The organism is Arthrobacter sp. Y-9 (assembly GCF_029690065.1).
Classification (GTDB): Bacteria; Actinomycetota; Actinomycetes; order Actinomycetales; family Micrococcaceae; genus Arthrobacter_E.
The window spans coordinates 1,943,035-1,999,272 of the sequence record NZ_CP121463.1 but is presented as its reverse complement, the minus strand read 5'-3'; the positions used below and the strand labels follow the sequence as shown (position 1 = coordinate 1,999,272).

General features: G+C 69.0%; 52 protein-coding genes (2 of these 52 cut by a window edge). 26 read left to right on the top strand and 26 right to left on the bottom strand.

The window, feature by feature from the left end; translation table 11 throughout:
- A protein-coding gene (locus P9849_RS08915; protein WP_278266485.1) for a sugar kinase crosses the window boundary here: on the bottom strand, nucleotides 1-838 show its 5' portion. Its footprint begins 158 nt before the window's first position; the window shows 838 of its 996 coding nt (coding positions 1-838); its start codon is at nucleotides 836-838; its stop codon lies beyond the left edge, outside the window.
- 182 nt (nucleotides 839-1,020) lie between these two features.
- On the opposite strand from P9849_RS08915, the gene P9849_RS08910 reads away from it, so the two are divergent.
- From P9849_RS08910 to P9849_RS08895, 4 genes are all read left to right on the top strand, one after another.
- Nucleotides 1,021-2,340, top strand: coding sequence for an alanine racemase (locus tag P9849_RS08910; protein ID WP_278266484.1), 1,320 nt, complete (start codon nucleotides 1,021-1,023; stop codon nucleotides 2,338-2,340).
- Between the two features lie 5 nt (nucleotides 2,341-2,345).
- Nucleotides 2,346-4,010: a D-aminoacylase gene (locus P9849_RS08905; RefSeq protein ID WP_278266483.1), complete on the top strand. Its 1,665-nt coding sequence runs from the start codon at nucleotides 2,346-2,348 to the stop codon at nucleotides 4,008-4,010.
- Nucleotides 4,007-4,639, top strand: coding sequence for a bifunctional 4-hydroxy-2-oxoglutarate aldolase/2-dehydro-3-deoxy-phosphogluconate aldolase (locus P9849_RS08900; RefSeq protein WP_278266482.1), 633 nt, complete (start codon nucleotides 4,007-4,009; stop codon nucleotides 4,637-4,639). Before P9849_RS08905 ends, P9849_RS08900 begins: the two co-directional genes overlap by 4 nt.
- Before the next feature lie 101 nt (nucleotides 4,640-4,740).
- A complete protein-coding gene (locus P9849_RS08895) occupies nucleotides 4,741-6,135 on the top strand; it encodes a gluconate:H+ symporter (RefSeq protein ID WP_107002636.1) in 1,395 nt (464 codons plus the stop codon).
- Between the two features lie 142 nt (nucleotides 6,136-6,277).
- On the opposite strand, the gene P9849_RS08890 is transcribed toward P9849_RS08895, so the two are convergent.
- The 3 genes from P9849_RS08890 to P9849_RS08880 form a co-directional block, all read right to left on the bottom strand.
- Entirely contained in the window at nucleotides 6,278-7,036 is a 759-nt protein-coding gene (locus P9849_RS08890) for a ThuA domain-containing protein (protein WP_278266481.1), read from the bottom strand.
- On the bottom strand, nucleotides 7,036-8,145 hold the full coding sequence (locus P9849_RS08885; RefSeq protein ID WP_278266480.1) for a Gfo/Idh/MocA family oxidoreductase: 1,110 nt from the start codon (nucleotides 8,143-8,145) through the stop codon (nucleotides 7,036-7,038). The genes P9849_RS08890 and P9849_RS08885 overlap by 1 nt, the downstream gene beginning before the upstream one ends.
- A 193-nt stretch (nucleotides 8,146-8,338) precedes the next feature.
- Nucleotides 8,339-9,544 carry an ROK family protein gene (locus tag P9849_RS08880; protein ID WP_278266479.1) on the bottom strand — a complete coding sequence of 402 codons (1,206 nt, stop codon included), beginning with the start codon at nucleotides 9,542-9,544 and terminating at the stop codon, nucleotides 8,339-8,341.
- A gap of 168 nt (nucleotides 9,545-9,712) precedes the next feature.
- On the opposite strand from P9849_RS08880, the gene P9849_RS08875 reads away from it, so the two are divergent.
- The 4 genes from P9849_RS08875 to P9849_RS08860 are packed head-to-tail and all read left to right on the top strand — an operon-like array spanning nucleotide 9,713 to nucleotide 13,799.
- Entirely contained in the window at nucleotides 9,713-10,516 is an 804-nt protein-coding gene (locus P9849_RS08875) for a sugar phosphate isomerase/epimerase (protein WP_278266478.1), read from the top strand.
- On the top strand, nucleotides 10,513-11,628 hold the full coding sequence (locus P9849_RS08870) for a Gfo/Idh/MocA family oxidoreductase (RefSeq protein ID WP_278266477.1): 1,116 nt from the start codon (nucleotides 10,513-10,515) through the stop codon (nucleotides 11,626-11,628). The genes P9849_RS08875 and P9849_RS08870 overlap by 4 nt, the downstream gene beginning before the upstream one ends.
- Entirely contained in the window at nucleotides 11,625-12,791 is a 1,167-nt protein-coding gene (locus P9849_RS08865; RefSeq protein ID WP_278266476.1) for a Gfo/Idh/MocA family oxidoreductase, read from the top strand. The genes P9849_RS08870 and P9849_RS08865 overlap by 4 nt, the downstream gene beginning before the upstream one ends.
- Nucleotides 12,792-12,794: 3 nt before the next feature.
- Complete coding sequence (locus P9849_RS08860) at nucleotides 12,795-13,799, top strand: sugar phosphate isomerase/epimerase family protein (protein ID WP_278266475.1); 1,005 nt, start codon at nucleotides 12,795-12,797, stop codon at nucleotides 13,797-13,799.
- Nucleotides 13,800-13,915: 116 nt separating this feature from the next.
- On the opposite strand, the gene P9849_RS08855 is transcribed toward P9849_RS08860, so the two are convergent.
- From P9849_RS08855 to P9849_RS08845, 3 genes are read right to left on the bottom strand one after another with little or no spacing between them, the layout of a single operon-like run.
- Nucleotides 13,916-15,418 carry an APC family permease gene (locus P9849_RS08855; protein WP_278266474.1) on the bottom strand — a complete coding sequence of 501 codons (1,503 nt, stop codon included), beginning with the start codon at nucleotides 15,416-15,418 and terminating at the stop codon, nucleotides 13,916-13,918.
- Nucleotides 15,419-15,472: 54 nt separating this feature from the next.
- Nucleotides 15,473-16,300 (bottom strand): SDR family oxidoreductase, encoded by an 828-nt coding sequence (locus P9849_RS08850; RefSeq protein WP_278266473.1) that lies wholly within the window; start codon nucleotides 16,298-16,300, stop codon nucleotides 15,473-15,475.
- 50 nt (nucleotides 16,301-16,350) lie between these two features.
- Nucleotides 16,351-17,148, bottom strand: coding sequence for an SDR family NAD(P)-dependent oxidoreductase (locus tag P9849_RS08845; protein ID WP_278266472.1), 798 nt, complete (start codon nucleotides 17,146-17,148; stop codon nucleotides 16,351-16,353).
- A 276-nt stretch (nucleotides 17,149-17,424) separates the two neighbouring features.
- Here P9849_RS08845 and P9849_RS08840 point away from each other — a divergent pair, with 276 nt between their 5' ends.
- The gene (locus P9849_RS08840; RefSeq protein WP_278266471.1) at nucleotides 17,425-18,270 is read left to right on the top strand and encodes a molybdenum cofactor biosynthesis F family protein; all 846 of its coding nucleotides are present in this window, start codon (nucleotides 17,425-17,427) and stop codon (nucleotides 18,268-18,270) included.
- 131 nt (nucleotides 18,271-18,401) lie between these two features.
- Here P9849_RS08840 and P9849_RS08835 read toward each other — a convergent pair whose 3' ends face one another.
- The 4 genes from P9849_RS08835 to P9849_RS08820 form a co-directional block, all read right to left on the bottom strand.
- Nucleotides 18,402-19,799: an aldehyde dehydrogenase family protein gene (locus P9849_RS08835; RefSeq protein ID WP_278266470.1), complete on the bottom strand. Its 1,398-nt coding sequence runs from the start codon at nucleotides 19,797-19,799 to the stop codon at nucleotides 18,402-18,404.
- Between the two features lie 153 nt (nucleotides 19,800-19,952).
- The gene (locus tag P9849_RS08830) at nucleotides 19,953-21,971 is read right to left on the bottom strand and encodes a primary-amine oxidase (RefSeq protein ID WP_278266469.1); all 2,019 of its coding nucleotides are present in this window, start codon (nucleotides 21,969-21,971) and stop codon (nucleotides 19,953-19,955) included.
- 194 nt (nucleotides 21,972-22,165) lie between these two features.
- A complete protein-coding gene (locus tag P9849_RS08825; RefSeq protein ID WP_278266468.1) occupies nucleotides 22,166-23,134 on the bottom strand; it encodes a helix-turn-helix domain-containing protein in 969 nt (322 codons plus the stop codon).
- 217 nt (nucleotides 23,135-23,351) lie between these two features.
- Nucleotides 23,352-23,972, bottom strand: coding sequence for an L-threonylcarbamoyladenylate synthase (locus P9849_RS08820; protein WP_107002709.1), 621 nt, complete (start codon nucleotides 23,970-23,972; stop codon nucleotides 23,352-23,354).
- Between the two features lie 37 nt (nucleotides 23,973-24,009).
- Here P9849_RS08820 and P9849_RS08815 point away from each other — a divergent pair, with 37 nt between their 5' ends.
- The 5 genes from P9849_RS08815 (at nucleotide 24,010) to polA (ending at nucleotide 29,789) form a co-directional block, all read left to right on the top strand.
- Nucleotides 24,010-24,768, top strand: coding sequence for a hypothetical protein (locus P9849_RS08815; protein WP_278266467.1), 759 nt, complete (start codon nucleotides 24,010-24,012; stop codon nucleotides 24,766-24,768).
- Between the two features lie 109 nt (nucleotides 24,769-24,877).
- Nucleotides 24,878-26,089 (top strand): inorganic phosphate transporter, encoded by a 1,212-nt coding sequence (locus tag P9849_RS08810; protein ID WP_208188968.1) that lies wholly within the window; start codon nucleotides 24,878-24,880, stop codon nucleotides 26,087-26,089.
- Entirely contained in the window at nucleotides 26,086-26,307 is a 222-nt protein-coding gene (locus P9849_RS08805) for a hypothetical protein (RefSeq protein ID WP_066212172.1), read from the top strand. Before P9849_RS08810 ends, P9849_RS08805 begins: the two co-directional genes overlap by 4 nt.
- A gap of 73 nt (nucleotides 26,308-26,380) precedes the next feature.
- Nucleotides 26,381-26,923, top strand: coding sequence for a dihydrofolate reductase family protein (locus P9849_RS08800; RefSeq protein ID WP_278266466.1), 543 nt, complete (start codon nucleotides 26,381-26,383; stop codon nucleotides 26,921-26,923).
- 211 nt (nucleotides 26,924-27,134) lie between these two features.
- Nucleotides 27,135-29,789, top strand: a complete 2,655-nt coding sequence (gene polA, locus P9849_RS08795) for a DNA polymerase I (protein ID WP_278269140.1) — start codon at nucleotides 27,135-27,137, stop codon at nucleotides 29,787-29,789.
- Nucleotides 29,790-29,894: 105 nt separating this feature from the next.
- Here the strand turns inward: polA and P9849_RS08790 are convergent, their stop codons facing one another.
- The 3 genes from P9849_RS08790 to P9849_RS08780 form a co-directional block, all read right to left on the bottom strand.
- Nucleotides 29,895-30,305 carry a hypothetical protein gene (locus P9849_RS08790; RefSeq protein WP_278266465.1) on the bottom strand — a complete coding sequence of 137 codons (411 nt, stop codon included), beginning with the start codon at nucleotides 30,303-30,305 and terminating at the stop codon, nucleotides 29,895-29,897.
- A gap of 98 nt (nucleotides 30,306-30,403) precedes the next feature.
- Entirely contained in the window at nucleotides 30,404-31,768 is a 1,365-nt protein-coding gene (locus P9849_RS08785) for a hypothetical protein (RefSeq protein ID WP_278266464.1), read from the bottom strand.
- A 189-nt stretch (nucleotides 31,769-31,957) separates the two neighbouring features.
- Entirely contained in the window at nucleotides 31,958-32,854 is an 897-nt protein-coding gene (locus tag P9849_RS08780; RefSeq protein ID WP_278266463.1) for a neutral zinc metallopeptidase, read from the bottom strand.
- 49 nt (nucleotides 32,855-32,903) lie between these two features.
- Here P9849_RS08780 and P9849_RS08775 point away from each other — a divergent pair, with 49 nt between their 5' ends.
- Nucleotides 32,904-34,403 (top strand): class I adenylate-forming enzyme family protein, encoded by a 1,500-nt coding sequence (locus P9849_RS08775; RefSeq protein ID WP_278266462.1) that lies wholly within the window; start codon nucleotides 32,904-32,906, stop codon nucleotides 34,401-34,403.
- A 95-nt stretch (nucleotides 34,404-34,498) separates the two neighbouring features.
- Here the strand turns inward: P9849_RS08775 and P9849_RS08770 are convergent, their stop codons facing one another.
- The 5 genes from P9849_RS08770 to P9849_RS08750 form a co-directional block, all read right to left on the bottom strand.
- Nucleotides 34,499-35,899, bottom strand: coding sequence for an aspartate aminotransferase family protein (locus P9849_RS08770; protein ID WP_278266461.1), 1,401 nt, complete (start codon nucleotides 35,897-35,899; stop codon nucleotides 34,499-34,501).
- A complete protein-coding gene (locus P9849_RS08765) occupies nucleotides 35,896-36,363 on the bottom strand; it encodes an Lrp/AsnC family transcriptional regulator (RefSeq protein WP_107002619.1) in 468 nt (155 codons plus the stop codon). Before P9849_RS08765 ends, P9849_RS08770 begins: the two co-directional genes overlap by 4 nt.
- Nucleotides 36,364-36,498: 135 nt before the next feature.
- Entirely contained in the window at nucleotides 36,499-37,137 is a 639-nt protein-coding gene (locus tag P9849_RS08760) for an energy-coupling factor transporter transmembrane protein EcfT (RefSeq protein WP_278266460.1), read from the bottom strand.
- Nucleotides 37,134-37,841, bottom strand: coding sequence for an ABC transporter ATP-binding protein (locus P9849_RS08755; protein WP_278266459.1), 708 nt, complete (start codon nucleotides 37,839-37,841; stop codon nucleotides 37,134-37,136). Before P9849_RS08755 ends, P9849_RS08760 begins: the two co-directional genes overlap by 4 nt.
- Nucleotides 37,842-37,858: 17 nt before the next feature.
- The gene (locus P9849_RS08750) at nucleotides 37,859-38,536 is read right to left on the bottom strand and encodes a biotin transporter BioY (protein ID WP_278266458.1); all 678 of its coding nucleotides are present in this window, start codon (nucleotides 38,534-38,536) and stop codon (nucleotides 37,859-37,861) included.
- 232 nt (nucleotides 38,537-38,768) lie between these two features.
- Between P9849_RS08750 and P9849_RS08745 the strand changes: the two genes are divergently transcribed.
- On the top strand, nucleotides 38,769-40,370 hold the full coding sequence (locus tag P9849_RS08745; RefSeq protein WP_107002707.1) for an ABC-F family ATP-binding cassette domain-containing protein: 1,602 nt from the start codon (nucleotides 38,769-38,771) through the stop codon (nucleotides 40,368-40,370).
- 49 nt (nucleotides 40,371-40,419) lie between these two features.
- On the top strand, nucleotides 40,420-41,007 hold the full coding sequence (locus P9849_RS08740) for a GNAT family protein (RefSeq protein ID WP_278266457.1): 588 nt from the start codon (nucleotides 40,420-40,422) through the stop codon (nucleotides 41,005-41,007).
- Nucleotides 41,008-41,015: 8 nt separating this feature from the next.
- On the opposite strand, the gene P9849_RS08735 is transcribed toward P9849_RS08740, so the two are convergent.
- Genes P9849_RS08735 through P9849_RS08725 form a run of 3 tightly spaced genes read right to left on the bottom strand, consistent with a single transcriptional unit; the run spans nucleotide 41,016 to nucleotide 42,763 of the window.
- Entirely contained in the window at nucleotides 41,016-42,005 is a 990-nt protein-coding gene (locus P9849_RS08735; RefSeq protein WP_278266456.1) for an SURF1 family protein, read from the bottom strand.
- On the bottom strand, nucleotides 42,006-42,296 hold the full coding sequence (locus P9849_RS08730; RefSeq protein WP_278266455.1) for a hypothetical protein: 291 nt from the start codon (nucleotides 42,294-42,296) through the stop codon (nucleotides 42,006-42,008).
- Nucleotides 42,293-42,763: a DUF3099 domain-containing protein gene (locus P9849_RS08725; protein ID WP_278266454.1), complete on the bottom strand. Its 471-nt coding sequence runs from the start codon at nucleotides 42,761-42,763 to the stop codon at nucleotides 42,293-42,295. Before P9849_RS08725 ends, P9849_RS08730 begins: the two co-directional genes overlap by 4 nt.
- Before the next feature lie 158 nt (nucleotides 42,764-42,921).
- Between P9849_RS08725 and P9849_RS08720 the strand changes: the two genes are divergently transcribed.
- Both P9849_RS08720 and P9849_RS08715 read left to right on the top strand, forming a co-directional pair.
- Nucleotides 42,922-43,647: a beta-ketoacyl-ACP reductase gene (locus P9849_RS08720; RefSeq protein ID WP_107002614.1), complete on the top strand. Its 726-nt coding sequence runs from the start codon at nucleotides 42,922-42,924 to the stop codon at nucleotides 43,645-43,647.
- A 65-nt stretch (nucleotides 43,648-43,712) separates the two neighbouring features.
- Nucleotides 43,713-44,456 carry an SDR family oxidoreductase gene (locus P9849_RS08715; protein WP_278266453.1) on the top strand — a complete coding sequence of 248 codons (744 nt, stop codon included), beginning with the start codon at nucleotides 43,713-43,715 and terminating at the stop codon, nucleotides 44,454-44,456.
- Between the two features lie 78 nt (nucleotides 44,457-44,534).
- Here the strand turns inward: P9849_RS08715 and serB are convergent, their stop codons facing one another.
- Entirely contained in the window at nucleotides 44,535-45,455 is a 921-nt protein-coding gene (gene serB / locus P9849_RS08710) for a phosphoserine phosphatase SerB (RefSeq protein ID WP_278266452.1), read from the bottom strand.
- 64 nt (nucleotides 45,456-45,519) lie between these two features.
- Here serB and P9849_RS08705 point away from each other — a divergent pair, with 64 nt between their 5' ends.
- From P9849_RS08705 to P9849_RS08675, 7 genes are all read left to right on the top strand, one after another.
- Nucleotides 45,520-46,305: an ABC transporter ATP-binding protein gene (locus tag P9849_RS08705; RefSeq protein ID WP_278266451.1), complete on the top strand. Its 786-nt coding sequence runs from the start codon at nucleotides 45,520-45,522 to the stop codon at nucleotides 46,303-46,305.
- Nucleotides 46,306-46,317: 12 nt separating this feature from the next.
- Nucleotides 46,318-47,103, top strand: a complete 786-nt coding sequence (locus tag P9849_RS08700) for a sulfite exporter TauE/SafE family protein (RefSeq protein ID WP_278266450.1) — start codon at nucleotides 46,318-46,320, stop codon at nucleotides 47,101-47,103.
- A 7-nt stretch (nucleotides 47,104-47,110) separates the two neighbouring features.
- Complete coding sequence (locus P9849_RS08695) at nucleotides 47,111-47,917, top strand: RNA methyltransferase (protein WP_278266449.1); 807 nt, start codon at nucleotides 47,111-47,113, stop codon at nucleotides 47,915-47,917.
- Between the two features lie 41 nt (nucleotides 47,918-47,958).
- Nucleotides 47,959-48,369 (top strand): NAD(+)--rifampin ADP-ribosyltransferase, encoded by a 411-nt coding sequence (gene arr, locus P9849_RS08690; protein WP_278266448.1) that lies wholly within the window; start codon nucleotides 47,959-47,961, stop codon nucleotides 48,367-48,369.
- Nucleotides 48,370-48,484: 115 nt separating this feature from the next.
- Complete coding sequence (locus P9849_RS08685; RefSeq protein ID WP_066213029.1) at nucleotides 48,485-48,739, top strand: type B 50S ribosomal protein L31; 255 nt, start codon at nucleotides 48,485-48,487, stop codon at nucleotides 48,737-48,739.
- Nucleotides 48,740-48,859: 120 nt separating this feature from the next.
- On the top strand, nucleotides 48,860-49,918 hold the full coding sequence (locus P9849_RS08680) for a lipoate--protein ligase family protein (RefSeq protein ID WP_278266447.1): 1,059 nt from the start codon (nucleotides 48,860-48,862) through the stop codon (nucleotides 49,916-49,918).
- Nucleotides 49,915-50,619 carry a peptidase E gene (locus tag P9849_RS08675; protein WP_278266446.1) on the top strand — a complete coding sequence of 235 codons (705 nt, stop codon included), beginning with the start codon at nucleotides 49,915-49,917 and terminating at the stop codon, nucleotides 50,617-50,619. The genes P9849_RS08680 and P9849_RS08675 overlap by 4 nt, the downstream gene beginning before the upstream one ends.
- Nucleotides 50,620-50,689: 70 nt before the next feature.
- Here the strand turns inward: P9849_RS08675 and pepN are convergent, their stop codons facing one another.
- From pepN to glgC, 3 genes are all read right to left on the bottom strand, one after another.
- On the bottom strand, nucleotides 50,690-53,302 hold the full coding sequence (pepN, locus tag P9849_RS08670; RefSeq protein WP_278266445.1) for an aminopeptidase N: 2,613 nt from the start codon (nucleotides 53,300-53,302) through the stop codon (nucleotides 50,690-50,692).
- A gap of 87 nt (nucleotides 53,303-53,389) precedes the next feature.
- Nucleotides 53,390-54,841 carry an SDR family NAD(P)-dependent oxidoreductase gene (locus P9849_RS08665; protein ID WP_278266444.1) on the bottom strand — a complete coding sequence of 484 codons (1,452 nt, stop codon included), beginning with the start codon at nucleotides 54,839-54,841 and terminating at the stop codon, nucleotides 53,390-53,392.
- Between the two features lie 99 nt (nucleotides 54,842-54,940).
- Nucleotides 54,941-56,238: the 3' portion of a glucose-1-phosphate adenylyltransferase gene (gene glgC / locus P9849_RS08660; protein WP_278266443.1), read on the bottom strand. It continues 154 nt past the right edge of the window; 1,298 of the gene's 1,452 nt are visible here — the last part of the coding sequence; the start codon falls outside the window, past its right edge — the gene reads right to left on this strand; it ends in the stop codon at nucleotides 54,941-54,943.

Sequence of the window (56,238 nt, the reverse complement as noted above, 5' to 3'; positions counted from 1 at the left end):
GCAGGCTCAGTGGCTGTTCCAGTCCGGACACCACGCCGCTCAGGTAGCCGGCGGCGAAGGAGTCGCCGGCACCCACCGGCTCCACCACCTCGACGTGGAGCGCCGGGACTTCCCAGCGTTCGCCGTCGTGCCCCAGGGCGATCGCGCTGATCGCCTCGTTCTTGAGGACCAGCACCGCCGGGTCGGGGAGGAGGGCCCTGAGTTCCCGTTCGTCCTGGGTGCCGAAGGCGAGCAGAGCCTCGTCCTTGCCCATGAGGACGATGTCCGCCAGATTGGCCAGGCGGCGGAGGACCGACGGGTCGCGGCCCTCCCACAGGGCGGGGCGCCAGTTGACGTCGAAGCTGATCAGCTGCCGGTCGCGGGGCCGGGAGAGCAAGGCCAGCAGCAGGTCGCGGCACGAGTCTCCGAGAGCGGCGGTGATGCCGCTCAGGTGGATGAGGTCGGCGCCGTCGAGCAGGGCCGCGACGGCGGGATCCTCCAGCAGGCTCGGGTCCATCGCCGACGCCGCTGAGCCGCTGCGGTAGTACAGCATCGCCGAGCCGGTGCCGGCGTCGCCGGGAACCTTGACGTAGAGGCCCGTGCGGCGTTCGGGGTCGAGCTGGACGCCGTCGGTCCGCACGCGGTGCCGCTCGAGTTCGCGCAGGATGCGCCGTCCGAAGCCGTCGTCGCCGACCCGGCTGATCCAGGCCGTATCCAGCCCCATCGCCGCGAGGCCCAGCGCGACATTCGACTCCGCACCGCCCACCCCGAGATGCAGCGTGTCCGCGGTCTCCAGATTCCCGTTGCCGCCCGGGGTCAGCATCGCCATGGTCTCTCCCAGGCAGATGGCTCGTGGCATCTCGGCTCCTTTGCGACGGTCTGCTCACACGATTCCGGCCGCATCCGTTGACGCGGCCCCGGCTCAATGCTAAACATGAAGGCAGACATTTTGCAATACCGATTGCAAAATACGCAACGCAAGACTCTTCGGCTTCCTCACACCGTGAGGGCCAGGGGGCGACCACGATGACGAGGTGCACAGTGAGCGAGACCACGTACGACCCGGACCGGGTCCGGAGCCTGGGGGAGGAGATCCTCGATTTCCGGCACAAGGCCGTGCCTGCGGCCCTGCACGGTCTCCGCCTCGCCGACTTCGGAGGCCGCGGACTCGACCGCCTCCAGACCCCGCTGCTCACCCTCGACCGCGATGCCCTCGACTTCAATGCCCGGCTGCTCGCCGCGTGGTGCGAGGAACGCGGCATTCTGCTCGCCCCGCATGGGAAGACCACCATGTCGCCCGAGCTGTGGGCACGGCAGATGGACCTGGGCGCCTGGGGCATCACGCTCGCCAACGCCGCGCAGCTCCGGGTGGCCCGCCACTTCGGGTTCACCCGCCTCATGCTCGCCAACAGCCTCACCGACCCGCAGGCGATCCGCTGGGCCGCGGAGCAGGCCGCCGACGGCGCCCGGATCGTCTCGTGGGTGGACTCGCCGGACACTGTCGCCCAGCTGGACCGCGAGCTGGCCGGGGAGGGCCTCGCCGGGAACGGAACCCTGGACGTCATCGTCGAACGCGGTGGCCACGGCGGCCGGACCGGAGCCCGCAGCCACGAGGAGGCCCTGGCCATCGCCCGCGCGGTGCACGCGTCGCCACGCCTCCGACTGGTCGGCGTGGGAGGCTACGAAGGCGCGCTCGCCCATACGGCGGACGACGCCGGCCTGGCCGCCGTGCGCGGCTACCTCGCCGACGTCGTCGCGCTGCACGAAGCGCTGCTGGCCGAAGGGCACTACGACGCGGACGAGCTGTTGGTCACCGCGGGAGGCAGCGCCTACTTCGACGACGTCGTGGACGTGCTCGGGCCGGTCCGCACGAGCGGTGAAAACGGCACGCCGCGGGTGGACGTGGTGATCCGCAGCGGCGCCTACATCGTCCACGACGACGGTTTCTACCGTGGCATCTCACCGTTCTCCCGCCAGGATCCGGACGGACCGGAGTCGTTCCGGTCCGCCATGCATGCCTGGGTGCGCGTGGTGTCCCAGCCTGAGCCGGGCCTCGCCATCCTCGAAGGCGGCAAGCGTGATCTGCCCTTCGATGAGGGTCTTCCCGTCCCGCAGTTCCTGAGCCCCGGCCTCGGTGAGCCGGGTGTGCCCCTGGTCGGCGCCGAGATCACGGCCGTCAACGACCAGCACGCCTTCCTGCGGTTCCCCGAAACGGCGGATCTCAAGCCCGGAGACGTGATCCGCCTGGGCCTCTCCCACCCGTGCACGGCCCTGGACAAGTGGACCGTGATCCCCGTGCTCGATTCCACCCGGGACGCCGCCGCGCCCGCCGTGGTCGGCGCCGTGCGGACCTTCTTCTAGGAGCGATGATGTCTGCACAGAACACCGATTCCCAGATCCTCTTCGCGAACGTCACCCTCGTGGACGGCACCGGCGAGCCTCGGCGGGCCGCGGACGTCCTGATCCAGGGCGAGGTGATCGCCCGCATCGGCGGTCCCGGTGAGCTTCGTGGCCACGTGGAGCCCGGCTGCGAGATCATCGAGGGCGACGGGCTGGTCCTGAGCCCCGGGTTCATCGACATGCACGCCCATTCGGATCTGCAGCTCCTGGTCACGCCGGACCACTACGCCAAGCTCAGCCAGGGTGTCACCACGGAGCTCCTGGGCCAGGACGGCCTGTCTTATGCCCCGGTGGATGATCCCACGCTCGCCGGGGTCCGTCAGAAGATCGCCGGATGGAACGACAATCCCGAGGACTTCGACTGGGACTGGCGGTCCGTGCGGGAGTACCTGGACCGGCTGGACCGGCCGGACGCCGACGGCGGCCGCATCGCCACGAATGCCGCCTACCTCGTGCCCCAGGGCACCGTCCGGGCGCTCGTCATGGGCTTCGACGAGGGCGAGGCGACCCCGGACGATGTCGCGCGCATGCGTGAGGTGGTCCGGACCGCGATGGAGGAGGGCGCCGTCGGGATGTCCTCCGGGCTGACCTACACGCCGGGCATGTACGCGACCACCGAGGAACTCGGCGCGCTGTGCCGCACAGTGGGTGAGCTGGGCGGTTTCTACGCTCCACATCACCGCTCGTACGGGAAGGGAGCGCTCGACGCGTACGCCGAGATGATCGGCCTCAGCCGCGACACCGGCTGCGCCCTGCACCTCTCCCACGCCACCATGAACTTCGCGGAGAACAAGGGCCGGGCGGGCGAACTCCTCGCCGTGATCGATGCGGCGCTCGACGACGGCGTGGACATCACCCTGGACACGTACCCGTACCTCCCCGGCGCCACGACGCTGTCCGCGATCCTGCCGAGCTGGGCCTCCGCGGGCGGCACGGACGCGACGCTGGACCGGCTGCGTGATCCGGAGACCCGCGCGAGGATCCGCGAGAACGTGGAGATCTACGGATCCGACGGCTGCCACGGTGTCGTCGCCGAATGGGACACCCTGGAGATCAGCGGCGTGCAGAATCAGGCGCTGGCCGGCTTCGTGGGCCGCACCATCGAACAGATCGCGCAGGAGGAGGGCCGGGAGCCGTTCGACGTCTTCGCCGGGATCCTGCTCGAGGACCGCTGTGGCACGGGCATCCTCCAGCACGTCGGCCACGAGGAGAACGTCCGCGCCATCATGGTGCACCGTACCCACACGGGCGGCAGCGACGGGCTCCTGGTGGGCGGCAAGCCCCACCCGCGCGCCTGGGGCACGTTCCCCCGCTACCTCGGCCACTACTGCCGGGAGCTCGGACTGCTCAGCTTGGAGGAGACCGTGCACCACCTGAGCGGCCGGCCTGCGGCGCGGCTCCGGCTGGACCGCCGGGGCCTGATCCGCGAGGGCTACGCGGCGGACCTGGTGCTCTTCGATCCGGAGACCGTCCGGGACACCGCCACCTTCGAGCAGCCGCGTCAGGCTGCCGAAGGCATCCACTACGTCTTCGTCAACGGCACGGCGGCCATCGCCGGCGGCCGGCCCACCGGAGCCCGCGCGGGCCGCGCGCTCCGCCGAACCCCGGAAGGAACAGCAGCACAGCGATGAACAACTCGGAGCTCGAACGGATTCTCGCGGAGGACCGCACCCTGGCCGTGGTCCGTGCCAAGGCCATCCCGGACGCCGCGCGCCTCGCGGAAGCCCTGGCCAAGGGCGGCATCCGCACCTTGGAACTGACCTTCACCACCCCGGACGTCACCCGGCACCTCCGCCGTGCCGCCGAGACCGCGGGCGACCACGGCGCCGTCGTCGGCGTGGGCACCGTGATGACCGCAGCGCAGGCGCGCGAGGCCATCGACGCCGGCGCTCAGTTCCTCGTCACGCCGGGCCTGCGTCCGGACGTGGCCGCCGTCGCGCGGGAGGCCGGGGTGCCCATCAGCCTGGGCGCCATGACACCCACCGAAGTGGCCACGGCCCTGGACCTCGGCTCGGAGATCGTGAAGATCTTCCCGGCCCGCCAGCTCGGCCCCCAGTACCTGAAGGACCTGCAGGGACCGTTCCCCGGGATCAAGCTTCTGCCGTCCGGCGGCGTGGACGCCGGGAACGCCCGCGGGTACCTCGACGCCGGCGCGCTGGCCGTCTGCTGCGGAACCTCCGTGGTGCCGCCCGCCGCCGTCGATGCCGGGGACTGGGACGACATCGCCGCTCGCGCCAAGGCATTCGTCCAGGCCCTCTGAGATACCGGGCTCTGAAACTCCGTCCCCCTGACATCACCCTGACCCCCCAATAGATCATCCGCGCCCCGGACCCCGGCGGCGATCAGCTCAAAGGAGAGAACATGGATGGATTCCTGTCGTGGCTGCGCCACGACACAGCAGGATTGCTCCTGCTGGCAGGCGTGGGCATCGCCCTCCTGCTTTTCCTCATCATCAAGGTGAAGGTCGAACCCTTCATCGCCCTCGTCGGCACCGGCGTGCTCGTGGCCCTCGTGGGCGGTGTGACGGTCGAGCAATTGGTGGGGTCACCCATCAAGAGCAGCGACGCCCTCATTGAAAAGGGCTTCGCCGGGATCCTCGGTCACATCACCCTGATCATCGGCCTGGGCACGGTCCTGGGCGCCATCCTGGAACGCTCCGGCGGTGCGGAAGTGCTGCTCGGCCGGCTCGTGAAGGTGTTCGGCGAGAAGGGCACCCCGCTCGCCATGGGCATCACGGGCTTCGTGCTCGGCATCCCCGTGTTCTTCGACATCGGCATCTTCGTCCTGGCGCCGCTCGTTTACGTGGCCGCGGTCCGCGGCGGCAAGTCGCTCGCGCTCTACGCGCTGCCGCTCCTGGCCGGTCTCTCCGTGACCCATGCGTTCCTGCCGCCCCACCCGGGTCCGGTGGCCGCGGCCGGCCTCTTCCACGTGGAACTCGGCTGGATCATCATCATGGGCCTCGCCTGCGGCATCCCCGCCTGGTTCGTCTCCGGCATGCTCTGGGGCACCTGGATCGGCAAGCGGGTCATGGTGAACGTCCCCGAGGACCGGATCGTGCCCGAAGCCGAGGAGGCCAAGGGGCGCGAGCCGCACATCGGCGTCGTCGCTCTGACCATCGGCCTGCCCATGATCCTCATCCTGGGCGCGACCTTCGGCAACGTGTTCCTCCCGGCAGGAGGCTTCCGGGACGTGCTGATCTTCTTCGGCAACCCGGCCATCGCGCTCACGGTCGCCGTGCTGCTGGCGATGTGGCTCCTGGGCATCCGCAACGGCATGACGTCCAAGGACCTGTCCGAGCTCAGCTCCTCCTCGCTGCGCCCGGTGGGCATGATCCTGCTGGTCGTCGGCTCCGGCGCGTTCTTCGGCGCCGTGCTCGCCGCCACCGGCGTGGGCAAGGCCGTCGCCACCTCGCTGTCCGAGGCGGGTCTGCCGCTCATCGTGTCCGCGTATGTGATCGCCTGTGGCATGCGCATCGCCCAGGGCTCCGCGACCGTGGCGATCGTGACCACGGGCGGCATCCTCGCCCCGGCGCTGACCTCCGGCCAGTACTCGCAGCCGCAGCTGGCCCTGCTGGTCATGGCCATCTCGTCCGGCTCCATCATCGCCAGCCACGTCAACGACGGCGGGTTCTGGATCATCTCCAAGTACTTCAACATGTCCGTCAAGGACACGCTGAAGACCTGGACCGTGCTGGAGACCGTGCTCTCGGTGGTCGGCTTCGGCATGGCGAGCCTCCTGTGGGTGTTCGTGTCCTGACGGAGCTCTCTTCAGGGCACAACTCCTTCAGGGCACAGCGCCTCCCCGGCGGACTCGTCCCGGGACTTCCCGACGACGACGACGGCGAAGGGCCGGTCACCTCTCGGTGACCGGCCCTTCGTGGTGTGCGGCCCAGCCGCGGTCAGACCGCAGGGATCGCCTCGTACCAGCCGCTCTGGAGGTTCTGAACGCCGGGCTCACGCCGCTCCAGACCGGGCTGCGCCGCCCACCGCACGCCGTTGGCCAGCACCTTGCGGACCTCGGGGTGGTGGTAGACCGGGTACTCCTGATCACCCGGGCTGAAGTAGAAGATCCGGCCCTTGCCGCGGGTGAAGGTGACGCCGGAGCGGAACACCTCGCCCCCGGCGAAGGAGCTGATGAAGATCAGGTCGTCCGGATCCGGGATGTCGAACAGTTCGCCGTACATCTCCTGCTCCGGGATGATGATCGGATTCGCCACGCCCTCGGAGATCGGGTGGGACGGCTTCACATTCCACACCAGTTCCCGCTCCCCGTCGTTGCGCCACGCGAGGGAGCAGCTGGTGCCCAGGAGCTTGATGAAGATCTTCGAGAAGTGCCCCGAGTGCAGCACGAGCAGACCCATGCCGCCCAGGACATGCCGCTGCACGCGCTCCACCACGGCGTCGTCCACCTCGGCGTGCGCCATATGGCCCCACCACAGGAGCACATCGGTGGCCGCGAGGACCTCCTCGGTCAGGCCGTGGTCCGGCGCGGATGCCAGCGTGGCCGTGGACACTTCGGCGCCGGGCAGGAGGTCCCGGAGGCCGTCGGCGATCGCGCCGTGCATGCCGTCGGGGTAGATCTCGCCGATGTGGGCGGGTTCGTTGAGGGATTCGTGGACGCCTTCGTTCCACACCAGGATGCGCAGGGGACGGGACATCAGAGCTGAACCTCCCGGTTCTCGCGGGCGGAACGGTAGGCGGCGTCGATGATGCGGGCACGGCCCAGGGCGACGGAGCCGTCGTGCCGGGCCCATTCTTCGGGGCCGGAGCGGACCGCGGAGACGAAGTCCTCCACCACCTGCTGGTGCATCCCGTTGGGGCCGATCGCCGGGGCGTAGTCGGCGCTCGCTTCACCGGTGTCCTTGTAGACGGTCAGGTGCCCGGCTTCCGGCATCGGTTCGCCGGCCACCCGGAGCTCGGCGCCGCCGTCGGTGCCGTACACGAGGAAGTTGATCTCGTCGTCGGGGTTGCGGTAGCTGGCCCAGCCGGCCTCGATGAGGAGCGCGCCGCCACCCTCCAGCCGGAGGAAGGCGGAGGAGAAGTCCTCCACTTCGAAACGGTGCTCGGTGGACGTGGCCCGGTAGCTCCCGTTCCCGCCCAGGCCGCGTGGGCCGAGTTCGGAGTGCGTCGTGGCGCTGACCGAGACGACCGTGGGTTCGCCGAGCAGGTGCAGCGAGTAGTCGAGGACGTGCACGCCGATGTCCACGAGGGGTCCTCCGCCGGCCAGCGCCGGGTTGGTGAACCAGCTGCCCAGGGTGGGGATGCCCTTGCGGCGGAGCCATGCCGCCTTGGCGTAGTACGGCCGGCCGATCTCGCCGGAGTCGATGACCGTCTTCAGGGCGCCGATGTCGCCGCGGCGGCGGTGGTTGAATGCCACGTCCAGCACCCGACCGGCGCGACGCGCGGCATCGACCATGGCCTGGCCCTCGACGGCATCCTTGGCCAGCGGCTTCTCGCTGAGCACGTGAAGACCGCGTTCCAGGGCCGCCACGGCGATGGGCGCGTGCAGGAAGGTGGGCACGGCGACGCTGATGGCGTCGAGACCGCCGGCGTCGAGCATGTCCTCCCAGCGGGCGTACGTCGCGGGGACGTCATACTCCGCCTGGAGCTTCGCCAGGGGTTCGGCCTCCATGGCGGCCAGCGCCACCACGCGGACGCCGGGGATCCGGGAGTACGCCTCCAGGTGCTGCTGGCCGGCCCAGCCGATGCCGACGACGCCGACCCTCAGCTGCTGATCAGCGTCCGGCCGGGTGGATTCCTGAGTCACAGGGGTTCCTTTCGGAGTGGTGGTGTGGGGTGGTTCCCGAGACTTTCGAGAGGACTTTTGCACAAAAGAAGTCATAAGTAACGCGCAAGAAGCCAAGAGCAGATTTTCACGCGCCGCCCGGCGCGTCAAGGGTTTTGCGTCAGCGCTTGCACGTCAGCGCTTGCACATCAGCGCTTGCGCATCCCGGCGGCGCTCAGGCGCCGGTGATCGCCGCCTCGACGGACTCGGGGGAGAGGAGGTGCTCGATCACGAGGCGGCTCGCGCCCAGAATGCCGGCATCGGCTCCCGCGCGGGACGGTTCGATCCTCAGATGACGTGTGGCGAGCGGCTGGGACCGCCGGTAGACGGCCTCCCGCGCGCCGGCCATGAGGGGATCCCCGGCCTGCGCGAGCGTGCCGCCGACCACGATCACGGACGGGTTCAGCACGTTGACGCAGAACGCGAGGACTTCACCGAGGTCCCGCCCGGCCTGCCGCAGGGCGTGGATGGCGGCCACTTCGCCGCGGGCCGCGAGGGCGACCACGTCGGAGCCGCGGTCGGCGTCCAGGCCCTGGAGGCGCAGTTTCGCGGCCAACGCGGGCCCGGAGGCCACTGCCTCGAGGCACCCGGTGTTGCCGCAGCGGCAGGGGACGTCCTCGCCGTCGGGCACCCGGACGTGGCCGATGTCGCCGCTCGTGCCGTCCGCGCCGCGCTGGAGCCGGCCTCCGGCGATGATGCCCGAACCGACGCCCGTGGCCAGCTTCACGAAGAGGAATTCACGGTGTTCGCTCCAGTGCGTGTGCTGTTCGCCGAGGGCCATGATGTTGACGTCGTTGTCCACCAGGACCGGCACCTGCCACTCCTGCGCCAGGCGTGCGGGCACGTCGAAGCCGTCCCAGCCGGGCATGATCGGCGGGTTCACGGGACGTCCGGTCTCGTGCTCCACGGGACCGGGCAGGCCGACGCCGATCCCGGCGAGTTCCTGTTCGTCCCGGCCTAGGCCTGCCAGAAGCTCCCGCCCGGTGGCGGCCAGCCAGGCGAGGGTGGATTCCGGGCCGTCAGCGATGTCCCGCGGCTCCGAATGGCGCGCCAGGATGGTCCCGCCCAGGTCTGCGACGGCGACCGTCGCGTGGACGCCGCCTATGTCCCCGGCCAGGACGATCCGGCGGGAGGCGCGGAAGGCGAAGCGCGACGGCGGCCTGCCGCCCGAGGAGGCGGCCTCGCCGGCGGCCTCGATCAGGCCCGCGCCGAGGAGTGCCTCGAGGCGTGCGACCACGGTGGTCCGGGCGAGTCCCGTGAGGTCCATGATCTCCGCGCGCGTGCGCGCCTTGCCGTCCCGGAGCAGCTGGAAGAGCTGGCCGGGACCGCTCGGGGCGGTGGGATCCGCGGCGCCGGGTGCGGCGGGAGAACTACTCATCATGCATAAGACATAGCACAGGACAGCATCAGCGCCGGCACTTTACCGCGAATGGGTAGCTACTTTTGCTTGACTTCCGTCATAAGTGGCCCTTAGCGTGGGGCGTAGCCTGGGCCGAGGATGACCCATGTCACAGCCTGTCCACCAGCAGTCAGAAGGGGTGCCCCACTCATGTCCTACTCCGTGCAGCTCTACAGCGTCCGCGACGCGCTCAGCCATGATCTTCCGGGGACGCTCCGGCGCCTCGCCGAGCTGGGGTTCACCCAGGTGGAGCCGTACGGCTTCGCCGAGCTGGCCGCGCAGCTCGGCCCGGCCCTGCGGGAGAACGGGCTGGCGGCGCCCACCGGGCACGCCTCACTGCTGTCCGCGGACCAGGACGAGATCTTCACGGCGGCCCGTGAGCTCGGCATCGGCACCGTCATCGACCCCTTCGTCGAACCGGCGCAGTGGCAGGACGCCGGGAGCGTGCGGGACATCGCGGAGCGACTGAACGCCGCCGCGAAGAAGGGCGCCGAATACGGCATCCGCGTGGGTTATCACAACCACTACTGGGAGATCGGGTCCACCCTGGAGGGCGTCACGGCTCTCGAGTTCTTCGCGGGACTCCTCGATCCCGAGGTCGTGCTGGAGGTGGACGCTTACTGGGTGGCCGCCGGCGGCCAGGATCCCGCCGCCTTCCTCCGCCGCCTCGGCGACCGCGTGGTCGCCGTGCACCTCAAGGACGGTCCCATCACCGTGCTGCCCGGCGACGGCTTCGACCCCGAGCGGATGGCGGAGATCACCGCCTCCCAGCTCCCGGCCGGTCAGGGTGACGTGAACATCTGGGACGTCATCGACGCGGTCCCGGGGCTCGAAGTGGGCGTCGTGGAATTCGACGATTACACGGGCGACATCTTCGAGGGTCTCGCCGCCTCTCTGGCCTACCTCGATGCCGGCCGACCGGACAGCGGCGCCCCCTCCGAGGCGGGCGCGTGAGCCGCGGCCCGGTCGGCGTCGCGCTCATCGGCGCCGGGAACATCAGCAAGCAGTACCTGGACAATCTCACGGTCTTCCCGGACGTCCGGGTCGTCGCCATCACGGACCTGTATCCGGAGGCGGCCAGGGCCCGTGCCGAGGAGTACGGGATCGCGGAGCACGGCACGCCCGAACTGGCGCTGGGGCACCCGCACGTCGAGATCATCGTCAACCTCACCATCCCGGCCGTGCACGCCGACGTCGCGCTGCAGGCGATCCGCGCAGGGAAGCACGTGTGGAGCGAGAAGCCGCTCGCCCTGGACCGGGAGAGCGGCCGGGAGGTGCTGGAGGCGGCGGCCGCCGCGGGGGTACGGGTCGGCTGTGCGCCGGACACCTTCCTCGGCGCCGGACTTCAGACGGCGCGCCGTGTGATCGAACGCGGCGACATCGGCACGCCTCTCACCGCGCAGACCGTCATGCAGTACCCCGGGCCGGACCGCTGGCACCCGAACCCGGCGTTCCTCTTCCAGCGGGGCGCCGGACCATTGTTCGACATGGGTCCGTACTACGTGACAGCCCTCGTCCAGACCTTCGGCAGCGCCCGCAGGGTCGCCGCGATGGGTTCGGCGTCGCTGACGCGGCGCACAGTGGCGACCGGGCCTCTGGCCGGCGAGACCTTCGACGTCGAGGTCCCCACCCACGTCAGCGCCCAGATCCAGTTCGAGGGCGGTGCGTCCTCGCACAGCGTCTTCAGCTTCCAGTCGCCTCACGTCCGGACCGGCTACGTCGAAGTCACGGGCACCGAGGCCACGCTGCTGATCCCCGACCCCAACAACTTCGACGGCGAGCTGCAGCTGATCCGCCCCGGCGAGGACGACTGGACCGTCATTCCCGCGAGCGGGGCGGCGCAGGGGCGCGGCATGGGCGTGCTGGACCTCGCCCGCTCGATCCGCGCCGGGGTGCCGCACCGGGCCACGGGCGAGCTGGCCTTCCACGTGCTGGACACCATGATCGCCATCTCCGACTCCGTGGAACGCGGGGAATTCCTCACGGTGGAGAGCTCCGCGGAGCCCTCCGTGCCACTGCCCGAGGACTGGGATCCGCTCGCGGCCACCCTGGAGGGGACCGCATGAGCGGGGAGACCCGGCCTCTGGGCGTCGCGGCCATCGGCTACGCCTTCATGGGGAAGGCGCATTCGCAGGCGTGGCGGAACGTGGCCTCGTTCTTCGACGTGCCCGCGTTCGAGCGCAAGGTCCTGGTGGGCCGGGACGGCGCCCAGGTGGCGGAGGCCGCCGCGAGGTTCGGCTGGCAGGAGTCGGCCACCGACTGGCGTGAGGTGATCGCGCGGCCGGACATCGACGTCGTGGACATCTGCACGCCCGGCTGGACCCACGCGGAGATCGCCATCGCCGCGCTGGAGGCCGGCAAGCACGTCCTGGTCGAGAAGCCGCTCTCCAACACCCTCGAGGAGTCGCGGGCCATGGTCGAGGCGGCGGCTCGGGCCGCCGGCCGCGGCGTGAAGTCGATGATCGGCTTCAACTACCGTCGCGTGCCGGCACTCGCCTACGCCCGGCACCTGATCGGCGACGGCCGTCTGGGGGAGATCCGCCAGGTGCGGGCCTCCTACCTTCAGGACTGGCTCGCCGACGAGCAGGCGCCCATGTCCTGGCGGCTCCGCCGCGAAACGGCCGGCAGTGGCGCCCTCGGCGACATCGCCAGCCACGCGATCGACCAGGTCCAGTTCCTCACCGGCCACGCCGTGACCGGTGTCTCGGCCCGCCTGGAGACGTTCGTGCCGCGGCGTCCCGCCCCGGACGGCCTGGAGGACGTCACGGTGGACGACGCTGCCTGGCTGACCCTGGCGCTCGACGGCGGCGCGGTCGCCTCGGTGGAAGCGTCGCGCATGGCGTTCGGCCGGAAGAACGCGCTGCGGATCGAGGTCTACGGCAGCGCGGGCGCCCTGGCGTTCGATCTGGAACGCCCGAACGAACTGCAGTTCCTGGACGGCGCCGACCCTGTCGAGGAACAGGGCTTCCGGACGATCCTCGTCACGGAGCCGGAACACCCCTACGTCTCGGCGTGGTGGCCCCAGGGTCACGTGATCGGCTGGGAGCACACCTTCACGCACCAGGTGCGCGATTTCCTCGTCGCGATCCGGGACGGCGGCACCCCGTCCCCGTCGTTCGCGGACGGGCTCCAGGTGCAGGCCGTGCTGGACGCCGCTGCCCGGTCCGCCGAGGCGCGTGGCGCCGTCGTCGATCTTCTTCCCGCATCCCCAGCCACACAGGAGGCCTGAGCCATGGCACGACCTTTCACCCTCTTCACCGGCCAGTGGGCCGATCTGACCCTGGACGAGGTGGCCGGGCTGGCCGCCGGCTGGGGCTACGACGGACTGGAGATCGCCGTCTCCGGTGAGCATCTCGACGCGGCCCGCTGGGACGATGACGAGTACATCGCCGAGCGGCTCGGGATCCTCGAGAAGCACGGCCTGAAGCTGTGGGCCATCTCGAACCACCTCAAGGGCCAGGCCGTGTGCGATGACCCGATCGACTTCCGGCATCAGGCGATCGTCGGCAGTGCGGTGTGGGGCGACGGCGACCCGGAAGGCGTGCGGCAGCGCGCGGCCGAGGAGCTGAAGAACACCGCACGGCTCGCGAAGAAGCTCGGCGTGAAGACCGTGGTCGGGTTCACGGGGTCCAAGATCTGGCAGTACGTGGCGATGTTCCCGCCGGTCCCGGCCGAGGTCATCGACGCCGGCTACCAGGACTTCGCGGACCGTTGGAACCCCATCCTCGACGTGTTCGACGAGTGCGGGGTGCGCTTCGCCCATGAGGTCCACCCGAGCGAGATCGCCTACGACTACTGGTCCACGCAGCGGGCGCTGGAGGCGATCGGGCACCGCGAGGCGTTCGGGCTGAACTGGGACCCGTCCCACATGATGTGGCAGGGCATCGACCCGGTCTCCTTCATCACGGATTTCGCGGACCGGATCTACCACGTGGACTGCAAGGACACCCGGATGCGGATGGGCAACGGACGCGCGGGCATCCTCTCCTCGCACCTGGCCTGGGGCGATCCGCACCGCGGCTGGGACTTCGTCTCGGCCGGACGCGGGGACGTTCCGTGGGAGGACTCGTTCCGCGCGCTCACGGCCATCGGCTACGACGGTCCCATCTCGGTCGAGTGGGAGGACGCCGGGATGGACCGGCTGCAGGGTGCGCCCGAGGCGCTGGCGGCCCTCAAGCGTTTCGACTTCGAGCCCAGCTCCCAGTCCTTCGACGCCGCCTTCAGCAACCAGAACTGACGGCGCGCACCTCCCGTCCGTCGCGAAAGAACAGCTGATGCCCGGACACGGCGCGTATCCGGGCATCAGTTGTTCCCTCGCATGATCACGTGGCCGGTGATCAGGTGGGCGCGTAATCAGGCGGCTGGGGAGGGGAGCGGCTCGGGTTCCGCCGCGTCATCCAGACCGGCCTTGTCCATGTCCTCGGCCAGGGCCGCGTACACCTGGGGCCGCTTGCGCTTCAGATACGGCCCGAGGATCAGCCCGCCGACGACGGCCACCACCAGCAGGAGCGGCAGGAGCCGCACGGCCAGGGCGTCCGAGCCGGCCACGATGTCGAAGTTGATGATCGCCAGCACCACGATCGTCCCCAGACCCAGCATGGCGACGAGCGGCGCCACGAAGGTGCGGCCGATCCTGGGGTCCCGCTGCCGCCGGAAGTGGATGATGATCGCGAGGGCTGCGAGCACCTGGAGCACCATGATGCAGAGCGTGCCGAATCCGATCATGCTCGGCACCAGTGAGGTGATCGGGTCGAGGCCGGCCAGGGCGAACGCCCCCGCCACGACGACGGCGAACACCGCCTGCACGACACAGGCCACCACCGGGGACCCTCCCGCGTTGGTGCGGGACAGGGCGTAGGGGAACACCCGGGCGCGGCCCAGGGCGTAGAGATAGCGGGCCGCCGAATTGTGGAAGGCCAGCATCGCCGCGAACAAGCTCACGAGCAGCAGGACCATCATGACCTTCACGAGCGGATCCCCGAGGTACTGCCCGGCCAGGCTGAAGAGCAGGTCGCCGGATTCGAGGTGTTCCTGAGAGGCGCTCTGAGCCTGCGCGACGCCCGTGGCGCTCACCACGGCCCAGCTGGTCAGGGCGAAGACCACGCCGATGATGCTCACCGCGATGTACGTGGCACGGGGGACCGTGCGGGAGGGGTTCTTGGCCTCCTCCCCGAAGAGACTGGTCGCCTCGAACCCGAGGAACGCCGTCGCTGCGAGCAGGAGCCCGATGGGCAGTGATCCGGAGAAGATCGCGTCCGGGGAGAAGGCCTCCACGCTGAAGCCGGTGCGGACCAGGACGGAGATGTCGAACACCACGAGCACCAGGGTCTCCAGCACCAGGGCGATGCCGAGCACCGCGGAGCTGATGTCGATGCCGCGCCGGGCCAGGAGGAAGGACGCCACGATGGACAGCAGACCCCACACATACCAGTGCACGTCGAGGCCGGTCAGCTGGGCGATGATCGTCTGCATGAAGAAGCCGCTGGTCCCGATGGTGCCGACCACGAAGAAGTTGTAGCCCAGCGTGGCGATGAGTCCCGCCACAAGGCCGCCGGTCCGGCCGAGGCCCTTGAGCACGAAGGCGTAGAAGCCTCCGGCGTTGACCAGCACGCGGGACATCTGGGCGTAGCCGACGGCGAAGATCAGGAAGAGGGCGGCGATCACGAGGAACGCGAAGGGTGTGCCTCCGCCGTTGCCGAGGGCGATCGCGAGGGAGGCCACCACCACCGTGCCGGTGAGCGGGGCGACGGCGGCGAGCACCAGGAACACGACACCGGCAGTGCCGAGCGTGCCGCGTTTGAGTCCGGAGGCCGATCCGGCTGGCGCCGGGTTTGTCGAGGCTGAGGGTTTTTCCACGCTGTGTCTCCTTGACGATGAAGCGGATGCGAGGGGATGGGGAAGGGCGACCGGTCAGAGACCGGCGTCGGCGAAAGCGATCGTGGGCACGTCCACCACGTGCGCGCCGCCGTCGGCCACGATCACGGCGCCGGTCATGTACGAGGAGGCGGAGGACCCGAGGAACAGTGCGATCGAGGCGATCTCCTCGGGTTCCGCGGGACGGCCGAGGGGGACGTTGCGGGTCACGGTCCGGTAGGCGTCCTCCCGGGAGGCGATGCCCGCCTGGGCCGCGAATTCGTCCATCTCAGTGTCCGCCATGGGGGTCCGCACCCAGCCGGGACAGATCGCGTTGACGCGGACGCCCTGGGGGCCGTAGTCGCGGGCGAGGCTGCGGGTCAGGCCGATCAAGGCGTGCTTTCCCGTGGTGTAGCCGACCACCGAGGGCCCGGCGAAGAGCCCGGCGAGGGAGGACATCACCACGATCCGGCCCGAGCTGCGGATCAGTTCCGGAAGGCAGGCCCGGGCCGTGACGAAGGCGGTGTTCAGATTGGCGCGCAGGGCGGCGTCCCAGGCGGCGTCGTCGGTGTCGAGGGCGGAGGAGAAACCGTGGCCTCCTGCGTTCGCCACCAGGACGTCCAGCCGTCCGTGCCGACGGATGATCTCGGCGACGGCGTCCTGGGCCGAGGCCGCGTCGGAGGCGTCCAGGACGAGCGCCGTGCCGTTGATGTCCTCCGCAATCGTCTGCAAGGGCTCCGCGCGGCGGCCCGCCACGATCACGGTCGCACCCGCCGTAGCGAAGGCTCGGGCGATCGCGGCGCCGATGCCGGTGCCGCCGCCCGTGATCAGGACGACCTGTGACGGGGTCTCGGGTGCTGTGTTCGTCGCGGGAGCGGTGGTCATGATGTCCTCCAAAGCAAGGTGTCCTCCAGATTCAGGTGGGGAAGGCCGTGTCAGGCCGGGAAGGCGCTGCGGGCGCTGTAGGCGAAGTCGCTGAGCACAGTGGTCCCGTTGACCGGACCCGACCGCGGAGACAGGAGGAACAGCACCTGCTGTGCCACCTGCTCGGGGCTCTGCACCGGGAAGGCGGCGTCCGCGAAGCCGGCGGGTTTCTCCAGATCGGTCCGGCTCATCGGGGTGTCCACCACGGAAGGGCAGAGGGAGTTGACCCGGATGCCGTGCCCGGCCCACTCGACCGCCGCCGCGCGCCCCAGCTGCACCAGCCCGGCCTTGGACGCGCAGTAGGGTGCCATGCCGGGCGCCGCGACGACGGCCGAGTCACTCGCCAGGAGCACGACGGCGGGCTGCCGCCCCTCGCGCAGCAGCGGCAGGGCGTGCTTGAGCACCAGGAACGGGGCCAGGAGGTTGACGTCGAGCACCATCCGCCACTCCCGCAGGTCCGTGTCCCCCAGGGGTGTGCCGACCGGCCCGGAGACCCCGGCGCACGAGACCAGGAGATCCAGTGAGCCGAAGCGTGCGGCCAGAGAAGCGAACGCCGCCTGGACCGCGGTCTCGTCGCAGAGATCCAGGCACAGCGGCACGAAGCCGGCCGCGGGTGCGGGAGCGCCGTCGTCGGGCGCCGGCAGCGGCGACGCCGCGAACTCCTGGGCGGCACGGTCCAGACCGGCCTGGTCGCGGTCCAGACCTGCCACCGAGCAGCCTTCGTCCAGGAGCGCGGCACACACCGCGCGGCCGATGCCGCTCGCAGCGCCGGTCACCACCGCGATCCGGCCGCTCAGCCCGGCGTTCACGGATGCGCCTCGGGGGAGAGGGCCGCGGAGGGCGAAGTCGTCGAGTTCATGGATCTCATCCTGAACTCTGCGGGCGAGGAGAGCGCCAGGGCCTGCGCTGAGCGGCTATTGCCATGCCCGCCCGGGCAAGTGGCCGCACGGCTCTTCGCGCCTGGGCAAGTGCAGGGCGCGGACACCCATGGGAATGCGCGGACGGCGGGAGCAGACTGAAGGCAGGCCCGGCAGCCCGCCGGGCATGGACACGCTGTAATCAGCACGGCAGTTTCAAGGAGCATCATGACGGAACACGGCACGATTCCGGGCCCCTCGCTCTCCGACACCTCGACCTGGCTTCCCCTGGACGGTCTCGCCCCGGGGTTCGACGCCAACAAGGCCCCGCATGACACCGGCCTGGCCGGCCAGGTGGTCGTGGTGACCGATGAGCGCGGCACGAGCGTCACCCATGAGTTCACCGACAGCGAGGTGTCCTGGGACTACCAGCCCGGCCCGGGGGACTCCCTGGAGGCTCATCAGGGCACGGACGCCTACGAGGCCTTCCTGGTGGACGACGGGCTCTACTTCGTCCAGTTCCATCACCGCTTCCGTCCGGATCAGGCCGTCTCCCTGGTGCTGGACCTCCGCGACGGGCGCGCTCTGAGCGTGCTCAGCACGATCCTTGACGAGGACCGTCCGGCCGGCGCCACGCGCGTGCGGCACGACTTCGGCCCCGCGGTGATCGCGGGCGCCGAGGTGCGCGGCGCGGCGCCCGCCCCGACGTCGTCCCTGATCGGCCGCCGTGTCGTGTGGGACTACAGCCCCGAGCACGCTTACGAGCACATCTACCTCTCCGAGCAGTGGTACACCTGGCAGTGCCTCGCCGGACCGGAGAAGGGTCTGGCCGACACCGACGAGAACTCGGTGTGGCAGGTGCGGCCGGGCATCTACGTCTTCGCATGGCGCGAGAACGTCATCCCCTGCGCCTCGGTGACGATCGCCGACCACCGGGACGCCTCGGCCATCCGCTCGCACGGTGTGCTCTTCGGCCTCGACGAGACCGGTGAGGTCCCGACCCACTTCACCTTCGGCGCTCACGGCCGCCTGGTGTCCATGACGGTGCACCCGGAGAATCTCAACTTCGTCTGAGCCGGATCCGTCCGGTTCCGTCCGACGGTGTCCGACCCGGCTTGACCCCGCGGCGTGAGCCGCACGCGAAAGCCCCCGGAAGGAATCCTTCCGGGGGCTTTCGCATGGCCGGCATGCTCCGGCGCCGGGTGTCAGCTCCTGATGACCTGGCTCGCGGCGACGGCCTTGAGACCCTCGACGCCGAACTCCAGGCCGTAGCCGGACTGCTTCACGCCGCCGAACGGCACCATCGGGTGCAGGCCGCCGTGGCTGTTGACCCAGACGGTCCCGGCCTGGAGCCGTGAGGCCAGCTCCAGGGCGCGGTCCCGGTCGGAGGACCACACGGACGCGCCGAGGCCCACGGACGCGGCGTTCGCCATGGCGATGGCGTCCTCCACGTCGTCGAAGCGGATCACGGGCAGCGCCGGACCGAACTGCTCCTCCTGGACCAGGTCGGCGTCGTCGGCGATGTCGGTGACGATCGTGATGGGGAAGAACGTTCCGCCTAGAGGAGTTCCGCCGGTGGCGAGCGTCGCCCCGGAGGCTTTCGCGGAGTCCACCAGCCGTTCAACGATCCGGAACTGCGCCTCGTTCTGCACCGGCCCGAGCAGATTGCCCTCTTCCAGCCCCGGGCCCATGGGTGTACGGGCGGCGACGGCGGCCAGCTCGCGGACCACGGCGTCGTGGACCGAGGAGTGGACGTAGAGCCGCTTGAGAGCCGCGCAGGTCTGGCCGGTGTTGATGAAGGCGCCCCAGAAGAGGTCCTCCGCGATGGCGGCTGGATCGACGTCGTCCAGGACGATCCCGGCGTCGTTCCCGCCCAGCTCCAGGGTCAGGCGCTTGATGGTGTCCGCCGAGCTGCGGATGATCGAGCTGCCGGTCTTGGTGGAACCCGTGAACATGACCTTGCTGATGGCGGGGTGTTCCGCGAGCGCGGCGCTGACCTCGCGGTCGCCGCTGATCACTTCCAGGACGCCGCCGGGAAGCACGGAGTTCACCACGTGCACGAGCGCCAGGACGCTCAGCGGCGTGTACTCGGACGGCTTGACGATCACCGCGTTGCCCATCCGCAGCGCCGGGGCGAACTGCCAGACCGCGATCATGAGCGGCCAGTTCCACGGACCGATCGCCGCGACGAGCCCGAGCGCACGATAGTGCAGCTCCGCCCGGCCGCTCTCATCGTCCACCAGCACCTGCGGTTCGAGCAACGTGTCCGCCGCCGCGCGCAGCCAGGCGGAGCAGGCGCCCACCTCGAAGCGGGCGTTCGGGCCGTCCAGCGGCTTGCCCTGTTCGCGGGACAGGAGGCGGGCCAGGGCCTCGGCGTGGGCTTCGACCGCGTCGGCGGCCGCGTGGAGCAGTCGGCTCCGTTCCTCGTGGCCGAGCGCGTCCCAGGCCGGCTGCGCCGCCGTCGCCCGGGTGATCGCCGCCTCAAGGTCCTCCACGCCCTCCACCGGCGCACGGCCGATGACCTCTCCGGTGGCGACGTCGCGGATCTCCCGCCCGCCGTCACCGGCCTGGACGGCGTTCAGCAGTTCCTCGTACTGTTCCATGGTTCCTCCTCCTGATGGACGGTGCTTCCCTCACGTTAGGACCGGGCGCCCTGTCGGTCATCGGCTCCCAGCGTGCGCGCCTTGTCCGGCAGCGCATGATCACCGGACGGGGCACGACGACGGCGGCCGGCCCGCCGTCGTCGCGCGCCACGGTCAGTGGCAGGTGCAGGCCTGCGCGCCGCCGCAGCACCCGGCGCCGGCGCTCGTGGCGCCGTCCGCGAGATCGAGGGCAGGGTTCCGGTCCAGGAAACCGTGCGGCTTGAGGCTGAAACCCGAGTAGTCCACGGGCATGATCGGCCAGTCCTCGGTGCGCGGGACGTGCGTGGGACCGAAGACGTGCCAGAGGACCAGACGTTCGTCCTCCAGGGGCCGGTCGGCCGCCGTCCAGGCCGGGAGCCCCGCGCCGCCCGGGTTCGCGTTCGGGAAGTCACCCGCCGGGAACCGCTCCTCGCTGCGGAGCGGTGTCGCCCACAGGTGTTCCGTGGCGAAGGTCGCCCGCTGGAACACGGTCGCCTCCGGCTGGGCCATGAGGACCGGCCCCGTGTGCGGGTGGAGCCGGTACGCGGTGGGACGGCCCACGGCGTTCGTGGCGGAGCCGCTCCGGACCTCCCAGACGCGTCCCACTGCAGGGTCCGCCTTCCTGCGGGCGGTCGACTCCGTGGGCAGGAGCCGTTCCTCCCAGGTGAAGGCGTTGCCGTACGGGTTGGACGGACCGGTGGGGACGCCGCGCACCTCGACCTCGTAGAGCGAGTTCTCCGGCGTGTCCACCGCGGTCTCCAGACGGGCGCAGAACAGGTGCTGATGCACCGGGGCGAAGACACCCGGGGCCACCTCGGGGGCGTGCGGATTCTCGGCGCCGGGATGGCCCGCCCCCGCGAACACGATCCCGGTGGCCTTCGCCTCCAGCTGGATCGTCCCGTCCAGGTACAGGTACCAGAAGAAGCCGTAGTCGTAGTTGCCGATGGTGGAGAAGTAGGAGATGACCAGACGGCGGGAGCGGCGGACCTCCGTGTTGCCCTCCGTGTCCGTGTGCTTCCAGAGGATCCCGTAGTCCTCCTCGTGCATGCACACGGCGTGCGGGATCTTCACGGGGTGCCCGTGATCGTCCGCCACGAACTGATCGAAGTAGTGGATCACGCCGAGACAGTCGCAGCCGAGGGTGAGCGCGTTGGCGTTCTTTCCCAGGAGGTACTCGCCGGCGTCGAAGTAGCTGATCCAGTACCGCCCGATCGCCGTGTCGCCGTACGGCACCACCATCTCGGGGACACTGGCCCGGCGCAGGACGCTGCGCTCCCGCGTACCGTCCCGGAAGGTCAGGGCGTTGAGCACCAGACCCTCCCGGGCATTGAACCCCACCCGGAACGACCAGTTCTCCCACGTCACCTTCGAGCCGTCCACCTGGAAGCTCGGGCCCTCCGGCTGGGTGATCTCGATCGGCTTGAGGCTCTCGCGGGCCGGGCCCCAGGCGGAGAGCGAGTAGTCGCCCGAGCCCTCGGGCACGGGCACGTCCCCCTCGTCCTCCACGCGGATCACGCGCTCGCGGGTGAGGTCGATGTGGACCACCAGCCCCTCGACGGGGTGGGCCCAGGGGCTGTCGCCCTCGTGGTCGCGGAGGAAGGTGAGGGACCGGATGACCCGCGTGCCGCTCTCATCTTCACGGCCGAAGTGGCCCGGGGCCAGGGGCGCGCAGAACGCGAGTTCCCGGCGGTCTCCAAGCCCGCGGCGTTCCATGGCGGCCTGCCAGGACGGGTCGTCTTTGACGATCCGTTCCACGCGGTCGTACTCCTCGAAGAGGTACTGCGGCTGGCCTTCGGTGTCCGTGTCGATCGTGCGGACCGACTCCACGATGCCCACCTCGTCCGACCCCGGCTCGCTGAGCAGGACGACGGCCCGGGTGGCCTCGCCCGTGGCGACATCCAGGAGCACCACCTCGACGCGTCGTTCCAGGGCCGCGCCCGCCTGCCAGCGATCCAGCCAGGCGGCCTCGGGCGCCAGCGGCAGGAGCTGTGGCACGCGGACCGTGGCTCCCAGCAGCCCGGCGTCGTCCAGCACGGCCCGGACCCGGGCGATCTCCTCCGCCGTGAGCGGGTCCAACGGATGCGCCACCTCGCGTGGCTCCGTGGTCCGTTCCCCGTGGGTGTGAAGAGTGGTGTCCGTGTGCCCGTGTGCCATCAAGTGGTCCTTCCGCGATGCCGGGCGCCGGTCCGGCCGGCGCCCACTGTCCCTCCCACGCTAGGTGGTGCGGGGGGACGGGGGAGTGAAGGCTTCAGGCATGGTCAAGGCCTGTGCTCTCTCGGCCAACACTGTGCTCTCCCGGCCTATTTCGCAGCGCACGACGGCGGCGGCGCACCCGCCGCCGTCCGGCGTCAGGCGGCGAAGCGCATCCGGAAGTCGCGCGGGCTCTCCCCGAACGTCGACTTGAAGGTGCGGCTGAAGTGGGCCGGGTCCGGGAACCCCCACGAGGCCGCGATGGAGGCGACCGAGCGGTTTACGAGGAACGGATCGGAGAGTTCGCGCTGGCACCGGGCGAGGCGCTGCTGACGGATCCAGGCGGACACCGTCACGCCCTGGGAGTGGAAGAGCCCGTGCAGATGCCGAGTGGAGATGTAATGGGCCGCCGCGATGGAACCCGGGGTCAGGTCCGGTGAGGCGAGGTTGCGCTCGATGTACGCGTGGATGTCGGCCAGCAGCTTCTCCCGCGGGTCGACGACGGGGCGCTGGGCGCCGAGCGACCCGGCGAACGCGGTGGCGAGGACGTCCAGACAGGAGTTGGCGATCCGTACGCCGAAGGGGCCCGAGAGCTGGTCGAGACTCGTGGACACTTTGGCCAGGAGCGCGGCGGCGAGGCTGCCGAGCTGCCCCGGAGCGGCGAGGTTGACGGCGGAGATCTGGTGGATCTGGGATTCGGGGAGCTCGAAGGTGGACTTCGGGAACATGGCCACGAGCACCCGGGTCTGCTCCTCGGAGATCACGGAATACGGCCGGGAGGTGTCGTAGACCGCCAGGTCGCCGGGCTGGAGGAACACTTCGCGCGAGTCCTGGATCAGCAGGCTCGACCCCGCCAGGACGAGGCTGACCTTGTAGTAGTCATCGCCGCCCTGCCGGATCAGCTCCGGGGTCCGTTCCACCTGATGTCCGCCAGCCGTGAGCTCGGTCAGGTGGAAGTCCAGGGCCGAGGCGGAGCGGATGCTGCTGAAGAACACCCCGTGCTCCGGGCCGGACACCTTCAAGGGGACGAAGGAGGACGAGACACTCTCCCGGAAGGCTTCGAAGTCGTGGCTGCGCTGAAAACTGACAGGCTGTCCGGCGGCGCCGTGTGCGGGAGCGTGCATCATGATTCCCATCCGTTGATCAGAGGCGTCCATCGTGTGATGGAGATCTCAGTTCGGTTGCCCAGGATTGTATATGATCCCGGACGGGGATGAGAAGCCCTGCGGCCCTGCGGCGGGGTATGTGAACGTCACTGCCTGCCCGCGACGGAACAATTGATGCCGTGAAACACGCCGTGTCGGGGCCTCAACTGTTCCCTCGCGGGGCAACGACGGCCGCGGGCTATTCGAAGCGGGACGGATCGCCCATGCCGTAGCGGGCGATCTCCGGGTAGCCGCTCGAGTAGTCGATCACCGTGGTGGGCTCCGCGCCGCATTCACCGGCGTCGATCACGGCGTCCACCTGGTGGTCCAGCTCCTCCTTGATCTCCCAGCCCTCGACCATGGGGGTCTCCTGACCGGGCAGCAGCAAGGTGGAGGACAGGAGCGGCTCGCCGAGCTCCTCGAGAATCGCCTGCGTCACGCGATGGTCCGGGATACGCACGCCCACGGTCTTCTTCTTGGGCTGCAGGAGGCGGCGCGGCACCTCCTTGGTGGCCGGCAGGATGAAGGTGTAGCTGCCCGGGGTCACCGCCTTGATGTCGCGGAAGGCGTCATTGCCGATGTTCACGAGCTGGCCCATCTGGGCGAAGCTGCTGCAGACCAGGGTGAAGTGGTGCTTGTCATCCAGGTGCCGGATCTGGCGGATGCGGTTGAGCGCCTCCTGATTGCCGAGGGCGGCGCCGAGCGCGTAACAGGAGTCGGTCGGGTAGGCCACCAGACCGCCGTCGCGGATGATCTGCACCACCTGCTGCACGAGGCGGGGCTGAGGGTCCAGGGGGTGGATGTCGAAATAGCGGGCCATGCTTCTGAGCATACGTCGGCTCCGGTAGCGTGTGAGGATGGATTCCTTCTGGGAGCACATCCCCGCCTACTGGTGGCTCATCTTCCCGCTCAGCGCGGTCGCCGGCGGATGGTGGCACCGTTTCTCGAAGGCGGGAGAGGTCCGTCATCGCCGTCGCATGGAACTGGAGCGGCTCAGGGCAGGCCTTCCTCCGGAGCCGAGCGGAGGCGGCGAACCACAAGCGGCGGAGTCCGGCACGCCCGAGCCCGGGATCGAGGACGGGAAAGCCGCGCCGTCGCCGGTTCAGGACGTCTCGCGGCTCCTGGCTGATCACGACGCCGTCAACGCCCGCTGGCTCGAATACGAGCTGGACGTGGCGAAGATGATCGACGTCCCCGGCATGAGCGACGTCCGGGAGCCCCTGACCGTGGAGTACCTCAAGGCCAAGCGTCGTGCGGACTCCCTGCGGCCGGTGGGTCAAGAGGAATTGAGCCGCGAGGACCTCGACGCCTACCGCGACGCCGTGCTCGCCTACGGCCATGCGTTCGACGTCGCCGAGCGCAACGCGCACAGGGTGAAGGACGCGGCGTTCTCGCCGGAGGAGCGCGAACGCCTGTCCCGCGCGCGGCAGCTGCTCAACATCGCCGTAGACCCCGGATCCACGGCACCGGAGCGCCAGGCCGCCTACCGGCGGGTCCGCAAAGAACTCGACGGACTTCTCGCCGTCCCGCAGACCGCGTTCTCGGCGCTGGAGCGTCAGATCGCGGCAGCGCTGGACCCGTCCCGCCAGCGGGCCGCTGAGGAACGCCAGGGCTGAGCGCGCCGGTGGTTCACCGGATTTTCATGCTTCCGTCAACTGCCCTTAACATAGCGATGTGGCGTCCCTGCGCGCTGCGGCTGACTCACGACATACAGATTGGGCCCGGGTGGACGTCACCTTCATGGCAGCGCTGGTTATTGTGCTGGCTCTGTTCTTCGATTTCACAAATGGTTTCCACGACACCGCGAATGCCATGGCGACCCCCATCGCCACCGGTGCCATCAAACCCAAGACGGCCGTCGCCCTCGCCGCGGCGCTGAATCTGGTGGGAGCCTTCCTCTCCACGGAGGTCGCCAAGACCGTCTCCGGCGGGATCATCCGGGAAGGCTCGGATGGAGTGCACATCACCCCGGAGATCATCTTCGCCGGCCTGATGGGCGCGATCCTCTGGAACATGTTCACCTGGCTCAAGGGCCTGCCGTCGAGTTCCTCACACGCCCTGTTCGGCGGCCTCATCGGCGCGGCCGTGGTCGGCATCGGCGTGTACTCGGTCAATTTCGACACGGTGATGCTGAAGGTCATCCTTCCGGCGGTCTTCGCCCCGGTCATCGCCGGCGGCGTCGCGTACATCTGCACCCGTCTGGCCTATGCGCTGACCTCGCGGCATGACCCCGAGACCGGCGACAAGCTCACTCAGAAGCGCGGCGGCTTCCGCACCGGACAGATCTTCACGTCCAGCCTGGTCGCCCTGGCACACGGCACCAACGACGCGCAGAAGACCATGGGCATCATCACCCTGGTCCTGATCGCCAGCGGCACGCAGCCGGCCGGTTCCGGTCCGGAGTTCTGGGTCATCGCGGCCTGTGCCCTCGCCATCGCCATCGGCACGTACTCCGGCGGTTGGCGCATCATCCGGACCATGGGCTCCGGTCTGACCGAAGTGAAGCCCGCCCAGGGCTTCTCCGCGGAGACCAGCACGGCCGCCGCCATCCTGGCGTCCTCGCACCTCGGCTTCGCACTGTCCACCACGCAGGTGGCGTCCGGCTCGGTGATCGGCTCCGGACTGGGCCGTAAAGGCACCACGGTGCGCTGGGGCATGGTGGGCAAGATCGCCACCGGTTGGCTCTTCACGCTTCCCGCGGCCGCCGTCGTCGGCGCCCTCACCGCGCTGCTGGTAGGGACCGGCCCGGTCGGCACCGCCATCGCGATCGCGGTCGGCATCGGCACGATCGTCGCCATGTTCGTCTACTCCCGCAAGTCGCATGTGAGCCATGCGAACGCGGTCGAGGTCGAAGAGGCCGGCACGGCCGTCCGCTTCCAGAAAAAGAAGAAGGCTTCCAAGGCCTCCAAGGCGACGAACAACGAGGTCCAGGAATGAAGTGGTTGGAACTGCTGCAGGTCGCGGGCGCCACGCTCGTCTCCGCCGTCATCCTGGTGGTGCTGTATTCGCTGGGCGTGCGCCTGACGGCCATCGCGGCCGACGCCGAGCAGAAGTCGCCCCGCCTCGCGCGGTCACTGGCGTACCTGTGCTTCGGCGCCTGCGGCGTCGCGGTCCTGTTCGGGATCTACCTGATCGTCCCGTACTTCAGTAAGTAGGCACTGCCGCAGGCCGGCACTTCTCCGGGCGGTCGCCCGCGACGGGCCCGGCGTCGTCGGGCTAGGGTGAGGTATGGGGAAATTCCAGTACTTCACCGCAGTGTCCCTGGACGGCTTCATCGCCACCGAAACCGATTCGCTCGACTGGCTGCTGAACGCCGAGGAGACGGGGTCCGAGGGGCGGATCGAGGAGTTCTACGCCGGCGTCGGCTGCCTCGTCATGGGCGGCACCACCTACCAGTGGATCCTTGATCATTTCGAGGGCGAATGGCCGTACAGCGGCACGCCCGTCTGGGTGTTCACCCATCACGAGATGCCCGTCTACCCGGGCGGCGATGTCACGCTCATCCGCGGGGATGTCGAAGAGTTCGTCCCGGATTTCCTGCGCGACGCCGGGGACAAGGACGTCTGGGTCATGGGCGGCGGTGAGCTGGCGGCGCAGTTCGCCGCGGCCGGGCATCTCGACGAGCTCATCCTCACGGTCATGCCGGTCATCCTGGGTTCGGGGAAGCGCATCCTGCCCCTCACCGGCGGCCTGCGGCACCTCGAACTGCTGGAGAGCGCAGCCGTGGGCAACGTCCTGGAACTCCGGTACGCGCTCAAACCCGCCACCTGAGCCGCTGTGTGCCTTCCGTCTCAGCATCGGCCCGGGTGAAAATGTCCGGACGTGCCACTACGCTGGCAGGGTGAGTGAAACATCCCAGAGCGCGGTAGCTGCAACCACGTCCACCGGTCCGTCCGACGCCCCCGAGTCCACTGCTCCGGCACCGGCGGAGCAGACCTCCGAGGGAACCCGGAACCGGCTCCTCGTGCTGGACGGGCATTCCATGGCCTTCCGGGCGTTCTTCGCCCTTCCCGCGGACAACTTCGCCACGTCCACCGGACAGCACACCAATGCCGTGCACGGTTTCACGTCCATGCTCATCAACCTGATCAAGGACCAGCAGCCCACCCACGTGGCGGTCGCCTTCGACGTCTCGGATGACACCACGTTCCGCAAGAAGGAGTACGACGGGTACAAGGGCGGACGCAACGCCACTCCCGAGGAGTTCCGCGGCCAGATCGATCTGATCGACCAGGTGATGGGCGCCTGGGGCATCAAGACCCTGCGCATGCCCGGGTACGAGGCGGATGACATCCTCGCGACCCTCGCCGCCCAGGGTGAGGAGGCGGGCTGGGAGGTCCTCCTGGTCTCGGGTGACCGTGACGCCTTCCAGCTGATCACGGACAACGTCTTCGTCCTGTACCCGAAGAAGGGCGTCTCGGACATCCCCCGCATGGATGCGGACGCGGTCCGGGAGAAGTACTTCGTCGGTCCCGAGCAGTATTCGGATCTGGCGGCGCTCGTGGGGGAGACCGCGGACAACCTCCCCGGCGTGCCCGGCGTCGGCCCCAAGACCGCGGCGAAATGGATCAACCTGTACGGCGGCCTTCCGGGCATTCTGGAGAACCTGGACAGCATCGGCGGCAAGGTGGGAGATGCCCTGCGCGCCCACATCGAGGACGTCAAGCGCAACCGTCGCCTCAACCGTCTGCTGACGGACCTGGATCTGGACGTCGCCCTGGACGAGCTGGCCGCGCCGCGTCCCGACCAGGACGCGGTGGAGGAGCTCTTCGACGCGCTCGAGTTCAGGACGCTGCGCACGCGCCTGTTCGCGCTCTACGGTGAGGACACCGAGGGCGTCCAGCATGAGGGCGTCGAGCTGCCGCCGTTCGAGATCGGGGCCGATGCGGAGTCTCTGACCACGTTCCTGGCCGGCGACACGGGCGGCGTCCCGGCCGCTCTGGCCGTCGCCTCGGTGCCCGGAGGGATCGGTCAGGAGGCCAGCGCCGTCGCGATTCTGCGCGGCGAATCCGCGAGGTACCTGGACCTGACGGAACTCGACGCCGCTACGGAGAGCGTGCTCGCCGCGTGGCTCGCGGACAGCGGCCAGGAGAAGGCGATCCATGAGTACAAGGAAGCCTTCAAGGCGCTGCATGCCCGTGGCCTGACGCTGGAAGGCGTCGTCGATGACACATCGATCTCCGGTTACCTGATCCAGCCCGACCGCCGGAACTACGAGCTGGCCGAGCTGGTGCAGCACCACCTCAAGATCACGCTGGAGTCGGCGCCGGTGGTCCCTGCGGGGCAGCTGGATCTGGGTCTCGACGTCGACGGCACCGCCGCGCAGGCACGCGCCGAGGCGCTGGTGCGGGAAGCGGCGGCCGTGCGCGCGCTGAGTGACCACCTCGCCCCGCTGCTCGTGGAGCGCCAGGCGGATCAGCTGCTGCTCACACTCGAGCTCCCCGTGGCCCGTGTCCTGGCCGACATGGAGATCGCGGGCATCGCGGTGTCCCGGGAGAAGATGCAGGAACAGCTCGACGACCTGGCCCGCCAGGTGGAGATCGCCCAGCAGGGCGCGTACGCCGCGATCGGCCACGAGGTGAACCTCGGCTCGCCCAAGCAGCTGCAGACAGTGCTCTTCGAGGAACTGGCCCTGCCGAAGACCAAGAAGATCAAGTCCGGCTACACCACGGACGCCGCCAGCCTGAAGAACCTGCTGGAGAAGACCGGTCACGAGTTCCTGGTGCAGCTCATGGCCCACCGGGAGGCCTCCAAGCTGCGCCAGATGGTGGAGACCCTGTACAAGTCCGTGGCGGAGGATGGCCGCATCCACACCACGTACGCCCAGAACGTCGCGGCCACGGGGCGTATCTCCAGCAACAACCCGAACCTGCAGAACATCCCGGTCCGCAGCGAGGAGGGCCGACGGGTCCGTGATCTCTTCGAGGTCTCCGAGGGGTACGAGTGCCTTCTCGCCGCCGACTACTCCCAGATCGAAATGCGCATCATGGCGCACCTCTCCGAGGACGCCGGGCTGATCCAGGCGTACCGCGACGGCGAGGACCTGCACCGCTACGTCGGCTCGCACATCTTCGGCGTGGCTCCGGAGGACGTCACGAGCGCCATGCGCTCCAAGGTGAAGGCCATGTCCTACGGCCTCGCGTACGGCCTGACGAGCTTCGGGCTCTCCAAGCAGCTGGAGATCTCGGTGGACGAGGCGCGGACGCTCATGAAGGACTACTTCGACCGCTTCGGAGCCGTGCGCGACTACCTGCGGGGCGTCGTCGAGCAGGCCCGTCAGGATGGCTACACGGCCACCATCGAGGGCCGGCGCCGGTACCTGCCGGACCTGACCAGCACCGATCGGCACCTGCGGGAGATCGCCGAGCGCGTGGCCCTCAACTCGCCGATCCAGGGTTCTGCCGCGGACATCATCAAGCGGGCCATGCTCGGCGTCGCACGGGCGCTTCAGGAGGAGGGCCTCAAGTCCCGTCTGCTGCTCCAGGTCCATGACGAACTCGTCCTGGAAGTGGCCGAGGGTGAGCGCGAACAGGTCGAGCAGCTGGTCATCCGTGAGATGGGCAACGCGGCTGAACTGACCGTGCCGCTCGACGTCCAGGTGGGCGAGGGCCACAGCTGGCACGACGCCGGGCACTGACGCCGGCCGGCAACGCCGCCTCCTGACACAGGCTCACTGACACAGCGCGACGGCGGCCGCCCCGGAGTCCGGGACGGCCGCCTCCGTTGTGCGGTGACTGGGTGCTCAGTATTCCTCGCCGTACTTGTATTCCGGGAAGTCGAAGCACGTGCTGAACGCGTCGACACGCAGCCGGTCAGGGTGTGCGGAGAAGCCCACGATCAGATGGGTGCCGTCGCGGTGGAGCAGATCGACAGCGGACTGCCCGTCGTCGTCGGTCTTGTCCGTCAGTGTCCAGCCGTCCTTGCCGCCGAACTCGGACTTCACCGTGGCCAGGATCGCCGCCTTGTCAGGCTGGCCGACCAAGGTGACCTCGCCCGCTCCGGACCAGAGCTTCTGCTCACCCTGGCACGCCATGAGGCTGGACTTCTCGTTGAGGAACCGCGTGCCCTGAGAGCCGCTGGGCACGGAGTCCAGGATCGTGCGTTCGAGCGAGAGCACGGTTTTCTTGGCTCCTTCGAGCGTGGGCTTGTCCATGGTCGGCTTTCCTCCAGGTGTTCCGCAGGCGGTGAGAATGAGGGCTAGGGCGATGCCCGGCAGAAGAAGCGGGGCTCGGCCGGGGGTGTGCTGCCGGGTCATCCGTAGATCTTCTTCTGGATGTCACGCAGTGCGCTCTGGTTGTCCGCGCCGGTGGTGGCGATGAGGCTGTGATCGTTGATGATGTCCAAGCCGGTGGTTCCTCCCGGGGATGAATACACGTGGCGGTCGAAGGCAGGATCCTTCATGGGGTAATTGTCTCCGACCACCCCCGCGTGTTCGGCGATCTGGAGCACGTCCGGGTACGTGTAGCTCGAATAGTGGGTGTTTGCGTCCGGCGACCAGCCGGGAGGCATGGCGGCGCCGGAGAGGGCGATCACCTTGTCATAGTGCGCGCCGTTTAATTCCGAACCGGTGACGTTCCGCAGGCCCCAGCTGTGACCCATGCCCACGGTCTCCGCGCCACTCGGCTTTTCGAGGTCCACCGCGTTCTGGAAGGCGGCCAGTGTTGGCGCGGTCTTCGCGACGAACTCGTCGCTCTTGGCCTCCTGCAGGAACGCTTCGACGAATCCGCCATCGGGGAACTCGGTGCCTTTGTACACGAAGGCCACGGTGGACTTGCTGGAGTCGGTCTGGACCAGATACTTGGCCATGTCCTGAACGCCGCCGTTATAGAAGGACGACTCGTTGGTGGTGGTGCCGGGCACGTAGGTGATCACGTGCTTCGTGTCGCTGTTGTAGTCGCCGATCATCTCCACGATCGAGGAGTGGGCCGGGTCGTAGGCCGCCAGATGGACCTTTCCATCGACGACGGACTGCAGATACGGGATCCCGCTCTGGCGCAGCGCCCAGGCTTCATGGTCCTTGGCGACCTGATCGATGTAGGGCTTTCCTCCGATGGTCAGCCACGGGTTGATCTTGGGCTCAGGATCATGGTTCTTCAGCCAGTCGAGCCGGTTCTGGGCGTTGATCTCATTGGCCTTGACGCGGGCGTCGAAGGGAATCCCGTTCGTGTTTCCGGCCTCCACGGGGTGCTGACGGATGAAGTCCTGCTGCTGCGCCTCGCTCAAGCCCTTCCACCACGTCTGGATCTCGGCCGGGGACTTCCCGCTCAGGTCGCTGACCGAGGGTGTGCCCTGAGTGCCTCCGGCGGTCCCGCCCGGCGCGCCGCCACCGGTGCCTCCCGACGCGGCGCTGCTGCGTTCCTGTTCGTCGGCATTGAGCTGGAGGGATTTCGCCGCAGTGGCGAGAAAGCCTGCCGCCCGGTTCATGGCCTGAGAGTGCTCCGAGTCCCACAGCTGGCGGAACCTCTTGCCGTCCGGGCCCGGCCAGGAGACCGAGCCGACCGCCGAGGACAGCATGCGGGCCTGTGACTCCAGTGCCTTCCCCGAGGTCTGGACCTTGGTGGCCAGCTTCCTCAGCTCCTGGACATCGGCTCCGTAGAAGCCACCGCTCATCGTCATCCCCCTGTGCTCGCCTGCTGATGGCCGGGGCCTGGCGCCCTGACGATCTTCCGTCCCGGAGCGATGTCCGGGTTTCTCCACTGACTATAGATTCAGGGATGCGGGTGGTCCATGGGGAGTGCTGCCCATCTCTCCGCCGAGGGATGCCACCGAGGCGAACCGCTGAGGGTCAGCGGCGCCCACGTTCCGTCAGACCCGCCCGGAGAAGGTGTCGCACTTGTTCAGATCGCCGGACTGGTACCCCGCGAGGAACCACTTCTGGCGCTGAGCACTCGAACCGTGCGTCCAGGATTCGGGGCTCACCCGGCCCGTGGCGGCTTTCTGGATCCGGTCATCGCCCACGGAGGACGCGGCGGAGAGAGCGTCCCGGATGTCGGTCTGCGTGAGCGGCTTGAGGAAGGGCTGCCCGCCGGAGGCCGTGGGCTGGCTGCTGGCGTAGTGTGCCCAGATGCCGGCGAAGCAATCGGCCTGCAGCTCCACCCGGACGCCGCCGGACTGCGGGCCCTGGGGATCGCGCTGGGCGTAGTCGATGGTCCCCAGGATGTTCTGGACGTGGTGCCCGAACTCGTGGGCCACCACGTACTCCTGCGCCAGGGGACCGCCGGACGATCCGAACTGGGTCACGAGTTCCTGGAAGAACCCGGGGTCGAAGTACGCGGTCCGGTCGGCAGGGCAGTAGAACGGTCCCACCTCGGTGGTCGCGGGGCCGCAGCCGCTCTGAGTGCGCTGCGTGAAGAGGACCGTCTTGGGACGCGGGTACTGCTTCCCGTACTGCCGCAGGTAGTCGGGCCAGAAGTCGTTGAGGCTGTTCACCGTGCCGGTGATCCGACAGGCCAGCTGCTGGTTCGCCTGCGCGCCGGTGCGGCACTGCGAGACGCCGCTCTGGCCTGCGGACTGGGTCTGGGCGGGCGGCTGCTGGGCGCCACCCGTGAGGTCATCGAGGAGCGAGGTGTTGACCCCCAACAGGGTCAGGACCAGGATCAGCAGACCGCCACCGATGCCGCCGCCCACCTTGACCCCGGTGCTCATGCCTCGGCGGTCCTCCACCTGGGAGGAATCGAGCTGACTGCCTTCGTTGAAACTCATGCCCCCAGAGTAGCGCGCGGGCGGAGCCGCAGACCGGTAAAATCCTTCCGTGCCCTTCCTCTCCCGCCTCGATGCCTGGGCACAGGAATCCCCGCGCCGGCAGGCCGTGCGCATCGGCCACGACGCCCTGACCTGGGAGGAACTGCGCTCTGGTGCAGCCGCCCTTCTGACCGGTGTTCCCGACGGCGGCTACACCCTTCTCCAGGAACCCAACTCCCTCGAGTTCATCCTCCGCTGGGTCGCGGGGGTGAGCGGCACCCGACGGTGCGTGGTGCTCGACGCCGCGCTTCCGGACGACCTCTCGGCCCGGATCCGTGAGGAAGTGGCCGCCCACTGGGGTGCGCCGGATGCCCTCGCCACCCACGCCGACCGGGGCCGCGCCGCGGTTCCTGGCACGTCGAGCCGGGAGACCGTCGTCGTGCATCATGCGGCTCTGCGGGGAGGTGAACTGGCGGACGGTCCGGCGGACACTCCCTTCCTGCTCGCCCTGACGTCGGGCACGGCGAGCCTGCCGAAGGCGATCGTCAGGACCAGGGCGTCCTGGCAGGCGTCATTCGTCTCCTCCACGGAGTTCTTCGGGCTCACCCGGGACGAGATCACCCTGGCTCCGGGGCCGCTGTCCTCGGGCCTCGGGCTGTATGCGCTGTCCGAATGCCTCCACGCCGGGGCGGAGTTCCGGACCCTGCAGTCCTTCGACGTGGACGCCGTGCATGATGCCGTGGAGCACGACGGCGTGACACGGCTCGTGCTCGTGCCGTCGATGCTGCGGGAGCTGGCCGAGCGAGGCATCCTGGCCGGCTCCGACGCCACCTCGCTGCGCAGCATCGTGGTGGCCGGCGCCAAACTGGACCCGCGGACTCTCGAAGCGGCCCGTCGCTGGGCCTCGGCGGCGCGGATCCACGAATACTACGGCGCCCAGGAGCTGAGCTTCGTCAGCGGTTCCCGCCTGTCTCCGAAGGACCCGCTGACGGGACATCTCCTGGCCTCCACGAGCGTGGGCCGTCCGTTCCCGGGCGTCTCGGTGGCGATCCTCGACCCTGATGGCGATCCCTTGCCTGACGGTCAGACCGGGTCGATCGCGGTGCGCAGCGGCATGGTGGGGGACGGCTACCTGTGGGGCGATCAGAAGGATTTCGTCCGCATCGGCGACTGGGCGACCGTCCACGATCAGGGTTTCCTCCGCGACGGTGAGCTCCACTTCCTGGGGAGGGCTTCGGACATGATCGAGTCCGGGGGACTCGTGATCCACCCCCAGGAGATCGAGAAGGCCCTCGGCACTCTGCCCGGCGTCGAATTCGCCCTGGTCACCGGCGTCGACGATCCGCTCCGCGGTGAGCGTCTCATCGCCGCGGTGAGGACGGGCCACCGCGGTCTCGGTGAGGGCCAGCTCCGGATGGGGCTGGCCGACCTCGTGGATCCGCGCATGCTGCCCGAGGCGTTCCACGAACTGCGGGAAGTGCCGCTGACCGCCCGCGGGAAGGTCAGCCGCGCCTTGCTGCGCGACTGGATCCTCGACGGCGACCCCCGGGTGCCCCGCCTTCCCGTCTGAGGCGAGGTTTCTGACACGCCTCGGGCCGTGGGCGACGGCTCTTCAGCCGGCGCCCACGGCCCGATGGCGTTCCCGGAACCGAATCCCGTGACGTGTCAGATCTTGGCGGAGGCGTCCTGGAGCACGGAGCGCAGGATGCCCTCGATCTCACGGAACTCGGCCGGGCCGATGGTCAGCGGCGGCGCGAGCTGGATGACGGGGTCGCCGCGGTCGTCGGCGCGGCAGTACAGTCCGGCCTCCCAGAGGGCGGGGGAGAGGTAGTCCCGCAGCAGCCGGTCCGACTCCTCCGCGTTGAACGTCTCACGGGTGGCCTTGTCCTTGACCAGTTCGATGCCGAAGAAGTAGCCCTCGCCGCGGACGTCGCCCACGATGTCGAGGTCCAGGAGCTTTTCGAGTTCCGCGCGGAAGAGCGGGGAGTTCTCCCGGACCCGGCCGTTGAGATCCTCCTCCTCGAAGATGTCGAGGTTCTCCAGCGCGGCCGCGGCGGCAGCGGGGTGACCGGCGAAGGTGAAGCCGTGATAGAAGGTGTTCTCCACGGAGTTGAACGGCTCGGACACCTTGTCCGCCACGATCATGGCGCCCAGCGGGACGTACCCCGAGGTGATGCCCTTGGCGGACGTGATGATGTCCGGCTCGTAGCCGAGGGCCTTGGAAGCGAAGAAGTCGCCCACCCGGCCGTAGGCGCAGATGACCTCATCGCTGACCAGGAGCACGTCGTACTGATCGCAGATCTCGCGGACGCGCTGGAAGTAGCCGGGCGGCGGCGGGAAGCAGCCGCCGGAGTTCTGGACCGGCTCGAGGAACACGGCGGCCACGGTGTCCGGGCCCTCGAAGAGGATGGCCTCCTCGATCCGGTTCGCGGCCCACTGGCCGAACGCCTCGAGGTCGTCGCTCGGGGCGCCCATCTCGCCGGCGCGGTAGAAGTTGGTGTTCGGCACACGGTGGCCGCCGGGCGTGAGCGGTTCGTAGAACTTCTTCATGTCCGGGATGCCGGTGATTGCGAGGGCGCCTTGCGGTGTGCCGTGGTAGGCGACCGCTCGGGAGATCACCTTGTGCTTCATCGGCTTGCCGCGCAGCTTCCAGTAGTGCTTGGCCAGCTTGAACGCGGACTCCACGGCTTCGCCGCCGCCGGTGGTGAAGAAGACCTTGTTCATCTCGCCGGGTGCGTAGGAGGCGAGCCGTTCGGAGAGCTCGATGGCCGCCGGGTGGCCGTAGGACCAGATCGGCATGAAGTCCAGCTGCTTCATCTGCCGCGCGGCGGCGTCGACGATCCGCTGACGTCCGTGACCGGCGTTGACTACGAACAGGCCCGAGAGGCCGTCGATGTACTTCCGCCCGTCGGCGTCGTAGATGTGGTGCCCTTCGCCGCGCGTGACGATCGGGATGCCGTCATTGAGCACCTTGCGGGAGGTGAAGTGGGGCCAGAGGTGCTTGGCCGCCTTCTCCTGCAATGCTGCGGTGTTGTGCGGTCCCTCAGGGCTGAATGGTGTTCTCATCGTGTTCCCCAACCGTATTTCTGTTTCCGGAGTTCGAGATAGACGAACGTCTCCGTGGATGCCACGCCGTCGATGGTCCTGATCTCGCTGTTCAGCAGGTCGATCAGGTCTGAGTCGTCCTCGCACACCAGTTCGGCGAGGATGTCGAACGACCCGGCGCTGAGCACCAGATAGGAGACCGCCGGGAGCTGAGCCAGCGTGTCGGCCACGCGGCGTGTGTCACCCGTGGTCTTCACCCCGATCATGGTCACCCGGTGGAATCCCAGACTCATGGGGTCGGTGACGGCCACGATCTGCATGACCCCGGCGTCCATGAGCTTCTGCACCCGCTGCCGCGCGGCGGCCTCGCTCAGGCCGACGGCCTTGCCGAGATCCGCATAGGACCGGCGTCCGTCTTCCTGCAGGAGTTCCACCAGTCGCTTCGACGTGTCATCGAGCTGAAGGGCGTTCTTTCCACGGCTCATAGTCCGATTCTGTGGCAAATTTGCCGATTAAGCAACGGAATCAGTTGAAAATCATTCGTCAGACGATGGAATTCATGGCTGACGTTCAGGAATGAGGGCGTCCAGGCAGCCGGAGCGTTGAGGAAGCCGGAGCGTTCAGGAATCGGGGGAGTCCAGGGCCGCATCGGCCAGTCCGCGGGCCGCGAGGGCGTCACCCGTCCTCTGGGCGTACGCCACGGAGGCGATGAGCACGGGCATGGCGCGAGCGCGTGGATTCCGTTCCAGACCCCGGGCGCGCGCCGCGTCGCGCACCGTGGAGAACGTGCCGATGAGGTAAGGGATGCTGCGCAGCGTGATCGCGATGACCAGTGCCAGCCGTTCCGGATCGACGCCCCAGCGCTTCAGGGGCCGAGCCGCGGACACCACGCCGTCCAGCAGAGCGGGAACGGGCGTTGTCAGGGTGAGGAGGGAGGCCGCCACGATGCAGGCGTAGACATTCGCGACGATGCTCACGGCCTGCGCGGGCCCCAGCTGCCACCACTGGAACGCCAGGACGGCGAGCAGCAGCGGAGCCGGCCCGGCCAGCAGACGGACCAGCCGCCGGCCACCGAGCCGGGCCGACGCGAAGAGCAGGATCATGACGGCCAGGACGGCGAGCGAAGCCACCCAGGACTTGAGCCAGAACGTGCCCAGCCCCAGGAGCACCACACCGAGGAACTTCAGCCCGAGAGGCGAGCGGTGCAGCCACGAGTCCCCGGGCACGTAATCGCCCAGGGGATAGCGCGCGGTGCTCATGAGCGCTCGGCCAGGCAGAGGCGGCGGTAGTGCGCGACGGCGTCCGCGGCGCCGCCGTCGAACACCACCTGCGCGTTCTCGACCACCAGCACCCGCTCCATGTCCAGGACGAGTTCCAGATCGTGGGTGGCGAGCACGATCTGCTGCGGCAGTCCGGTCAGCGTCCGGCGCAGGAGTTCGCGGTTGCGGAGGTCCAGGAGGGTGGACGGCTCGTCGAGGACCAGGACTCGGGGCTCCACCGCGAGGACGCTCGCCAGTGCCATGAGCTGGCGTTCACCGCCGGAGAGTTCGTAGACACTCTGATCCGCGAGAGGGAGCAGGCCGAAGCGGCTGAGGATCTCCTCGGCCCGCGCGCGGCGGTCCTTGCGGGGCACCGTGCGGCGCAAGGAGAGCTCCAGATCTTCGCGGCCGGTGGGCATCACCAATTGGCTGAGGGGGTCCGTGAACACGAAGCCCACCTCGGCGCGGACCGCGCGGCCTTCCCGCCGGGTGTCCCGGCCATGGACGGTCACCGTCCCGGAACTCGGCTCCTGCAGGCCGTTCAGGAGGCGGAGCAGCGTGGACTTGCCCGAGCCGTTGGCGCCGAGCACGCCGATGCGGCGCTCCTCGAGGTCCAGATGCGGCACGTCGAGGATGGCGCGGGCCGGGCGCTCGTCGTCGGCGGCGATCCGGACGACGACGTCGCGCAGTTCGATGGCGCTCATGGAACCGCGGTCTCCGCTCAGCGCTGCTCGGCGGACGCCGGGGCAGGGGCGCCCTGGGCGAGGGCGCGGCGCAGCAGGATGTCGGGGAACGCCCGGTGCAGGGCGACCGCCAGAGGTGCCGCCACCAGGTTCTTCAGGATGTCGCCCGGGTAGAAGGCCAGATCCGCCAGGAACGCGGCGGACAGGGACGTGCGCCCGTTGATCATGATGCCCAGCGGGCCGAGGGTGTGCGTCAGGAGCAGGCTGCTCCCGAAGGCGGCCAGGAAGAACCACAGGGTCCGGGGCTTGAGACGCTTGCGCAGCACGCGGGTGGCCAGGAAGCCGGCCAGACCCGCGACGAGCGGGAACGCGATGATGTAACCGGCCGAGGGGCCGGCCAGGACGCCGAGTCCCGCGCGCCCCTGGGAGAAGATCGGCAGTCCTGCCAGACCCAGCACCACGTAGAGACCGACGGCGGCGATCGCCCGCGGCCCTCCGAGGACCAGGCCCGTGAGCACCACCGCCAGAGTCTGGATGGTGATCGGCACACCGACGCCCCCGATGCTGATGCCGGGAACCAGCGCGGACGCGGCGACCAGGGCGGCGAAGACGGCCACGAGGGCCAGATCGCGCGCTCCCCAGCGCTCGGTGGATCGGGTGCCTCCTGCGGGGAGGGGCGTCTGCTCGGTCACGGTTTCCTCTTTCAGCTGTGCCATGCGGTCCACCTTAGGACCGCGGAAACGGGCCGTTTTTGTGGGCTTCCTCCAAGGGAAGCGTGGGTGCGTGGTGGGGTTCCACAAGGCCCGCCGACCGGGTGCATGGCGATGGCGTGAAGGCGCCAGACGGGAGCCGGTAGAATCGATGAGGCCCCTCCCGCACTTCTGGTGTGTCGTGTCCGCCGTGGACACCGAATCGGCCACTCCCACGCACCCTTCGGAAGGCACTCTCGTGATCAGCGTCCAAGACCTCGAATTGCGCGCTGGCGCGCGCCTGCTCATGGACCAGGTGACATTCCGCATCGACAAGGGTGACAAGATCGGTCTGGTCGGCCGCAATGGCGCCGGCAAGACCACCCTGACCCGCGTCCTCGCAGGCGAGGGTGTTCCGGCCGGTGGCACCGTGACGAGGGCCGGGGAGATCGGCTACTTGCCGCAGGATCCCCGCACGCCGGACATGGAGCAGCTCGCCCGGGACCGGATCCTCTCCGCCCGTGGCCTGGATGTCATCACGCGCAAGCTCAAGAAGGCGCAGGAGGAGATGGCCAGCGAGGACGAGGCCGTGCACCGCAAGGCCATGAACCGCTACGACCGTCTGGAAGCCGAGTTCCTGGCCGGCGGTGGATACGCCGCCGAGTCCGAGGCCGCCACGATCTCCGCGAACCTGGCCCTGCCCGAGCGCATCCTCAACCAGCCGCTCAAGACGCTCTCCGGTGGTCAGCGCCGTCGCGTGGAGCTGGCGCGCATCCTGTTCTCCGGGGCGGACACCATGCTGCTGGATGAGCCCACCAACCACCTCGACGCCGACTCGATCGCCTGGCTGCGGGACTTCCTCAAGAGCCATCAGGGCGGCCTGATCGTGATCAGCCACGATGTGGAGCTCCTCGAGGCGACCGTCAACAAGGTCTACCACCTCGATGCGAACCGCTCGACGATCGACTACTACAACATGGGCTGGAAGCGTTACCTCCAGCAGCGCGAGACGGACGAGCGTGCCCGCCGTCGTGAGCGTGCGAATGCCGAGAAGAAGGCCTCCGTCCTGCTCGATCAGGCCAACAAGATGCGCGCCAAGGCCTCCAAGGCCACGGCCGCGCAGAACATGATCAAGCGCGCCGAGCGGATGCTGGGCGGCCTGGAGGACGTGCGCGCCGCGGACCGCGTGGCCGCGCTGCGCTTCCCGGAGCCCGCGCCCTGCGGCAAGACCCCGCTGACCGCGGAGGGTCTGAGCAAGTCCTACGGCTCGCTCGAGATCTTCACGGACGTGGACCTGGCCATCGACCGCGGCTCCCGCGTCGTGGTGCTCGGCCTCAACGGCGCCGGCAAGACGACGCTGCTGCGCATGCTCGCGGGCGTCGACGCGCCGGACACGGGCGAGGTCATCGCCGGCCACGGGCTCAAGATCGGCTACTACGCCCAGGAGCACGAGACGCTCGACCACGACCGGACGGTCCTCGAGAACATGCGCTCCGCGGCTCCCCAGCACATGACCGACACCGAGGTGCGCAGCATCCTCGGCTCGTTCCTGTTCGTGGGTGACGACGTCGACAAGCCGGCCGGTGTTCTCTCCGGTGGCGAGAAGACGCGTCTGGCCCTGGCGACCATCGTGGCGTCCAGCGCCAACGTGCTGCTGCTCGATGAGCCCACCAACAACCTGGACCCGGCCAGCCGCGCCGAGATCCTCGGCGCCCTCGCCAACTACCAGGGCGCCGTCGTGCTGGTCTCGCACGATGAGGGCGCGGTCGAGGCTCTCAACCCGGAGCGCGTCGTGCTGCTCCCGGACGGTGTCGAGGACCTCTGGAACGCGGACTACCTGGACCTGATCACGCTCGCCTGAGTTTCCGTCCAGGCCGGAGCGCGCCGCCGGGCGCCGCTAGGCTTGCCCCATGGAGGGCGTGACCCTGACGACAGAACGCCTGATCCTCCGTTGCCCGTCGGTGGCGGACGTGGATCGGGTTCTGTCGATCTGCGAGGACCCCGAGATCGTCGCTTTCACCACGGTGCCGCATCCCTACCGGCTCGAAGACGCCAAGGCGTTCGTCACGGAGATCATCCCTGCGGGATGGGCGTCGGGAACCGGACTGGCGTGGGGGATCTACGCCAAGGACCATAACGAATTACTGGGCCTGGTCTCGCTGTCACGGATCGAGGCGGGATCTGCCGAACTCGGGTATTGGCTTGATTCCGAGGTGCGTGGCCAGGGCTTGATGACGGAAGCCGCGGCCCGGGTGGTCGACTACGCCTTCGCACCCGCACCCGACGGTCTGCACCTGCGGCGTCTGGGGTGGGAAGCGGTTGCCGACAACGTGGCGTCCGCGGGCGTCGCCCGAAAGCTCGGATTCCGGTGGGAGGGCCTCCGCCGTGAAGCGGCCGACCGGCTCGGAACCATCTACGACCTGAGCTACGCCGGTCTCCTGCGGTCAGATGACAGGTCGGGCTTCAATCCCTGGCCCGCGCGCCCTGAGGCTGCCTGAAGCGCCGCTTACTTGAAACCCTGCGCGTCGAGGATCGCGTCTTCCTCGTCCTCGGCGCTGCGGCGTCCCGCGGCACGGCGCTCGGCGGTCTTGCGCTCGGCCTTCTTACGGTTCTGACGCCAGTACTTCGCGGCGGTGTGCGACGACGGCGGCACGGCGCCGGCGCCTGTCGCGGACTCCGCGCCGGGCTCGCCGGTGCCCGGGCCGCCGTCGTCGGGCGTCTCACCGGCCGCCGCGGCGGCTCGCGCGAGCTCGGCGTCCTCCGCATCCAGGGCGTCGTTCTTGGCCTGCTGACGGGCCGCATAGCCGAAGCCGAGGATCATGAGCACGCCGAAGGCGAACCACTGGAGTGAGTACGAGAGGTGCGTGCCCTCGTCCGTGGCGGGCATCGGGAGCTGCATCGGGGCCACGGCGGGGGCGGGGGACTCCGACGCCATACGGCCGTAGGCGCCCGTGAGCAGGGGGTACTTCACCTGGCCTGCGTACTGGTTGAGGTCGATCGAGGCGATCTGGCCGGACGGTGCGCCGCGGTCCAGGGCCGGCTCCGACGGCCGCAGCCGCACGACCACGGTCACGTCGCCGCGGGGTGCGTCGGGAATCGAGTCCGGCCGTCCGTTCTCCTTGTTCCCGATGGGGAGGAAGCCGCGGTCCACGATCACGGTGTCTCCGGAATCGACCCGGAACGGCACCAGCACCTGATACCCGGGCTGCCCGTTGAGCGTCCGGTTCCGCACGATCAGCTGGTCCTGCGGCAGGTAAGTTCCGTGGAGTTTCACCTGCGACCACTCGCGGGCGGTGTCCATGTGCTCGAACAGCGGCTTCGCCTCGCTGAAGGCGACCGGAGCGGAGTTGTAGTTGGTGACGATCCGGTTGATGTTGGCCTGGGTCTCGGCCCGGCGGTCCATCTGCCAGCGGCCCAGGAGCACACAGGCGATCGCGAAGACGATGGCCAGGACGAAGTACCCCATCCAGCGTCGGGAGAAGAGGAAACGGTACATCTAGGCCGGTGCTCCTGGCGTGTCGGGGTCCGCAGTCGGTTCGGGACGGGAATCGAACGGCTCCGTCTCTTTCCAGAAGGATCGCTGGCGGAGGTAGTCCTCCAGCCAGTCGCGGTGCTCCGGGCAGGCGAGCCAGATCTTCCGGCGTTCCGGCGTGTGGATCTTCGGATTGTTCCAGAGCACCTGCCAGGCGGCGGGAGCGCGGCAGCCCTTGCGGGAGCAGATGGCCTCGGGGGCGGCCTGAGCGCTCCGGCCCGGGCCGGCCTGGCTCAGCGCGTCGAAGAAGCTCATGCGGCGTCCCCCGGATGCGGCTTGCGCTGGGCGGACGGTCCGGCCGATGGGTCCTGCTCGACGATCTCGCCCTGGATGATCAGGCCCGCGTCCCCGTCCTCGCCCGGGGAGCTGCCTGCGCCGTCCGGGATGCCGTCGCCGGGTTCCGTGGCTTCGGCCGGGAGGGCGGCCTGCAGGGGTGTGCCGATCAGGTGGTCGCTGGGGGTTTCCGCCTTGTCGCCGCCATTGGCGATGATCACCGCGAACCACGGAAGGAAGACGGCGCCGGCCACGGCGATGAGCTTGAACCAGCCGTCCAGCACGAACAGGAGCCCGAGGCAGACCATGCGGATGCCCATGGCGACGGCGTACTTGATCATCCGGGAGCGGATCTCATCAGAATGCGCGGCACCGGCGTCGGTGATGCTCACGACCTCGGCGTTCTGGGCCGACCGGGGATGCCGGCCTCCGCCTTGCTGATTCGTCACGGTTCTCACTCACGCTCCAATATGCTTCACATCCATTCTCGCACCGTGTGCCATGAGCCCAAAAACGAGCGGACCGATAGGATGCAATCCGTATCGAATGACGTTTCGATGGATGAGTGTCGAATCATCGAATGATGAGTATGGAAGCGAGAGCGTGCATGAGCGAGCAGAGCACCACGGGCCGCAGCGTCCTGGTCACCGGCGGAAACCGGGGCATCGGACTGGCCATCGCCCAGGAATTCCTGGCCAATGGTGACAAGGTCGCGGTGACGTACCGGACCGCCACGGAACTGCCGGAGGGGATCCTCGGCGTCCAGGCGGACGTCACTGACGAGGCCTCCCTCGATGCCGCGTTCAAGCAGGTGGAAGAGGCGCACGGTCCCGTGGAGGTGCTGGTCGCCAACGCCGGCATCACCAAGGACACGCTGCTGCTCCGCATGAGCGAGGACGACTTCACCTCCGTGCTCGACACCAACCTCACCGGCTCCTTCCGCGTGCTCAAGCGCGCCATCAAGGGCATGATCCGCCTGCGCAAGGGCCGTGTGGTGTTCATCTCCTCCGTGGTCGGCCTGTACGGCTCGCCCGGGCAGATCAACTACTCGGCCTCCAAGTCCGGCCTGGTCGGCATGGCCCGCTCGCTGACCCGCGAACTCGGCTCCCGCGGCATCACGGCGAACGTCGTGGCTCCCGGCTTCATCAACACGGACATGACGGCCGAGCTCCCCGAGGAGACCCAGAAGAACTACCTCTCCACCATCCCGGCCGGCCGCTTTGCCGAGGCCGAGGAAGTGGCGCGTGTGGTCCGCTGGATCTCCAGCGATGAAGCCGCTTACATCTCCGGCGCCGTCATCCCCGTGGACGGTGGCCTGGGCATGGGTCACTGACCCCTGATCTCTTCCGCTTGACGCGGTTCCCCCTGATTTTTCTTCCCTGATTCCAAGGAGCACTTATGGGAACTCTGGACAACAAGACCGCCATCGTCACGGGCTCTTCCCGCGGCATCGGGGCCGAGGTCGCCAAGATCCTCGCCGGCGAGGGTGCGGCCGTCGTGGTCAACTACCGTCAGAAGGCGCCCCGCGCCAACAAGGTGGTGCAGCAGATCACCGAGGCCGGCGGCCGTGCCGTGGCCGTCGCTGCCGACCTGACCACCGAGGACGGCGCGCAGGCTCTGGTCTCCGCCGCGCAGGAGAACTTCGGCGGCCTCGATATCCTCGTGCTGAACGCCTCCGGCGGCATGGAGACGGGCCTCGGCGAGGACTACGCGCTGCGCCTCAACCGCGACGCCCAGGTCAAGATGCTCGAGACCGCCACGGCCGTCATGCCGGCCGGTTCCCGCGTGGTCTTCGTCACGAGCCACCAGGCCCACTTCATCGACACCGTGCCCACCATGCCGGAGTACGAGCCGGTCGCGCGCAGCAAGCGTGCGGGCGAGACCGCACTGCGCGAGTTCATCCCGGCGCTCGAGGCCAAGGGCATCAGCTTCGTGGTCATCTCCGGCGACATGATCGAGGGCACCGTCACGGCCACCCTGCTGGACCGCGCCCGTCCCGGCGCGATCGCCGAGCGCCGCGCCGAGGCCGGCAAGCTGTTCACGGTCGAGGAGTTCGGCGTCGAGGTCGCCCGCATGGTGACGGCCGACGTCCCCACGGGCCACACCGAGTACGCCGGCGGCGCGGAGCACTTCCAGAAGTAGCGCCCACCCCGGACACGACGACGGCGGCCGCACCCCTCAGGGGAGTGGCCGCCGTCGTGCGTCTGACGGGAGTCCGGGTCAGGCCAGCGGCACGCCCGCCAGGACCGCCACGGCGTCCAGGTTCGGGACGTTGATGGCGGCGTCCGCGGCGGCCTGCACCGCGGGCTTCGCGTTGAACGCGACGCCGAGGCCCGCCGTCGCGAGCATGTCCAGGTCGTTGGCGCCGTCGCCGACCGCGATCGCGGCCTCGAGCGGCACGCCGGAGGCCTGGGCCCACTCGCGGAGGCGGCTGGCCTTCGTGGCGCGGTCCACCACGTCGCCGGTGACACGGCCGGTCAGCAGGCCGTCCTGGACCTCCAGGTCGTTGGCAAGCCAGAAGTCGAGACCCAGTTCTTCGGCCAGCGGCCCCAGGATCTGGTTGAAGCCGCCCGAGACCACGGCCACCCGGTGCCCGGCGCCATGGAAGGCGTCCACGAGACGCTGCGCCCCCACGCTGAGCCGCACGGCCTGGCGGACCTCGTCGAAGACGGTCTCGGGCAGGCCGGCCAGCTGAGCCACGCGCTGGTGGAGACTCGCCGCGAAGTCGAGCTCGCCTCGCATGGCCGCCTCGGTCACCGCGGCCACTTCGGCCTCCTTGCCGGCGTGGGCGGCGATCAGCTCGATGACCTCCTGCTGGATGAGGGTCGAGTCGACGTCCATGATGAGGAATTTCCGCTCGGCCTGGCGGAGCGCGGAGGGCACGACGGCCACGTCGATGCTCAGGCCGGCCTCGGCCAGCGCCTCACGGGCCGAGACGAGCCACTGCTCCGGCACGACCGAGGCGGCGTCCGCGTCGGCCGGGGCCACCACGGTCAGTTCGGCCGCCTGAAACCCCTCCGCGCCGAGGGGCCGCCACTCGCCGTCCACCGCTCCGTGCCGTGCGAGGACGGCGGACGCCTCCTGCAAGGCTGAGGCGGACAGTTCCGGGGCATAGGCGAGGGCGGAGAAGTGTGACTGCATTCAGCCATGGTAGCCAGCGTTGCGGTTATCCATGGAACCCACTTTTACCCTAGGGTTTTATGTCATGAGTGAAGTCCTCCAGTTGAGCCATGTCTCGGTGCGCCGGGGCCGGAAAACACTTCTGAACGATGTTTCCTGGCAGGTCAACGACGGCGAGCGGTGGGTGGTGCTCGGCCCGAACGGCGCGGGCAAGACCACGCTGCTCCAGCTGGCGGGTGCGCGGATGCACCCGAGCGACGGCGCCGTGGACATCCTCGACGAGCGCCTCGGACGCGTGGACGTCTTCGAACTGCGCCCCCGGATCGGACTCTCCTCGGCCGCCCTGGCCAACCACATCCCGGAGGACGAGACCGTCCTGAACGTGGTGGTCACCGCCGCCTACGGCGTGACCGGCCGCTGGCGTGAGGGCTACGAACGGGCCGATGAGCGCCGCGCCTTCCGGCTCCTGAACGCCTGGGGCATGGGGCCCCTTCTCAACCGGCAGTTCGCCACGCTGAGCGAAGGCGAACGGAAGCGCACCCAGATCGCGCGCGCCCTCATGACCGACCCCGAGCTGCTCCTCCTCGACGAGCCCGGCGCCGGCCTGGATCTCGGCGGACGCGAGGAGCTCGTCGCCGAGCTGTCCAAGCTCGCCGCCGACCCGATGTCCCCGGTGACCATCCTGGTGACGCATCACCTGGAGGAGGTCCCGCCGTCGTTCACGCACGCTCTGCTGCTGCGTGATGGCGAGGTGGTGACCGCCGGTCCGATCGCCGACGTGCTGACTGAGGAACACCTCAGCGCCACCTTCGGCCTGCCGCTGACCGTCAGGCACGACGCCGGACGGTACACCGCCCGCGCCCGCGCCTAGGAGCCGCCCGTCATGGAGTGGCTGCACGGCGCGCTGATCTTCCTCGCGGGCATCTGGGCCGGGACCATCAACACGGTGGTGGGCTCGGGCACTCTCGTGACCTTCCCCGTGCTGGTCGCGCTGGGAACGGCTCCCGTGACGGCGTCCATCAGCAACGCCATGGGCCTGATCGCCGGCAACGTCTCCGGCGCCCTCGGGTACCGCAAGCAGCTGCAGGGCCGCTGGCGGTCGCTGGCCACTCTGATGCCGGCCTCACTGCTCGGCGGGGTCACCGGCGCCTACCTCCTGCTGCACCTCCCGGAGGAGGTGTTCCAGTACGTCGCCCCGGTGCTGATCGTGTGCGCACTCCTCCTGGTGGTCTTCCAGCCCCGGCTGCAGCGCTGGGTCCGGAACCGCGAGCAGGTCCCCGGCAATGCCCTCAAGGACAAGAACCACGGAGTCCTGCTCCTGATCCTGGTGTTCCTGGCGGGCGTCTACGGAGGCTACTTCGTGGCCGCGCAGGGCGTGCTGCTGGTGGGCATCCTCGGGGTCTTCATGACCGGCACCATGCAGCAGGCCAACGCGATGAAGAACTTCCTCGTCCTCGCGGTCAACGTCGTCGCGGCGGTCTCCTATCTGCTGTTCGCCTTCGACCGGATCAGTTGGCCCGTGGTCGCGCTCATCGCGGTCTCGTCCCTGATCGGCGGTCTGCTGGGCGCGAAGATCGGGCAGAAGCTCAAGCCCGTGGTGCTCCGCACCGTGATCGTGGTGCTGGGCCTCGTGGCCCTGGCCGTGATGCTGGGCAAGCTGCTGGCATAATCCTTGGGTGCCCTTCATCGCCCTTGAGAACGCCTCCGATCCCCGGATCGCCGACTACCGCAACCTCACCGACGTCCAGCTGCGCCTGAAGACCGAACCCGAGCGTGGCCTCTACATCGCCGAGTCGTCCCGCGTGGTGCGGCGGGCCATCGCCGCAGGTCACCGGCCCCGGTCCTTCTTCCTCACGGAGAAGTGGATCAAGGATCTCGCCGACGTCCTCGAACAGTTCCCCGACGTCCCGGCGTACGTGGGGGAGTCCGCGGTCCTGGAGGAGATCACCGGCTTCCACCTCCACCGGGGCGCCCTGGCCGCCATGGAGCGGCCCGCGCCTCGTGCGCTGCGGGAGGTGCTCGACGGCGCGCGGCGGGTCGCCGTGCTGGAGGACATCACGGACCACACCAATCTCGGGGCCATGTTCCGCAGCGCCGCCGGCCTGGGCATCGACGCGGTGCTGGTGACGCCACGGTGCGCCGACCCGCTGTACCGCCGGTCGATCCGCGTGAGCATGGGCACGGTCTTCCAGGTGCCGTGGGCCCGGTTGGACTCCTGGCCCGAGGGGATCGGGGAGCTGCAGGCGGCGGGCTTCACGGTGGCGGCCATGGAGCTCACCCCGGAGTCCCTGACCATCGACGCCCTCGCGGCGCGCAGCCCGGAACGGCTCGCCCTGATCCTCGGGACCGAGGGGGCCGGCGTGACGGCCGAGGCCCTCGAGGCCGCCGACGTCGCGGTGGAGATCCCCATGCGGCCCGGTGTGGACTCGCTCAACGTGGCGGCGGCGTCCGCCGTCGCGTTCTGGGAGCTGCGGGCGCGCTGACAGCCGGTGCGGGACATGGTCCCCGTTGCTACCGTGGTGTCATGAGCGAAGCACTGGATGAGGGGCCGTTCTACCACGGCACCAAGGCCGATCTGAAGGCCGGAGATCTTCTCACGGCGGGGTTCCGGTCCAATTACAAGCCGGAGATCGTGATGAACCACATCTACTTCACCGCGCTGCGGGACGGGGCTGGGCTGGCCGCCGAACTCGCCGCGGGTGAGGGCGAACCGCGGGTGTATCTCGTGGAACCGACCGGCGACTTCGAGAACGATCCGAACGTCACGGACAAGAAGTTCCCCGGCAACCCCACCCGCTCGTACCGCAGCGCGGAGCCCCTCCGGATCCTCGGCGAAGTGACCGATTGGACGCGCCTGACGCCGGAGGCGCTTCAGGGCTGGCGCGACCGGCTCGCGGCGATCCGCGCGGACGAGCGTGCGGAGATCATCAACTGACCTCTCCGGTTGGCCCGGGTGGCGGCCGATGCTGTAGAGTTGACAGCTGGCCGTCATGGCCACCGAATCATCCCTGCTGCTGGCAAAATCCAGTGGCGCGAACAAAGGCCCCAAGATGAAGTCTGATATCCACCCGAAGTACCAGGCCATCGTTTTCAACGATCTGGCTTCCGGCGTCAAGTTCCTGACCCGCTCCACCGCGACCTCCTCGAAGACCATCGAGTGGGAAGACGGCAACACCTACCCCGTCATCGACGTGGAAGTCTCCTCTGAGTCGCACCCGTTCTACACGGGCAAGCAGCGCATCATGGACTCCGCCGGCCGCGTGGAGCGCTTCAACGCTCGCTTCAAGGGCTTCGGCAAGAAGTAATCTCCTTGCCTTCCCGGAAGGGGTCACAGCTCGGCTGTGGCCCCTTCCGGCGTTAACGGGCAAGCGGCGCTGACGGTCAGGCTCCATCAAGCGTCTGCCCAGGGCGATAGGCTGGAGAACATGCCGAAGCGTCATGGTGAGTTCAAGGTTCCCGGAGGAAAACTGGTCGTCGCGGACCTGGAGGTGAGCGACGGAAAACTGGCGGACGTCTCCATCAGCGGTGACTTCTTCCTGGAGCCGGATGAGGCCCTGGACGCCATCAACGCCGCCCTGGAGGGCTCGCCCGCGGACTCTCCCTCCAGCGTCCTCGCGGGCCGGATCAAAGACGCGCTGCCGGTCAACGCGCAGCTCTTCGGGTTCAGCCCGGAATCGGTCGCCACGGCCGTCCGGCGAGCCCTGGGCCTGGCCAGCACCTGGCGGGATCACGAGTGGGAGGTGATCGGCCCCGGCGTCCTGCCCACCGAGGTGAACGTCGCCCTCGACGAAGTGCTCACCCGGGCCGTCGGGGCTGGGGAGCGCCGTCCCGCGCTGCGCTTCTGGGACTGGGAGGAGACCGCCGTCGTCATCGGCAGCTTCCAGTCGTACCGCAATGAGCTGAACCCCGAGGGCGTCGCCCGTCACCACGTCAACGTGGTGCGCCGCATCAGCGGCGGCGGGGCGATGTTCATGGAGGGCGGCAACTGCATCACCTACTCCCTGTACCTGCCGCAGAGCCTCGTGGACGGCCAGAGTTTCGAAGCGTCGTATGCCTTCCTGGACGCCTGGGTCATCGAGGCGCTCGAACGGGTGGGCGTGAAAGCCCGCTACGTCCCTCTCAACGACATCGCCACGGACCAGGGCAAGATCGGCGGGGCGGCCCAGAAGAGGCTCGCCAACGGCGGCATGCTGCACCACGTGACCATGAGCTACGACATCGACGCTGACAAGATGGTGGAGGTCCTGCGGATCGGGCAGGAGAAGCTCTCGGACAAGGGCACCCGGAGCGCGAAGAAGCGTGTGGATCCACTGAAGCGTCAGGCGGGCCTGGACCGGCTGGCGATCATCGACGTGATGATGGACGTCTTCGCCGAACGCTACGGCGCCGTGCGCGCCGAACTCAGCGACGCCGAGCTGGCGGCCGCACGCGAGCTCGCCGCGAGCAAGTTCTCCACGCCCGAGTGGCTGCACCGCGTGCCATGAGGGGCACCATCGTGACGCTCGGCGGTGGCGGGTTCTCCATGTCCGAGGACGGCGCCTCGCTGATCGATGATCAGATCCTCGCCCTGAGCGGCTCGTCCCGGCCGAAAGTCTGCTTCGTGCCGACCGCGAGCGGCGACGACGGCGGCTACATCCGGCGCTTCGAGGACGCCTTCCGCGGGCGCGTGACGACGTCCGTGCTCTCGCTCTTCTGCCGGGACCCGTGGGGTTACACCGACCCGGCCATGCTCCTCGACCAGGACGTGGTCTATGTGGGTGGCGGTTCCACCGTGAACCTGCTGGAACTGTGGAGACGACACGACGTCTCGGAGCTGATGGCGCAGGCCGCGGCGCAAGGCGCCGTGCTGGCCGGCATCAGTGCCGGGATGAACTGCTGGTACGAGGCCTCGTCAACCGACTCCTTCGGCCCTCTGGCGCCCCTGAGCGATGGGCTCGGCCTGCTGCGCGGGAGCGCCTGCCCGCACTACCGCGGCGAGCCGGGACGCCGTGAGCGGTACCTGGGCTGGGTCGCTGAGGGGTCCCTGCCCTCGGGCTACGCGGTCGACGACTACGCCGCCCTGCTCTTCCGGGACGGCGAGCTGAGTGGCGGCTTCGCGGAGCGCCCGGGCAGCCAGGCCTTCCGCGTGGAGCTCGACGCCGGTTCCGCCGTCGAACGCGAGATCCCGTTGCAGCTGCTCAGCTGAGCCGTGAAACGCAAGGAGGGGCCCGGCGGATCGTCCGCGGGCCCCTCCTTGCGTTCTCAGCCGGAGACGGTCAGGCCTGCGAGCCCGCCGCCTGGGCCCTCAGGGAACGCACCAGCTTGTCCCGCTCCTCGAGGATGAGGCGGCGGAGTGCGCGCGGTGCGTCCTCGTGAGCGGCGAGCCACTGGTCGCACTGCACGACCACGGGGTGCTCGGCCGGTGCCTGACCGGGGGCCAGATCCTGGGCATCCGGGAAGAACCCGAGGACCAGGCGGCTCGCCATGCCGATGCTCATCGAACCCCACACGCTCGTCAGACGCTCGAAGTACGGCTCCACATACGGTGCCAGGAGCTTGCCGGAACCGGTCATGAAGCCGGCGATCGTCGCGCTGAAGTTGCGGTTGGAGAGCTCGGTGTCCGGGCCGCACGCGGCCCAGGCCTCGGCCTTGGCCTCGGCGGTGGGCCGGGCCGCGACGGCCAGGGCGTGCCCGGCGCGGGCGTCCGCGTTGTCTTCGCGGGCCAGTTCCGCGTCGAGGGCGGGCCGGTCCAGTCGCCCATGAGCGGCCAGGGCCTGGAGGGCGGCCCAGCGGAGCTTGGTGTCGAGGACCAGCCCGTCCACCTGGCGGCCACCGCCCAGCAGGCCGGTGATCAAGTGAAGGGCCTCGCCGCTGTGCAGGCTGAGTGCCATGACGCACCGCGCCCACGCGAGCTGAGCATCCGAGCCGGGTTCGGCGTCCTGGAGGCGCGCGACGGCGGTCCGCGTCAGTTCGTCCCGCAGCGCGTCGCGGCCATCGGCCGGCACGTAGTGGTTGACCGCGAAGACGGCGTTGCTCAGCACCGACTGAAGGACGCCGATCGTGTTCTCCGTGTGAGCGAAGCGCATCGCCATGCGGAGGTACTCCTCGGCCGGTCGCTGGCCGTCCCTGGTGGCGCTCCACACGGCGTTCCAGGCCAGCGCCCGTGCCATGGGGTCATCCAGGAGGTCGAGCTGCCCGGTGACGGTCTCGTAGGAGACGTCGTCCAGGCGGATCTTGGCGTAGCTCAGGTCGTCGTCGTTCAGCAGGGCCAGCGCGGGCCGGGCGCGGCCGGTCAGGGCCTCGACCTCCGTTTCGGCGCCGTCGACGTCCAGGTCCAGCACCTCGGTGCGGACCAGGCGTCCCGTGGCGTCCGGCTCGTACAGGCCGAGACGCAGACGGTGCGGGCGCAGCGCGGCGGCTCCGGTGATCGGGTCGATCGCGTCCTGGACGATGCCCGCGGCGGTGATGACGCCGTCGTCGTCCTGGATCTCGAGACGCAGCGTCGAGATGCCGGAGGTCTCCAGCCACGCCTGAGACCAGGACGCGAGTTCCTTGCCGGACGCGGCGTCCAGTTCGTGGAGCAGATCGGCCAGCGTGGTGTTGCCGAACTCGTGACGCTTGAAGTAGCTGCGGGCGCCTTCGACGAAGGCGTCGAAGCCCACATACGCCACCAGCTGCTTGAGCACTGCGGCGCCCTTGGCGTAGGTGATGCCGTCGAAGTTCTGCTTGGCGGCTTCCAGATCGGGGATGTCCGCGACCACGGGGTGCGTGGTGGGCAGCTGATCCTGGACATAGGCCCAGGCCTTGCGCTGGTTGGCGAAGTTCACCCAGGAGGTCGTGAAGTCACTCGCACGGTCGACGCCGAGGGTGCCCATGAAGTCCGCGAAGGACTCCTTGAGCCACAGATCGTCCCACCACTGCATGGTCACGAGGTCGCCGAACCACATGTGCGCCATCTCGTGGAGCAGGGTGTTGGCGCGCTGCTCGTACTGGGCCTGCGTGGCCTTCGACGCGAAGACGTACTCTTCGGTGAACGTGACCAGGCCGGGGTTCTCCATGGCACCGAGGTTGTACTCGGGCACGAACGCCTGGTCGTACTTCCCCCAGGGGTAGGGGTAGTCGAAAAGCTCGGAGAAGAAGTCCAGGCCGCGCTTGGTCTGGGCGAACAGCGTCTCCGTGTCGAAGGAGTCCGCCAGGGAGGCGCGGCAGTACAGCGCGAGCGGAACCACGAGTGGTTCGCCGTCGGCATCCGTGCCGGTCCAGCTGTCCTCGGCCGTGAAGTACGGCCCCGCGAGCACGGCGGTGATGTAGGTGCTCAGGGGGAGGGTTTCTGCGAAGTCCCAGCGTGCGGCCCGTGGGTCACTGGCCAGCGGGGTGCGGGCCGTCTCGGCACCGTTCGACGCGACGTGCCAGTGTGCCGGGGCCGTGACGTGGAAAGTGTAACGGGCCTTCAGATCGGGCTGCTCGAAGTTCGCGAACACGCGCCGTGCATCGGCGGGTTCGTACTGGGTGTACAGGTAGGTCTTGCCGTCCGCGGGGTCCACGTAACGGTGCAGACCTTCGCCGGAGCGGCTGTAGAGTGCGCGGGCCAGGACCGTCACCTGGTTGAGCTCCCGGAGGCCGTCCAGGCGGATCCGGCTGCCCTCGACCACCTCGTCCACGGGCAGCTTCTTGCCGTTCAGGAAGACGGCCTGAACGCTGTCCCCGATGAAGTCCAGGAACGTGGAGCCGCCGGGGCTCGCCTCGAAGGTGATGACGCTTTCGCTGGGGAACCAGGCGACGTCGGGATTCTCGGCGTCGCGGACGTCCAGGGTCACGTCATAGCTGAGGGTCTTCACCGCGGCGGAGCGGTCCTGCGCCTCGAGGCGTTTCAGATTCTGGTTTTGCACCCGAACATTTAACCATGTGAGGCGGTCACGGCCGGTGAAGTGGCGCCTTCACCGGCCTGCCGCCGCCTCTTCGTCAGCGTGTGCTGCTCACCAGGGGGAGGGCTTGTAGTCCTTCAGGAAGACCCCGTACTGATCTTCGCCCGCCTCTCCCATCACGATCGGGTCGTAGACCCGGGCCGCGCCGTCCACCAGGTCCAGGGGAGCGTGGAAGCCCTCGTCCATGAGCCGGACCTTGGTGTAGTGCGGGCGCTCGTCCGTGATCCAGCCGGTGTCCACGGCGGTCATGAGGATCTGATCGCTTTCGAACATCTCGCCGGCGCTCGTCCGGGTCATCATGTTCAGGGACGCCTTCGCCATGTTGGTGTGCGGGTGACCCGGCCCCTTGTAAGCGCGGGAGAACTGACCCTCCATGGCGCTCACGTTGACCACGTACTTGCGCCGAGCGGTGGACCGCCGCATGGCGTCCCGCAGGCGGCTGACCAGCAGGAAGGGCGCGGTCACGTTGCAGAGCTGGACCTCCAGCATCTCCAGCGGGTCCACCTGGTCCACCACCTGGGTCCAGGAGTTGATCGTGGCGAGGTCCGGGACCAGGCCGCCGGCGTCGATCGCGGTGCCGGCAGCGATCCGGTCGAGCGACGCGGAGCCCGTCGAGAGCGCGAGCGACGTGATGGCGTCGCCCGCCAGCACGGGGTGCTCCAGGACGCTGGAGGCCAGGGCCAGGGGGTGCTTGTCATGGGCGTGCCCGAAGGTCACCAGTTCCGGACCGCCGTTGCCCTCCTGCAGGGCGGCGGGCAGGGGCTCGTCCTCGGCCTCGACGAGCGGCTGGTAGGCGTTGCCGGAGCGGCGCACGGTCTGGGCCGCGTTGTTGATGATGATGTCGAGCGGCCCGGCGGCGGCCACGGAGTCGGTGAGGGCCAGGACCTGGGAGGGATCTCGCAGGTCGATGCCCACGATCCGCAGGCGGTGCAGCCACTCGGCGCTGTCCTCCATGGCGGCGAAGCGGCGCGCCGCGTCCTTGGGGAAACGGGTGGTGATCGTCGTGTGGGCGCCGTCGCGCAGCAGCCGCAATGCGATGTACATGCCGATCTTCGCGCGGCCGCCCGTCAACAGTGCCCGGCGTCCCGTGAGGTCGGTGCGTGCGTCCCGCTTGGCGTGGCTCATGGCGGCGCAGTCCGGGCAGAGCTGGTGGTAGAACGCATCCACCTGGGTGTAGTGCTGCTTGCAGATGTAGCAGGGGCGCGACCGGATGAGGTGACCCGCGATCTCACCCGTCGCCGAACTCGAGAGCTTGTTGCCACGGGTCTCGTCGTCGATCCGGTCCGGGGCGGCGGTTGCGGTGAGCGCCATGACTGCGCGATCCGCCTCGGCGATCGCGTCGCGCTTCTCGTTGCGCCGGTGCCGCTTCACGGCCTTGAACATCTTGCCGGTGGCCCGGCGGACGGCGATGTAGTCCGGATCCTCTTCGTCATAGACGTGGATCGTGTTGAGGACTTTGAGGCAGGCTTCGATCTCATCCGGTGTGAGTTCGGGGGTGGTCATTTCCCCTATTTTAGTGGGCGCGGCCCACTGCTCGGAACGCGAACGACGGCGGCCCGGGCCGGACCGCCGTCGCTCAGGGTGAATTCCGTGCGCTGAGCGCTATGAGCTCTTCGCGTCCGCGGTCACCTCTGCGGCGGCGTCCTCAGCGGAGTCCACATCCTCATCCGACGCGGTCTCCGTGGTCTCGGTCTGGACCAGGGACACCTTGTCGATGGCCGCCTTCAGCTCGTCGTACTCCTCGACGGCGGCCTTCACGCTCTCCGGGACGGTGCCCCGCAGGCTCCGGGACAGGGCGAGCTCGTCCTCATCCGGCTCCGGAACCGGCTGCCCCTTGGACAGCACCGTGATCCCGGACTCGGTGACCTTGAAACCACGGGCCTCGTCCAGCTCTCGGTCGACGCCGATGGTGGCGCCCTTCGGGATCCGGACGTTCTTGTCCAGGATGGCCCGGCGCACGATCGCGCCTTCGCCCACGTAGACGTTGTCCATCAGCACGGAATCCAGCACACGGGCACCCGCCTCGATGTAGGCGTCGTTGGAGAGCACCGAGCCCTCCACGATGCCGCCGGACACCACCACGCCGTTGGCCACGATCGAGTCCAGGGCGGTGCCGACCGTGTTGTTGCGGCCCTTGACGAACTTGGCCGGCGGGGAGATGGTCTGGCGGGTGAAGATGGGCCAGTCGCGGTTGTAGAGGTTGAACACCGGCACGGGGGAGATGAGGTCCATGTGGGCGTCGTAGAACGAGTCGATGGTGCCCACGTCGCGCCAGTAAGTGCGGTCCCGTTCGGTGGAGCCCGGGATCTGGTTGGTGGTGAAGTCGTACACGCCGGCCTCGCCGCGGGAGACGAAGTACGGGATGATGTCCCCGCCCATGTCGTGCTTGGTGTCGGTGCGCTCGGCGTCGAGCGTGAGGGCCTCCACCAGGGCGTCGGCGTCGAACACGTAGTTGCCCATGGAGGCGAGGAACTGATCCGGCGCGGCGGCCAGACCCGGGGTGCTGGCGGGCTTCTCCACGAAGGCGGAGATCTTGGAGGCGTCCTCCTGGTCCACCTCGATCACGCCGAACTGGTTGGCCATCTCGAGCGGCTGACGGACGGCGGCGACCGTCGCCTTGGCGCCGCTGGCCACGTGCTGCGCCACCATCTGCTGGAAGTCCATGCGGTACACATGGTCCGCGCCGACCACGACCACGATGTCCGGCTGTGCGTCGTGGATCAGGTTCAGCGACTGGTAGATGGCGTTGGCACTGCCGAGGAACCAGCTCTTGCCGATACGCTGCTGAGCCGGCACCGAGGCCACATAATTCTGCAACTGGGTGGACAGACGCCACGTCTCGGAAATGTGCCGGTCAAGGCTGTGGGACTTGTACTGCGTGAGCACCACGATCTTGAAAT

Excerpts from the sequence above, each read along its gene's own strand:
- P9849_RS08905 (WP_278266483.1), top strand. The coding sequence starts at position 2,346 with ATGATGTCTGCACAGAACACCGATTCCCAGATCCTCTTCGCGAACGTC.
- P9849_RS08900 (WP_278266482.1), top strand. The coding sequence starts at position 4,007 with ATGAACAACTCGGAGCTCGAACGGATTCTCGCGGAGGACCGCACCCTG.
- P9849_RS08895 (WP_107002636.1), top strand. The coding sequence starts at position 4,741 with ATGGATGGATTCCTGTCGTGGCTGCGCCACGACACAGCAGGATTGCTC.
- P9849_RS08890 (WP_278266481.1), bottom strand. The coding sequence starts at position 7,036 with ATGTCCCGTCCCCTGCGCATCCTGGTGTGGAACGAAGGCGTCCACGAA.
- P9849_RS08880 (WP_278266479.1), bottom strand. The coding sequence starts at position 9,544 with ATGATGAGTAGTTCTCCCGCCGCACCCGGCGCCGCGGATCCCACCGCC.
- P9849_RS08875 (WP_278266478.1), top strand. The coding sequence starts at position 9,713 with ATGTCCTACTCCGTGCAGCTCTACAGCGTCCGCGACGCGCTCAGCCAT.
- P9849_RS08865 (WP_278266476.1), top strand. The coding sequence starts at position 11,625 with ATGAGCGGGGAGACCCGGCCTCTGGGCGTCGCGGCCATCGGCTACGCC.
- P9849_RS08860 (WP_278266475.1), top strand. The coding sequence starts at position 12,795 with ATGGCACGACCTTTCACCCTCTTCACCGGCCAGTGGGCCGATCTGACC.
- P9849_RS08850 (WP_278266473.1), bottom strand. The coding sequence starts at position 16,300 with ATGACCACCGCTCCCGCGACGAACACAGCACCCGAGACCCCGTCACAG.
- P9849_RS08840 (WP_278266471.1), top strand. The coding sequence starts at position 17,425 with ATGACGGAACACGGCACGATTCCGGGCCCCTCGCTCTCCGACACCTCG.
- P9849_RS08835 (WP_278266470.1), bottom strand. The coding sequence starts at position 19,799 with ATGGAACAGTACGAGGAACTGCTGAACGCCGTCCAGGCCGGTGACGGC.
- P9849_RS08830 (WP_278266469.1), bottom strand. The coding sequence starts at position 21,971 with ATGGCACACGGGCACACGGACACCACTCTTCACACCCACGGGGAACGG.
- P9849_RS08825 (WP_278266468.1), bottom strand. The coding sequence starts at position 23,134 with ATGATGCACGCTCCCGCACACGGCGCCGCCGGACAGCCTGTCAGTTTT.
- P9849_RS08820 (WP_107002709.1), bottom strand. The coding sequence starts at position 23,972 with ATGGCCCGCTATTTCGACATCCACCCCCTGGACCCTCAGCCCCGCCTC.
- P9849_RS08815 (WP_278266467.1), top strand. The coding sequence starts at position 24,010 with ATGGATTCCTTCTGGGAGCACATCCCCGCCTACTGGTGGCTCATCTTC.
- P9849_RS08805 (WP_066212172.1), top strand. The coding sequence starts at position 26,086 with ATGAAGTGGTTGGAACTGCTGCAGGTCGCGGGCGCCACGCTCGTCTCC.
- P9849_RS08800 (WP_278266466.1), top strand. The coding sequence starts at position 26,381 with ATGGGGAAATTCCAGTACTTCACCGCAGTGTCCCTGGACGGCTTCATC.
- polA (WP_278269140.1), top strand. The coding sequence starts at position 27,135 with ATGGCCTTCCGGGCGTTCTTCGCCCTTCCCGCGGACAACTTCGCCACG.
- P9849_RS08790 (WP_278266465.1), bottom strand. The coding sequence starts at position 30,305 with ATGGACAAGCCCACGCTCGAAGGAGCCAAGAAAACCGTGCTCTCGCTC.
- P9849_RS08785 (WP_278266464.1), bottom strand. The coding sequence starts at position 31,768 with ATGACGATGAGCGGTGGCTTCTACGGAGCCGATGTCCAGGAGCTGAGG.
- P9849_RS08780 (WP_278266463.1), bottom strand. The coding sequence starts at position 32,854 with ATGAGTTTCAACGAAGGCAGTCAGCTCGATTCCTCCCAGGTGGAGGAC.
- P9849_RS08770 (WP_278266461.1), bottom strand. The coding sequence starts at position 35,899 with ATGAGAACACCATTCAGCCCTGAGGGACCGCACAACACCGCAGCATTG.
- P9849_RS08765 (WP_107002619.1), bottom strand. The coding sequence starts at position 36,363 with ATGAGCCGTGGAAAGAACGCCCTTCAGCTCGATGACACGTCGAAGCGA.
- P9849_RS08760 (WP_278266460.1), bottom strand. The coding sequence starts at position 37,137 with ATGAGCACCGCGCGCTATCCCCTGGGCGATTACGTGCCCGGGGACTCG.
- P9849_RS08755 (WP_278266459.1), bottom strand. The coding sequence starts at position 37,841 with ATGAGCGCCATCGAACTGCGCGACGTCGTCGTCCGGATCGCCGCCGAC.
- P9849_RS08750 (WP_278266458.1), bottom strand. The coding sequence starts at position 38,536 with ATGGCACAGCTGAAAGAGGAAACCGTGACCGAGCAGACGCCCCTCCCC.
- P9849_RS08740 (WP_278266457.1), top strand. The coding sequence starts at position 40,420 with ATGGAGGGCGTGACCCTGACGACAGAACGCCTGATCCTCCGTTGCCCG.
- P9849_RS08735 (WP_278266456.1), bottom strand. The coding sequence starts at position 42,005 with ATGTACCGTTTCCTCTTCTCCCGACGCTGGATGGGGTACTTCGTCCTG.
- P9849_RS08730 (WP_278266455.1), bottom strand. The coding sequence starts at position 42,296 with ATGAGCTTCTTCGACGCGCTGAGCCAGGCCGGCCCGGGCCGGAGCGCT.
- P9849_RS08720 (WP_107002614.1), top strand. The coding sequence starts at position 42,922 with ATGAGCGAGCAGAGCACCACGGGCCGCAGCGTCCTGGTCACCGGCGGA.
- P9849_RS08715 (WP_278266453.1), top strand. The coding sequence starts at position 43,713 with ATGGGAACTCTGGACAACAAGACCGCCATCGTCACGGGCTCTTCCCGC.
- serB (WP_278266452.1), bottom strand. The coding sequence starts at position 45,455 with ATGCAGTCACACTTCTCCGCCCTCGCCTATGCCCCGGAACTGTCCGCC.
- P9849_RS08705 (WP_278266451.1), top strand. The coding sequence starts at position 45,520 with ATGAGTGAAGTCCTCCAGTTGAGCCATGTCTCGGTGCGCCGGGGCCGG.
- P9849_RS08700 (WP_278266450.1), top strand. The coding sequence starts at position 46,318 with ATGGAGTGGCTGCACGGCGCGCTGATCTTCCTCGCGGGCATCTGGGCC.
- arr (WP_278266448.1), top strand. The coding sequence starts at position 47,959 with ATGAGCGAAGCACTGGATGAGGGGCCGTTCTACCACGGCACCAAGGCC.
- P9849_RS08685 (WP_066213029.1), top strand. The coding sequence starts at position 48,485 with ATGAAGTCTGATATCCACCCGAAGTACCAGGCCATCGTTTTCAACGAT.
- P9849_RS08680 (WP_278266447.1), top strand. The coding sequence starts at position 48,860 with ATGCCGAAGCGTCATGGTGAGTTCAAGGTTCCCGGAGGAAAACTGGTC.
- P9849_RS08675 (WP_278266446.1), top strand. The coding sequence starts at position 49,915 with ATGAGGGGCACCATCGTGACGCTCGGCGGTGGCGGGTTCTCCATGTCC.
- P9849_RS08665 (WP_278266444.1), bottom strand. The coding sequence starts at position 54,841 with ATGACCACCCCCGAACTCACACCGGATGAGATCGAAGCCTGCCTCAAA.